This is a genomic window from Mesorhizobium sp. WSM4983 (assembly GCF_029625765.1).
Classification (GTDB): domain Bacteria; phylum Pseudomonadota; class Alphaproteobacteria; order Rhizobiales; family Rhizobiaceae; genus Mesorhizobium.
Map to the genome: position 1 here is coordinate 173015 of NZ_JARTVM010000006.1, position 55778 is coordinate 228792.

57 protein-coding genes and 1 tRNA gene (2 of these 58 running past the window's edge) are annotated in these 55778 nt (G+C 63.7%); 36 read left to right on the plus strand and 22 right to left on the minus strand.

Going from position 1 to position 55778, the window contains the following annotated elements; translation table 11 throughout:
* On the plus strand, positions 1 to 1516 hold the 3' portion of the coding sequence (gene aspS, locus P9254_RS18525; protein WP_067329976.1) for an aspartate--tRNA ligase. Its footprint begins 272 nt before the window's first position; the window shows 1516 of its 1788 coding nt (coding positions 273-1788); its start codon lies beyond the left edge, outside the window; its stop codon occupies positions 1514 to 1516.
* A 310-nt stretch (positions 1517 to 1826) separates the two neighbouring features.
* Here the strand turns inward: aspS and P9254_RS18530 are convergent, their stop codons facing one another.
* Positions 1827 to 3017, minus strand: a complete 1191-nt coding sequence (locus P9254_RS18530; protein WP_067329980.1) for a hypothetical protein — start codon at positions 3015 to 3017, stop codon at positions 1827 to 1829.
* 391 nt (positions 3018 to 3408) lie between these two features.
* Between P9254_RS18530 and parC the strand changes: the two genes are divergently transcribed.
* Both parC and P9254_RS18540 read left to right on the plus strand, forming a co-directional pair.
* Entirely contained in the window at positions 3409 to 5664 is a 2256-nt protein-coding gene (gene parC / locus P9254_RS18535; protein ID WP_278056002.1) for a DNA topoisomerase IV subunit A, read from the plus strand.
* 244 nt (positions 5665 to 5908) lie between these two features.
* Positions 5909 to 7108, plus strand: a complete 1200-nt coding sequence (locus tag P9254_RS18540) for an AI-2E family transporter (RefSeq protein WP_067000672.1) — start codon at positions 5909 to 5911, stop codon at positions 7106 to 7108.
* Here P9254_RS18540 and P9254_RS18545 read toward each other — a convergent pair.
* The 3 genes from P9254_RS18545 to P9254_RS18555 all read right to left on the minus strand — a co-directional run bounded on the left by P9254_RS18545 (position 7096) and on the right by P9254_RS18555 (position 9489).
* Positions 7096 to 7992, minus strand: a complete 897-nt coding sequence (locus tag P9254_RS18545) for a DMT family transporter (RefSeq protein WP_278056000.1) — start codon at positions 7990 to 7992, stop codon at positions 7096 to 7098. The genes P9254_RS18540 and P9254_RS18545 overlap by 13 nt on opposite strands.
* A gap of 121 nt (positions 7993 to 8113) precedes the next feature.
* The gene (locus P9254_RS18550; RefSeq protein ID WP_067000678.1) at positions 8114 to 8878 is read right to left on the minus strand and encodes an arginyltransferase; all 765 of its coding nucleotides are present in this window, start codon (positions 8876 to 8878) and stop codon (positions 8114 to 8116) included.
* Between the two features lie 140 nt (positions 8879 to 9018).
* Positions 9019 to 9489, minus strand: a complete 471-nt coding sequence (locus tag P9254_RS18555; RefSeq protein WP_278055998.1) for an RDD family protein — start codon at positions 9487 to 9489, stop codon at positions 9019 to 9021.
* A gap of 200 nt (positions 9490 to 9689) precedes the next feature.
* Here P9254_RS18555 and sthA point away from each other — a divergent pair, with 200 nt between their 5' ends.
* Entirely contained in the window at positions 9690 to 11078 is a 1389-nt protein-coding gene (sthA, locus tag P9254_RS18560; RefSeq protein ID WP_278055996.1) for a Si-specific NAD(P)(+) transhydrogenase, read from the plus strand.
* Positions 11079 to 11103: 25 nt separating this feature from the next.
* On the opposite strand, the gene P9254_RS18565 is transcribed toward sthA, so the two are convergent.
* The gene (locus P9254_RS18565; protein WP_278055995.1) at positions 11104 to 11766 is read right to left on the minus strand and encodes an alpha/beta hydrolase; all 663 of its coding nucleotides are present in this window, start codon (positions 11764 to 11766) and stop codon (positions 11104 to 11106) included.
* Between the two features lie 203 nt (positions 11767 to 11969).
* Here P9254_RS18565 and P9254_RS18570 point away from each other — a divergent pair, with 203 nt between their 5' ends.
* Positions 11970 to 13142, plus strand: coding sequence for an OpgC family protein (locus tag P9254_RS18570; RefSeq protein WP_067330202.1), 1173 nt, complete (start codon positions 11970 to 11972; stop codon positions 13140 to 13142).
* Between the two features lie 9 nt (positions 13143 to 13151).
* On the opposite strand, the gene P9254_RS18575 is transcribed toward P9254_RS18570, so the two are convergent.
* Positions 13152 to 14231: a LacI family DNA-binding transcriptional regulator gene (locus P9254_RS18575; RefSeq protein WP_067330006.1), complete on the minus strand. Its 1080-nt coding sequence runs from the start codon at positions 14229 to 14231 to the stop codon at positions 13152 to 13154.
* A 173-nt stretch (positions 14232 to 14404) separates the two neighbouring features.
* On the opposite strand from P9254_RS18575, the gene P9254_RS18580 reads away from it, so the two are divergent.
* Positions 14405 to 14548: a hypothetical protein gene (locus tag P9254_RS18580; RefSeq protein ID WP_082954112.1), complete on the plus strand. Its 144-nt coding sequence runs from the start codon at positions 14405 to 14407 to the stop codon at positions 14546 to 14548.
* 57 nt (positions 14549 to 14605) lie between these two features.
* Positions 14606 to 14743: a hypothetical protein gene (locus P9254_RS18585; RefSeq protein WP_278055993.1), complete on the plus strand. Its 138-nt coding sequence runs from the start codon at positions 14606 to 14608 to the stop codon at positions 14741 to 14743.
* A 44-nt stretch (positions 14744 to 14787) separates the two neighbouring features.
* Here the strand turns inward: P9254_RS18585 and P9254_RS18590 are convergent, their stop codons facing one another.
* Positions 14788 to 15162 (minus strand): DUF423 domain-containing protein, encoded by a 375-nt coding sequence (locus tag P9254_RS18590; RefSeq protein WP_095801263.1) that lies wholly within the window; start codon positions 15160 to 15162, stop codon positions 14788 to 14790.
* A 30-nt stretch (positions 15163 to 15192) separates the two neighbouring features.
* Positions 15193 to 16437: a multidrug efflux MFS transporter gene (locus tag P9254_RS18595; protein WP_278055991.1), complete on the minus strand. Its 1245-nt coding sequence runs from the start codon at positions 16435 to 16437 to the stop codon at positions 15193 to 15195.
* 118 nt (positions 16438 to 16555) lie between these two features.
* On the opposite strand from P9254_RS18595, the gene P9254_RS18600 reads away from it, so the two are divergent.
* Positions 16556 to 17221 carry a GntR family transcriptional regulator gene (locus tag P9254_RS18600; protein ID WP_127215871.1) on the plus strand — a complete coding sequence of 222 codons (666 nt, stop codon included), beginning with the start codon at positions 16556 to 16558 and terminating at the stop codon, positions 17219 to 17221.
* A 114-nt stretch (positions 17222 to 17335) separates the two neighbouring features.
* The gene (locus P9254_RS18605) at positions 17336 to 18307 is read left to right on the plus strand and encodes a glycosyl transferase family 90 (protein ID WP_067330017.1); all 972 of its coding nucleotides are present in this window, start codon (positions 17336 to 17338) and stop codon (positions 18305 to 18307) included.
* A 39-nt stretch (positions 18308 to 18346) separates the two neighbouring features.
* On the opposite strand, the gene P9254_RS18610 is transcribed toward P9254_RS18605, so the two are convergent.
* The gene (locus P9254_RS18610) at positions 18347 to 19390 is read right to left on the minus strand and encodes an aldo/keto reductase (RefSeq protein ID WP_067330020.1); all 1044 of its coding nucleotides are present in this window, start codon (positions 19388 to 19390) and stop codon (positions 18347 to 18349) included.
* A gap of 265 nt (positions 19391 to 19655) precedes the next feature.
* Between P9254_RS18610 and ppk2 the strand changes: the two genes are divergently transcribed.
* Positions 19656 to 20576, plus strand: a complete 921-nt coding sequence (ppk2, locus tag P9254_RS18615; RefSeq protein WP_067330023.1) for a polyphosphate kinase 2 — start codon at positions 19656 to 19658, stop codon at positions 20574 to 20576.
* Positions 20577 to 20618: 42 nt separating this feature from the next.
* On the opposite strand, the gene P9254_RS18620 is transcribed toward ppk2, so the two are convergent.
* From P9254_RS18620 to P9254_RS18630, 3 genes are all read right to left on the minus strand, one after another.
* On the minus strand, positions 20619 to 21266 hold the full coding sequence (locus P9254_RS18620) for a dihydrofolate reductase family protein (RefSeq protein ID WP_067330027.1): 648 nt from the start codon (positions 21264 to 21266) through the stop codon (positions 20619 to 20621).
* Between the two features lie 146 nt (positions 21267 to 21412).
* Positions 21413 to 22444 carry a porphobilinogen synthase gene (hemB, locus tag P9254_RS18625; protein WP_278055989.1) on the minus strand — a complete coding sequence of 344 codons (1032 nt, stop codon included), beginning with the start codon at positions 22442 to 22444 and terminating at the stop codon, positions 21413 to 21415.
* 179 nt (positions 22445 to 22623) lie between these two features.
* Positions 22624 to 23439, minus strand: a complete 816-nt coding sequence (locus tag P9254_RS18630; protein ID WP_067330032.1) for a DUF2066 domain-containing protein — start codon at positions 23437 to 23439, stop codon at positions 22624 to 22626.
* 167 nt (positions 23440 to 23606) lie between these two features.
* On the opposite strand from P9254_RS18630, the gene P9254_RS18635 reads away from it, so the two are divergent.
* The 16 genes from P9254_RS18635 to P9254_RS18710 all read left to right on the plus strand — a co-directional run bounded on the left by P9254_RS18635 (position 23607) and on the right by P9254_RS18710 (position 39555).
* Entirely contained in the window at positions 23607 to 24650 is a 1044-nt protein-coding gene (locus tag P9254_RS18635; RefSeq protein ID WP_067330035.1) for an enoyl-CoA hydratase/isomerase family protein, read from the plus strand.
* On the plus strand, positions 24647 to 25069 hold the full coding sequence (locus P9254_RS18640; RefSeq protein ID WP_278055988.1) for a DUF6163 family protein: 423 nt from the start codon (positions 24647 to 24649) through the stop codon (positions 25067 to 25069). Before P9254_RS18635 ends, P9254_RS18640 begins: the two co-directional genes overlap by 4 nt.
* A gap of 239 nt (positions 25070 to 25308) precedes the next feature.
* Positions 25309 to 25824, plus strand: coding sequence for a transcriptional regulator LdtR (ldtR, locus tag P9254_RS18645; protein WP_067001002.1), 516 nt, complete (start codon positions 25309 to 25311; stop codon positions 25822 to 25824).
* A 176-nt stretch (positions 25825 to 26000) separates the two neighbouring features.
* Positions 26001 to 26453: a hypothetical protein gene (locus P9254_RS18650; protein WP_127241354.1), complete on the plus strand. Its 453-nt coding sequence runs from the start codon at positions 26001 to 26003 to the stop codon at positions 26451 to 26453.
* A gap of 335 nt (positions 26454 to 26788) precedes the next feature.
* Positions 26789 to 28042 (plus strand): L,D-transpeptidase family protein, encoded by a 1254-nt coding sequence (locus P9254_RS18655; RefSeq protein ID WP_278055985.1) that lies wholly within the window; start codon positions 26789 to 26791, stop codon positions 28040 to 28042.
* Between the two features lie 138 nt (positions 28043 to 28180).
* Positions 28181 to 29821: a Na+/H+ antiporter gene (locus P9254_RS18660; RefSeq protein WP_278055983.1), complete on the plus strand. Its 1641-nt coding sequence runs from the start codon at positions 28181 to 28183 to the stop codon at positions 29819 to 29821.
* A gap of 126 nt (positions 29822 to 29947) precedes the next feature.
* Positions 29948 to 31261, plus strand: a complete 1314-nt coding sequence (gene glyA, locus P9254_RS18665) for a serine hydroxymethyltransferase (protein WP_067330041.1) — start codon at positions 29948 to 29950, stop codon at positions 31259 to 31261.
* A 79-nt stretch (positions 31262 to 31340) separates the two neighbouring features.
* Positions 31341 to 31919, plus strand: coding sequence for a hypothetical protein (locus tag P9254_RS18670; RefSeq protein ID WP_067330212.1), 579 nt, complete (start codon positions 31341 to 31343; stop codon positions 31917 to 31919).
* A gap of 217 nt (positions 31920 to 32136) precedes the next feature.
* Positions 32137 to 32616, plus strand: a complete 480-nt coding sequence (nrdR, locus tag P9254_RS18675; RefSeq protein ID WP_059184872.1) for a transcriptional regulator NrdR — start codon at positions 32137 to 32139, stop codon at positions 32614 to 32616.
* Positions 32617 to 32618: 2 nt separating this feature from the next.
* A complete protein-coding gene (gene ribD / locus P9254_RS18680; protein WP_067330044.1) occupies positions 32619 to 33746 on the plus strand; it encodes a bifunctional diaminohydroxyphosphoribosylaminopyrimidine deaminase/5-amino-6-(5-phosphoribosylamino)uracil reductase RibD in 1128 nt (375 codons plus the stop codon).
* Positions 33747 to 33807: 61 nt separating this feature from the next.
* The gene (locus tag P9254_RS18685; protein ID WP_067330046.1) at positions 33808 to 34425 is read left to right on the plus strand and encodes a riboflavin synthase; all 618 of its coding nucleotides are present in this window, start codon (positions 33808 to 33810) and stop codon (positions 34423 to 34425) included.
* A gap of 116 nt (positions 34426 to 34541) precedes the next feature.
* Entirely contained in the window at positions 34542 to 34778 is a 237-nt protein-coding gene (locus P9254_RS18690) for a methyltransferase (protein WP_245475334.1), read from the plus strand.
* A gap of 197 nt (positions 34779 to 34975) precedes the next feature.
* Positions 34976 to 35470 (plus strand): 6,7-dimethyl-8-ribityllumazine synthase, encoded by a 495-nt coding sequence (ribH, locus tag P9254_RS18695; protein ID WP_067000738.1) that lies wholly within the window; start codon positions 34976 to 34978, stop codon positions 35468 to 35470.
* On the plus strand, positions 35467 to 35961 hold the full coding sequence (gene nusB / locus P9254_RS18700) for a transcription antitermination factor NusB (protein WP_095824739.1): 495 nt from the start codon (positions 35467 to 35469) through the stop codon (positions 35959 to 35961). Before ribH ends, nusB begins: the two co-directional genes overlap by 4 nt.
* On the plus strand, positions 35958 to 37178 hold the full coding sequence (locus tag P9254_RS18705) for an MFS transporter (RefSeq protein ID WP_278055981.1): 1221 nt from the start codon (positions 35958 to 35960) through the stop codon (positions 37176 to 37178). The genes nusB and P9254_RS18705 overlap by 4 nt, the downstream gene beginning before the upstream one ends.
* Positions 37179 to 37413: 235 nt before the next feature.
* Entirely contained in the window at positions 37414 to 39555 is a 2142-nt protein-coding gene (locus tag P9254_RS18710; protein ID WP_278055979.1) for a sodium-translocating pyrophosphatase, read from the plus strand.
* A gap of 139 nt (positions 39556 to 39694) precedes the next feature.
* Here P9254_RS18710 and P9254_RS18715 read toward each other — a convergent pair whose 3' ends face one another.
* A complete protein-coding gene (locus P9254_RS18715; protein WP_278055977.1) occupies positions 39695 to 40210 on the minus strand; it encodes an outer membrane protein assembly factor BamE in 516 nt (171 codons plus the stop codon).
* A gap of 117 nt (positions 40211 to 40327) precedes the next feature.
* Between P9254_RS18715 and P9254_RS18720 the strand changes: the two genes are divergently transcribed.
* From P9254_RS18720 to P9254_RS18750, 7 genes are all read left to right on the plus strand, one after another.
* On the plus strand, positions 40328 to 40870 hold the full coding sequence (locus tag P9254_RS18720; RefSeq protein WP_095824737.1) for a ubiquinol-cytochrome C chaperone family protein: 543 nt from the start codon (positions 40328 to 40330) through the stop codon (positions 40868 to 40870).
* Positions 40871 to 40881: 11 nt separating this feature from the next.
* Entirely contained in the window at positions 40882 to 41430 is a 549-nt protein-coding gene (locus P9254_RS18725; RefSeq protein WP_278054684.1) for a YceD family protein, read from the plus strand.
* A 130-nt stretch (positions 41431 to 41560) separates the two neighbouring features.
* Entirely contained in the window at positions 41561 to 42631 is a 1071-nt protein-coding gene (gene plsX / locus P9254_RS18730) for a phosphate acyltransferase PlsX (protein WP_278055976.1), read from the plus strand.
* A gap of 9 nt (positions 42632 to 42640) precedes the next feature.
* Positions 42641 to 43612, plus strand: a complete 972-nt coding sequence (locus P9254_RS18735; RefSeq protein ID WP_278055975.1) for a beta-ketoacyl-ACP synthase III — start codon at positions 42641 to 42643, stop codon at positions 43610 to 43612.
* A 102-nt stretch (positions 43613 to 43714) separates the two neighbouring features.
* Positions 43715 to 44038, plus strand: a complete 324-nt coding sequence (locus P9254_RS18740; RefSeq protein ID WP_067000778.1) for an integration host factor subunit alpha — start codon at positions 43715 to 43717, stop codon at positions 44036 to 44038.
* Positions 44039 to 44163: 125 nt separating this feature from the next.
* Positions 44164 to 44703, plus strand: coding sequence for a MerR family transcriptional regulator (locus tag P9254_RS18745; protein ID WP_067000781.1), 540 nt, complete (start codon positions 44164 to 44166; stop codon positions 44701 to 44703).
* 105 nt (positions 44704 to 44808) lie between these two features.
* Positions 44809 to 45111 (plus strand): DUF883 family protein, encoded by a 303-nt coding sequence (locus tag P9254_RS18750; RefSeq protein WP_095778647.1) that lies wholly within the window; start codon positions 44809 to 44811, stop codon positions 45109 to 45111.
* 106 nt (positions 45112 to 45217) lie between these two features.
* On the opposite strand, the gene P9254_RS18755 is transcribed toward P9254_RS18750, so the two are convergent.
* The 3 genes from P9254_RS18755 to P9254_RS18765 form a co-directional block, all read right to left on the minus strand.
* Positions 45218 to 45478, minus strand: a complete 261-nt coding sequence (locus tag P9254_RS18755) for a hypothetical protein (protein WP_067000787.1) — start codon at positions 45476 to 45478, stop codon at positions 45218 to 45220.
* 405 nt (positions 45479 to 45883) lie between these two features.
* Complete coding sequence (locus P9254_RS18760) at positions 45884 to 46078, minus strand: hypothetical protein (protein WP_127246941.1); 195 nt, start codon at positions 46076 to 46078, stop codon at positions 45884 to 45886.
* 228 nt (positions 46079 to 46306) lie between these two features.
* Positions 46307 to 46906 carry a hypothetical protein gene (locus P9254_RS18765; protein WP_278054674.1) on the minus strand — a complete coding sequence of 200 codons (600 nt, stop codon included), beginning with the start codon at positions 46904 to 46906 and terminating at the stop codon, positions 46307 to 46309.
* 303 nt (positions 46907 to 47209) lie between these two features.
* Here P9254_RS18765 and P9254_RS18770 point away from each other — a divergent pair, with 303 nt between their 5' ends.
* Complete coding sequence (locus P9254_RS18770) at positions 47210 to 47476, plus strand: helix-turn-helix domain-containing protein (RefSeq protein WP_067330074.1); 267 nt, start codon at positions 47210 to 47212, stop codon at positions 47474 to 47476.
* Positions 47477 to 47652: 176 nt separating this feature from the next.
* Positions 47653 to 48111 (plus strand): YbaK/EbsC family protein, encoded by a 459-nt coding sequence (locus P9254_RS18775; protein ID WP_095778701.1) that lies wholly within the window; start codon positions 47653 to 47655, stop codon positions 48109 to 48111.
* Positions 48112 to 48155: 44 nt separating this feature from the next.
* On the opposite strand, the gene P9254_RS18780 is transcribed toward P9254_RS18775, so the two are convergent.
* The 5 genes from P9254_RS18780 to P9254_RS18800 form a co-directional block, all read right to left on the minus strand.
* Positions 48156 to 48232 (minus strand) — tRNA-Pro (locus tag P9254_RS18780).
* A gap of 54 nt (positions 48233 to 48286) precedes the next feature.
* A complete protein-coding gene (locus tag P9254_RS18785) occupies positions 48287 to 49534 on the minus strand; it encodes an O-antigen ligase family protein (protein WP_095801358.1) in 1248 nt (415 codons plus the stop codon).
* A gap of 113 nt (positions 49535 to 49647) precedes the next feature.
* Positions 49648 to 51180, minus strand: a complete 1533-nt coding sequence (locus P9254_RS18790; protein WP_278055973.1) for an undecaprenyl-phosphate glucose phosphotransferase — start codon at positions 51178 to 51180, stop codon at positions 49648 to 49650.
* 136 nt (positions 51181 to 51316) lie between these two features.
* Complete coding sequence (locus P9254_RS18795) at positions 51317 to 52447, minus strand: glycosyltransferase family 4 protein (protein WP_278055972.1); 1131 nt, start codon at positions 52445 to 52447, stop codon at positions 51317 to 51319.
* A gap of 8 nt (positions 52448 to 52455) precedes the next feature.
* Positions 52456 to 53019, minus strand: a complete 564-nt coding sequence (locus tag P9254_RS18800; protein ID WP_067000804.1) for a polysaccharide biosynthesis/export family protein — start codon at positions 53017 to 53019, stop codon at positions 52456 to 52458.
* 263 nt (positions 53020 to 53282) lie between these two features.
* Between P9254_RS18800 and P9254_RS18805 the strand changes: the two genes are divergently transcribed.
* Positions 53283 to 55487, plus strand: coding sequence for a GumC family protein (locus tag P9254_RS18805; protein ID WP_278055969.1), 2205 nt, complete (start codon positions 53283 to 53285; stop codon positions 55485 to 55487).
* A 54-nt stretch (positions 55488 to 55541) separates the two neighbouring features.
* Here the strand turns inward: P9254_RS18805 and P9254_RS18810 are convergent, their stop codons facing one another.
* A protein-coding gene (locus P9254_RS18810) for a GNAT family N-acetyltransferase (RefSeq protein ID WP_067330088.1) crosses the window boundary here: on the minus strand, positions 55542 to 55778 show its final stretch. It continues 993 nt past the right edge of the window; the window shows 237 of its 1230 coding nt (coding positions 994-1230); its start codon lies beyond the right edge, outside the window; the stop codon is at positions 55542 to 55544.

Consider the following 55778-nt stretch of genomic DNA (forward strand, 5'->3'; position numbering starts at 1 on the left):
TGGCGAGATCGAGATTTTCGCGCGCGAGATCGAAGTGCTCTCGGCGGCCAAGGAGCTGCCGCTGCCGGTGTTCGGCGAGCCTGAATACCCCGAGGACATCCGCCTGAAATACCGCTTCCTCGACCTGCGCCGCGAGACGCTGCACAGGAACATCGTTGCGCGCACCAAGATCATCGCCGAGATGCGCAAGCGCATGGGCGAGGTCGGTTTCACCGAATTCTCGACGCCGATCCTGACCGCGTCGTCGCCCGAAGGCGCGCGCGACTTCCTGGTGCCGTCGCGCATCCATCCCGGCACCTTCTATGCCCTGCCGCAGGCGCCGCAGCAGTACAAGCAGCTGATCATGGTCTCCGGCTTCGACCGCTACTTCCAGATCGCGCCCTGCTTCCGTGACGAGGATCCGCGCGCCGACCGCCTGCCCGGCGAGTTCTACCAGCTCGACCTCGAGATGAGCTTCGTCGAGCAGGATGACGTGCTCTCCACCATGGAGCCGGTGCTTCGCGGCGTCTTCGAGACCTTTGCCGCCGGCAAGCCGGTGACTCAGCAATTCCGCCGCATTCCCTTCGACGAGGCGATGCGGACCTACGGCACCGACAAGCCGGACCTGCGCAACCCGATCGAGATGCAGGCGGTCTCGGATCATTTCCGCGATTCCGGCTTCAAGGTCTTCGCCAACATCCTGGCCAACGATCCGAAGGCCGAAGTCTGGGCTATCCCCGCCAAGACCGGCGGCAGCCGCGCCTTCTGCGATCGCATGAACTCCTGGGCGCAGGGCGAGGGCCAGCCAGGCCTCGGATACATCTTCTGGCGCAAGGAGGGCGACAAGCTCGAAGGCGCCGGACCGATCGCCAAGAACATCGGTGAGGAACGCACCGAGGCGGTGCGCCAGCAGCTTGGCCTTGCCGATGGCGATGCCGCCTTCTTCGTCGCCGGCGACCCGAAGAAGTTCGTTTCCTTCGCGGGCGCCGCGCGCACCCGCGCCGGCGAGGAATTGAACCTCGTCGACCGCGATCGCTTCGAACTCTGCTGGATCGTCGACTTCCCGTTCTTCGAATGGAACGAGGACGAGAAGAAGATCGACTTCGCCCACAATCCGTTCTCCATGCCGCAGGGCGGCATCGACGCGCTCGGCGGTCAGGAGCCGCTGGGCATCAAGGCGTTCCAATACGACATGGTCTGCAACGGTTTCGAGATCGCTTCCGGCGGCATCCGCAACCACCTGCCGGAGACCATGGTCAAGGCCTTCGAGATGGTCGGCCTCGATCGCCAGACGGTCGAGGAGCGCTTCGGCGGCCTCTACCGCGCCTTCCAGTATGGCGCGCCGCCGCATGGCGGCATGGCGGCCGGCATCGACCGCATCGTCATGCTTTTGGTCGGCGCCAAGAACCTGCGCGAGGTGACCATGTTCCCGATGAACCAGCAGGCCTATGACCTGCTGATGAACGCGCCTTCGGAGGCCACCCCGCAGCAGCTTCGGGAGCTGTCGCTGCGCGTCGCCGTCGCGAAGAAGGACTGAGACGCGGGGACTCATCCTGAATCGATGGTAGCTCCGGGAGTGATTGGCGGCTGGCCTTCGCTCCAGAGCCATTTTCTCAAGGATTGGGTCAGAGCGTGTGGGCAACCGCCCGGATTTCAACCAATTGCTGCGGGAATGCCAGGCCCGAGACCCCGAGGAGGGTCACGGCAGGGCGGGGTGGTCCGACATACTCCTGTAAAGAGCGACAAACGCCTTCGTCGAGGAGGTCAGGCCCTGATCGTAGGAAAACGGCGATCCGGATCATCCGAACCGCCGTTGGATAATGCTGGCAGGTGCGCGGCGCCCCCGATCAGTCCTCGTTCGCCTTGACCTTCACGCCCAGCGTCTTCGGCAGGTCGAGCGGGTTGGACATGGCGCCGGCCATGATCAGCGCGAACGGCACCGACGCCGGCGGCTCGGCCGAGATCTCGAGGCTCTTGGGGTCGTCGAGGAACTTGTTGACCGCGGCCGACACCTCGGCCGTCAGTTCGGGATTGTTGAGCTGCGCCATGCCGAACGGCACGATCGCCTTGGCTTGATTGGCGACGTCCTTGCCGGACATGCCCTGCTGCTTGCCGACATAGTCGAGCACCTTGCCGGTCAGCGAATCGTCGTCGAAGCGCACCGAGGCGCCGTTGAAGGAAAGCTGCTGCAAGAGGCCGAGCATGGCCATGCCCTGCGCGGAATTGTCGGCACCCTCCGGCTGTGCGGCGAACTTCTTTTGCATCTCCTGCATCGACTTGATGAAGTCGAGGGTGTAGCCGCCGAGATTGAAGGTCATGCCGAGCGTGCCGGCATTCTCGACCGAGATGTCGTATTTCGAGAGCTCCATCTTGCCGTCGCTGGGCTGCCAGGTGCCGGCCATCGAGACCGTACCGGAGATATTCTGGTAGCCGAGCGCTTGGATCGCCTCCTTCGACTTCGGGTCCTCGACCAGTGTCAGGTCGGCGTTGAACTTTTCCGTGTTGGCGGTGAAGTCCATCGCCTTGCCGTCGGCCGGCGGGGTGATCTGGACGGCCAGCCCGTCCATCGAGAAGGCCGTCTTGTCGCCGACCTTGACGGTCATGTTGGAGAGCTCGGCCGACTTGTACATCATCAGCGAGCCGAGCGGGTCGGTGCTGCCTTCGGCCGGCACCTTCATGCCGTGAATGACAACGGGGCTGAGGTTGAGCGTCACGCCGTCCTGGCTGCGCTCGAATGCCGAGCTCGAGACGGTCGCGATCTCGAAGCCGCCATTGGCCTCGGTGATGCCCTCCAGCTTTACGTCGCCGATCGGCAGGGCTTCCTTCTCGGCTGCCGGCTTGATGGACACGCCCTGCAGCACCGCGTTCGAATTGTCGCCGGAGACGCCGGTCCAGGAAATGTCGACGCCCTGGGCGGCAAGGGCCGCCTTGACGCGGTCGGCCACCGCCGGATCGGCGGCGAAGGCGGTGTTGAGCGGCAGGGCCAGCAGAATGGTTGAAAAAGCCAGTTTCTTGAGCATTGAGCGTTGAATTTTCATGGCGAGTTCCCTGTCCTGAAAAGTGTTTTTGAATTCTACTCCATCACCATTCCGCGACGAACGGGTCGGGAACAAGGCGTTTCCCGGCACATTTGTCGAAAACGGCGATGAAAAGCAAACCCGGCCGGCACGCTTTGCATGATGCGGTGAATTTGTCATGAAGACCGCGGCTCTCCTGCGCCGGCGCGTTGCCTGCCCAGATAGAGGGCGCATGTAACAGATTGATGTTGGCCGGTTAGCCCGCTTGCTGCCGGGGCCGGTTGCAGAATGGGCAAACTGGAATGTTCAACTTGCCGCTTCCGTGAAATCCTTCACGTCGCCATTTGCGACGAATCCGCCGACTGCCAACCCGGCGCTTGCCGCGAATCACCCGCTCGGCTAGTCCAAATCCATGGGCAAAAGGCATTTGCCGCCTGAAGACAATGGCGGCGGCGACAACATCGAACCGGTCGATCTGAAGGAAGCGCTCGAGAAGCGCTATCTTGCCTATGCGCTGTCGACCATCATGCACCGGGCGCTGCCGGATGTGCGGGACGGACTGAAGCCGGTCCATCGCCGCATCATGCATGCCATGCGGCTCTTGCGGCTCAACCCGGATCAGGGCTTCGCCAAATGCGCCCGCATCGTCGGCGAGGTGATGGGTAAGTTCCATCCGCATGGCGACCAGTCGATCTACGACGCGCTGGTGCGGCTCGCGCAGGAATTCTCGATGCGCTACCCGCTGGTCGACGGGCAGGGCAATTTCGGCAATATCGACGGCGATAACGCCGCCGCCATGCGCTACACCGAAGCGCGCATGACGGAGGTGGCGACTGAGCTGCTTGCCGGCATCACCGAGGACGCCGTCGACTTCCGGCCGACCTATAATGAGGAGGACGAGGAACCCTCCGTTCTACCCGGCGCCTTCCCGAACCTGCTCGCCAACGGCTCGTCCGGCATTGCGGTCGGCATGGCGACCTCGATCCCGCCGCACAACGCCGCCGAGCTTTGCGACGCGGCACTTCATCTGATCGAGCATCCGGACGCGCCGGTGGCGAAGCTGATGGATTTCGTCCAAGGGCCGGATTTCCCGACCGGCGGCATCATCGTCGACAGCCGCGCCTCGATCCTCGAAGCCTATGAGAGCGGCCGCGGCGGTTTCCGCGTGCGCTCCAGATGGAGCCAGGAGGACCAGGGCAGGGGCACCTGGAGCATTGTCGTCACGGAAATCCCCTATGGCGTCCAGAAGGCCAGGCTGATCGAGAAGATCGCCGAGCTCCTGATGGCGCGCAAGCTGCCGCTGCTCGAGGACGTCCGCGACGAAAGCGCCGAGGATATCCGTATCGTGCTGGCGCCGAAGAGCCGCAGCGTCGATCCAGGCATCCTGATGGAATCGCTGTTCAAGCTGACCGAGCTCGAAAGCCGCTTCCCGCTCAACATGAACGTGCTGTCGCGCGGCAAGGTGCCGAACGTCCTGTCACTGAAGGGCGTGCTGAAGGAATGGCTCGATCACCGCCGCGACGTGCTGATCCGCCGCTCGAGATATCGGCTGGGCGAGATCGAGAAGCGGCTGGAAATCCTGGCCGGCTATCTGATCGCCTATTTGAACATCGACGAGGTGATCAGGATCATCCGCGAGGAAGACGAGCCCAAGCAGGTGATGATGGCCCGCTGGTCGCTCACCGACAATCAGGCCGAGGCCATTCTCAACATGCGGCTGCGCGCCCTGCGCAAGCTGGAAGAGATCGAAATCCGCAAGGAGTTCGACGGCCATACCGAGGAGAAGAAGCAGATCGAGGCATTGCTTGCCTCCGACGCCAAGCAATGGGCGACGATCAAGTGGGAAGTCGCTGAGGTTCGTAAGAAGTTCGGTCCGGAGACCGAGCTCGGCAAACGCCGCACCCAGTTCGCCGACGCGCCCGAGCATGACCTCACCGATATCGCGTACGCCATGATCGAGCGCGAGCCTGTCACCGTCGTGGTTTCGGAAAAGGGCTGGCTCCGCGCGATGAAGGGTCACCTGACCGACTATTCGCAGCTTGCCTTCAAGGAAGGCGACAGCCTGAAGCTCGCCTTCCACGCGCAGACGACCGACAAGATCCTGGTCTTCACCACCGGCGGCAAGTTCTACACCATCGGCGCCGACCGGCTGCCGGGCGGGCGCGGCCATGGCGAGCCGATCCGCATCATCGTCGACATGGAAAACGACCAGGACATCGTCACCGCCTTTGTCCACGACCCGAAGCGCAAGCTGCTCTTGGTTTCCTACGACGCCAACGGCTTCGTCGTCTCCGAGGAAGAGGTGATCGCCAACACCCGCAAGGGCAAGCAGGTGATGAACGTCAAGGCGCCGGACGAGGCCAAACGCTGCATTCCGGTCGCCGGCGACCATCTCGCCATTGTCGGCGAGAACCGCAAGATGCTGATCTTCCCGCTGTCCGAAATCCCGGAAATGGCGCGCGGCAAGGGTGTGCGCCTGCAGAAATACAAGGACGGCGGCGTGCTGGACCTTAAGACCTTCACGATTGCAGCGGGGCTGACCTGGCAGGATTCGGCCGACCGCACCTTCACCAAGTCGCGCGAGGAATTGGCCGAGTGGATCGGCGCTCGCGCAGCCGCCGGTCGCATGGTGCCGAAGGGTTTCCCGAGGACGGGCAAGTTCGGGTAGCGGGGCTCTCCCTTCTCCCCTATGCGAGAAGGTGTCACCGAAGGCGACGGACGAGGGTGTTCCAGGGAACACAGACGTCTCACACTCCGCTGGAACACCCCTTATCCGTCTCGGCGCTACGCGCCGATCCACCTTCTCCCACACGGGGAGGAGGCTAGGCGCAAACATTTGGACTATCGTCACGATTGCTGCACTATGATGGTGCATAAGCAACCATCGGAGCTGGCAGGGGAGAACCGCCGCGTTGAAGCGGGCTGAGATCCAGAAACCAGGGCAGCGACTGTTCGGTCTGTCGGCGCCGCTGAGGGCTGCCGTCATCCCGCCGCTGTCGGCGGCGCGCTGGCTCCTGGTGCTGATCGTCGCCGCCGGCGTCTATTTCTTCCACGGCTTCCTGTTCCCGGTGCTGGCGGCGCTCGTCATCGCCTTCGCCAGCTGGCCGCTCTACCGCCGGCTGCTCGCCGGGGTCGGCGGCAATCGCACGATCGCCGCGACCCTCGCGATCCTGTTCATCCTGACCTTCCTGGTGGTGCCGATAGCGCTCGCCGGCACTTACGCCATCAACGAGCTTCGCGAGTGGGTGGTGTGGGCGATCGAGACCAACCGCAACGGGTCCGCCACGCCGCAATGGATCGCCACCATGCCGGTCGTCGGTGAATGGCTGAACCAGCAGTGGACGGCCAATCTCGGCCATCCCGGCGGCATCGGCGAATTGATCCAGATGGTCAGCGGCTCCAACATCGGCACCATCTATCGCGGCGCGCTGGCCGCCGGCGGCAGCGCCTTCGGGCTGCTGCTCACGCTGCTTTTCATGCTGATCGCGCTGTTCTTTGCCTATCGCGACGGCGAGGGCTTCGCGGCGCAGGTTGATCGCCTCGGCGAGCGCATCCTGCCGACGCGCTGGGAGCGCATCTCGCGCGTCGTGCCTGCTACCATTTCATCGACGGTCACCGGCATGACCGTCATCGCCATCGGCGAAGGCGTGGTGCTGGGCGTCGCCTATTGGCTGGCCGGCGTGCCGTCGCCGGTCACGCTCGGGGCGCTTACCGGCATCATGGCGCTGATCCCGGGCGGCGCGCCGCTCTCCTTCACGCTGGTGTCGATCTACCTCGCCGCCAGCGGCAAGTTGTTTGCGGGCCTTGCGCTGTTCGTCTGGGGCGCGGTCGAGCTTTTCATCGTCGACAAGACGCTGCGCCCGAAGCTGGTCGGCGGGCCGATCAAGCTGCCTTTCCTGCCGACCTTTTTCGGCCTGATCGGCGGCGTCAAGACGATGGGCTTCCTCGGCCTCTTCATAGGCCCTGTACTGATGGCGCTGCTCGTCGCCATCTGGCGCGAATGGCTGCGCGAGGTCGAGCTGATGGATGAGCTTCCACCTGCCGCTGAAGAAGGGAACGGGCCGCCACGGATCGAGACGGCGCCTGAGACCAGGAAAATTCAGGCCGGGTAGGCGACGGCGAGCGCCGCCCGGCGCCTGCGGCCTTCGTGCAATTGCCAGAGCGAGTGGGCTACCAGCGCCACGATCAGGATCGCGCCGCCGATCAGGCTGTTTCGTGTCGGAGCCTCGGCAAAGACCAGCCAGACCCAGACAGGCGCGAGCACCGTCTCCAGAACGTAAAACATCGCCACCTCCGGCCCTGAAATATATTTCGGGCCGGCGGCGAGACAGAAGAACGAGATCGGCATGATCACCGCGCCGTTGAAGATGATCCACCACGGCGCGTTGACGTGCAGTCCTTCACCCGAGACCATGAATGCGGCGAGCGCTAGCGGAAAGATGACGCCGACCAGCGCGGTGAAGCCCATGTCCTTGCCGCTGGCGCGCGAGATGGTGATGGCGAGTGCGACGAAGAAAGCCGAGCAGAGCGCCATGAAATCGCCGAACAGTTTTCCGGTGCCGACCGAACCGCCGACGATGATCAGCACGCCGACGATCATCGCCAGCATTGCGATCACGGTGCTCAGCCGCGGTCGTTCTCTGAGGAACAGCCAGGAGAGCAGCGCCGCGAAGACGGTGTTGAAGGCCAGGATGAAGACGAGGTCGGCGGTCGAGGTATGATAGACGGCGGTGACGAAGGTGATCGAAGTCAGGCCGTAGCAGATCGCCGCCGCCAGGCCCGACCAGCCGGGGATGAGCTTCGGCACTTTGCCGCGCACCGCGCGCCAGACGACCCAAATCAACAGGGTGGCGACAAGCGTTGTCCCGGTCCGCAGCGCCATGATGGTCCACGGGCTGCCATCCGCGAGCCGGATCAGGGGAATGTCGAAGGTGAGCACCAGGCCGCCGATGGCGGTGATCAGCAGGCCTTTCTGATGGTCGTGGTGGGAAGACATGATTGGTCTCGCAATGATTTGCAGGCGGCGGCTGGCTCGATGGCGCACGCTTCCAGCGAGTGGCGGAAACACCAGCTTCCTGCCCCTTGAAACAGTTTAAGAACGGGCTTTGGAAAAAAGGTCAGCGACTGACCGCTTCGTGGTCGTAGCGTTCCCAGCCTTTCGGACCGAGATGCTCCTGCGGCATGAACCGCATCTTATAGCTCATCTTGCGCGAGCCGTTGACCCAGTAGCCGAGATAGACGTGGGGCAGTCCCATCGCCTTGGCGCGGGCGATGTGATCGAGGATCATGAAGGTGCCGAGCGAGCGGTCCTCGAAATCGGGATTGAAGTAGGAATAGACCATCGACAAGCCGTCGGCCATCTTGTCGGTCAGCGCTACGGCAATCAATTCACCCTGGCCCTTGCCGGTGATGAAGGTGTCGGGGCCGCGGCGCCGGTATTCGATGATCTTGGTGTCGACATGCGTGTCCTCGACCATCATCGCATAGTCGAGCACTGTCATGTCGGACATCCCGCCGCGGCGATGGCGCGCGTCGAGATAGGCGCGAAATAGCGAATATTGCTCGGTGGAAGGCTGCGCGTCGTGCATGGCGCCGATGAGGTCGGCATTGCGCTGAGTGACGCGGCGCATGTTGCGGCTGGCGGTGAACTCCTGCGCCAGGATGCGCACCGACACGCAGGCGCGGCAGGATTCGCAGGCCGGCCGGTAGGCGATGTTCTGGGAACGCCGGAAGCCGCCTTGCGTGAGCAGATCGTTCATCTCGGGCGCCTTGTCGCCGACAAGGTGCGTGAACACCTTCCGCTCGAACTGGCCCTCCAGATAGGGGCACGGGGACGGCGCGGTTAGGAAGAACTGCGGCGACTGGGTCGGATGCTGCGTCATCGATTCTTGGACACGCTCCTGCGAATCGCCCTACCTTTGGCCCGGCCGGCGAAAAATTCAACAGGATTGTGCTGTCTCGGCCGGCCCAAGCTGTTCATAATCTAGCACAACCGGCGCGGCGAGGGCGGCCGCACATAGCGTCAGCTATCGGTGCGGGTGACGACGGTGCCGAGAAGCAGGTCGTGCAGCGTGCGCTTGCGATCGGAAAACAGCGTGACCAGCAGCACCAGCGGCGTCAGGATGACGTTGCCGGCCCAGAATAGCACCGAATGCACGACGGCGGTCAGGCCGTCGATGCGCGTGCCGTCGAGCCTCTCAAGCCGGATGCCCATGATCTTCATGCCGGCTGTGGCCTGGTCGCGGCTGCCCAGCGTGTTCCAGATATAGAGGATGGCAACCGCCGGAAGCAGGACGGAGAACAGGGCCCAGCCCAGGCCGAAGGTCAAAAGCCCGAGTAGGGCGACCAATATGGCGAAGGGGATGGTGAGCAGCGCCACGAAGAAATAGTCGAGGATGAAGGCGAAGACGCGCCTGGTGCGCACGCCGCGGTAGGCGCGTGTATCCTCGAGCCTTGTGGTGATAATCTCGCCGTCCAGCACGCGCGTGTTCATGTGTCATGCCCTCGCAACAGGCCGGAAATAAGTCTCGGCCATTCGCCTCTGAAATGGTGAAAGCCGATGGCGGAATCAAGATGGACTGCTCGTGACGCCGGCGCGGCAGGCTGTGGCGAGCGGCGCTGCGGCGATTGAATTCCAGGCGCGGATCGCGTTAGCCTGCTGCGGCGCAAAAAGACGCCGAGGGGATGGGGAATATGGATTACGACATGTTGGTCATCGGCAGCGGCCCCTCCGGGCGCCGCGCCGCGGTGCAGTCGGCCAAGCTCGGCAAGTCGGTTTTGGTCGTCGATAGGGGCCGGCGTCTCGGCGGCGTCTCCGTGCACACCGGCACCATTCCATCCAAGACGCTGCGCGAAACCGTGCTCAATCTCTCCGGCTGGCGCGAGCGCGGCTTCTACGGGCGCGGCTACCGGGTCAAGCAGGATATTTCGGTCAGCGACCTCGTCGAGCGCCTGCACAAGACGCTCGATCACGAAGTCGAGGTGCTGCAGCATCAGTTCATGCGCAACGCGGTCAAAAGCGCGCGGGCCACGGCCAAGTTCATCGGCGCCAACAAGGTCAGCCTGACCACCGACAATGGCGACTACAGCGAGATCGGTTTCGCCAATGCGCTGATCGCGGTCGGCACCAGGCCGCACCGCCCGCGCGACGTGCCGTTCGACAAGACACGCGTCTTCGACAGCGACGAGATGCTGGAACTTAACCGGTTGCCGCGAACGCTGACCGTCATCGGCGCCGGCGTCATCGGCGTCGAATACGCGACCATCTTTTCGGCGCTCGACGTGCCGGTGACGCTGGTCGAGCCGCGCAACACCATCCTCGATTTCGTCGATCGCGAAATCGTCGACGACTTCATCCATCAGATGCGCGACCGCGGCATGACCATTCGCCTCGGCAGCACGGTAAAAGAAATCGCCTCCAAGCCCGATCATGCCGAAGTGACCCTTGCCGATGGCCGCACCATCCGCTCCGAAATCGTGCTTTACGCTGCAGGCCGCAGCGGCAATCTTGGCAGCCTCGGGCTCGACATGGTCGGCATCGAGGCCGACAGCCGCGGCCGCATCAAGGTCGATCCCCAGACATTTCAGACCAGCGCGCCCAATATCTATGCCACCGGCGACGTCATCGGCTTTCCGAGTCTGGCCTCGACCTCGATGGAGCAGGGCAGGGTGGCTGCCTGCCATGCCTTCGGCGTGGCGCTGCCGCCGCCGCCGGAAACGTTTCCTTACGGCATCTACGCCGTGCCGGAAATCTCCACCGTCGGCCAGTCCGAGGAGCAGGTGCGCGAGAGCGGGATCGCCTATGAGGTCGGCGTGGCGCGCTTCCGGGAAACCTCGCGCGGCCACATCATGGGCGTCAACTCAGGTTTCCTGAAACTCCTGTTCTCGGTCGACACGCGCCGCCTGCTCGGCGCCCATATCGTCGGCGAGGGTGCGACCGAGCTCATCCATATCGGCCAGGCGGTGATCAATCTCGGCTGCACGGTCGACTTTTTCGTCAACAACACCTTCAACTATCCGACGCTGGCCGAAGCCTACAAGATCGCCGGGCTGGATGCCTGGAACCGGATGGGGCAGGGCTAGCCTCGGCAGCAGCGTCTATCTCTCGTCAGGCGGCCGGCGTCGAGGTCGCGGCAAGCCACTGCCGGGCGATCGCGGCATCCGCTTCGCCGAACTCATGGCCGGAGGCGACGATGCGCGCATCGACCTCGGCACGGCGCTGGCTGAAGAGCGTCACCAAGGCTGGCGCGAACGGGCCGTAGGTCTGGTCGGCCGCGCCGGCGATGATCAGCACCCGCGTTCCGGCAAGGTTCGTCGCCGGCGCATCGTCGAGCACCGGCATCGCCCTGAGCAGCGCCGCCTGCCTGACCAGGCCCGGATGAAGCAGCATCAGCGTGGAAACCAGATTGGCGCCGTTTGAGTAACCCAGGAAGGTCGCGCGGGTGAGATCAAGCTGGTGGAGCCGTGCGGCTTCCACCGCGAATTGGGCGAAAGCGGCCGTCTCCGCGCGGATGCTCGACTGCTCGAAGCTGGTCGGCGTGATTCGTTCGAACCAGCGAAAACCGTCCTCCTGGCGGATGCGGCCGCGTGCTGCGACAACCACCGCGCGCGGCGCGATCCGCCTCGCCAGCGGCAAAAGTGTCGCTTCGTCCACGCCCGATCCATGCAGCACGAAAAGGCATTCGCCGCTCGCAGTTGCCGGCCTGATCAGACGATAGGAAAAAGGCAAATCACGCTGCAACTTGCTGTTTTTGCTGACATGTTCGGACATGATCAGATCCTTTTGATTCTACGGCGATTTCGCTGATTTGCCGGCTTCAAAACGGAATGTTTTCAAGCTCCGCGAAAGTTGATTGAACCCGGCGCATTTCGGACCGTTTCGGCGCCGATACACTCCCGAACGGGAGGAATCGAAGCGGTGCGTCGGGGGTCGCATTGCTGGACATGAAACACCAGCTCTGAGGCCTTTTGTCGATGACCATCCCCGTTTCTCAACGCGATACGCGTATCGATGTGCTGCGCGCGCTCGCCTTGCTCACCATTTTCGTCGACCACGTGCCGGGTACCGTCTTCGAAAACCTGACCTACAAGAACCTCGGCTTTTCCGATGCGGCAGAGGCCTTCGTTTTGATCTCCGGCATCTCGGTGGCGCTCGCCTATGGCACCAAGTTCAAGCCGGGGGGCAGGCTGCTGGCGACCCTCAAGATGTGGCGGCGCGCCGGCGTGCTCTACGTCACCCACATCGTCATCACCATGCTGGTGATCGCCCTGTTTTCCGCCACGGCCGTGTTCGCCCACCGCCCGGAGCTGTTGAAGATGATCAACATCGAGCCGCTGATGAAGGACACGCCGGAGGTGCTTTTCGGCATCGTCACCCTCGGCCATCAGCTCGGCTACAACAACATCCTGCCGGTCTATGCGGCGCTGCTTCTGGCGGCGCCGGCCTTCGTTCTGTTCGTCAGCTACAGGCCCGTGGCGGCACTGACGGTATCCGGGCTGCTGTGGCTGGTCGCCGGCATCTGGCAGATCGCTCCGCCGAATTATCCCGAGCCGGGTCTCTGGTTCTTGAACCCGCTGTCCTGGCAGTTTCTGTTCAACATCGGCCTTGCCGCCATGCTGCATATCAAGCGCGGCGGCACCATCCCCGTAAACCGGTGGCTGGTGGGTTTCGCCGGCGTCTATGTGGTGGGCGCGGCGATCTGGGTGCACAGCCCACTCTGGGGGCAGATCACCTGGTTCAATCTGCCGGTGGTGATCGGCGGCTTCGACAAGACCTTCCTGTCGCTGCCGCGGCTGCTGCATATCTTGGCCGTCAGCTATCTGGTAGTCGCCCTGCCGGCCGTATCGAACCTTTTCCGCGCCAAGCCCGACAATCCGCTGGCGATCCTCGGCAAGCGTTCGCTGCCCGTCTTCGTTGCCGGCACGCTGATTGCCATGGCCGCTCAGGTGCTCAAGCTGATCAATCCGGGCGGCCTCGCCTATGACACGTTGCTGATCGCTGCCGGCATCGCCATGCAGTTCGCACTGGCGCTCTATCTCGAATGGCTCGCCGGTCTCGGCCCGACCCGCATCAAACCGGCGCGTGCGGAGCCGGCGCGCACCGGGTTCGCTGCGCCGCCCATGCCGGCGCGGGTCGGCGGATATTGAGATGTGGTTCTAGGATATGGGAGCAGGGCCCGTCGAGGCCCTGACGACGAGCTCAACGCCCATCGTCTCGCGCCGCACGGCGCCGTCATAGTCGAGGATCATGCGCGCGGCCCGCCGGCCGATCTCGGTGATCGGCTGCGCGATCGTGGTCAGCGGCGGGTCGCAGAGCGCGCCGTCGGGCACGCCGTCGAAGCCGACAACGGAAACGTCTTCCGGCACTTTCAGACCGCGCGCAGTCAGCCAGTCGATGGCGATCATGGCCATCCTGTCCGACATTGCCAGGATGGCGGTCGGCCGCTCGCCGCCGGCAAAGATCGCTTCGAGCCCCGCCCAGGTGCTCCTTTGCTCGTTCTCGGTCTCGAAGACCGGGATGCTCTTCGTGTCGACACCGAAGCCGGACAGTTCCTCGAAATAGCCGGCCAGACGGTCGCGCGTTCCCGTGTAGACGGCCGAGCGGACCATTTCGGGTGTGACGAAGCCGGTGCGGTCATCACCGAGAGTAAGCGACAGCACGGCGAAACGGCGATGTCCGAGTTCGGCAAGATGCCGCGCGGCGAGCCGTCCGCCGGCGATGTTGTCGACGCCGATCGCCGAGATCGTCTCGTCGTGAAAGCCGAGCTCCAACGCCACGAAGGGCAGCCTGCGTTCGCGCGTCAGCTCGACGAGACGCGAGCCACCTTCGATGCAGAACAGGATGAAACCGTCGACCAGCGCGCTCTGGATGTTCCAGGCGAGCTTCTCCTGGTTGGCCGCCGAAACCAATGCGATCCCGGCGCCGGTGGCGTCGCAGGCCTCGGAAATGCCCGCCATCATGACGCGGGCGAAGGGATCCTCGAAGAAGTAGGAAAGGGGCTCGGTCGTGCCGACGCCGATGGCATTGACCTTGCCGGCGCGCAGCAGGCGGCCTTTCGGATCAGGCCCGGCGTAACCCATCGCCTCCGCCACCGCCCTGACCCGCTCGCGCAGCTCGGCGCGCACGACCTCCGGGCGACTGAAGACATTGGAGGCCGTCCCATGCGAGACGCCCGCCGCCTTGGCAATATCCGCCAGCCGGATGGGGCGTGCCTGGCCTTCGATAAGTGATGCCATGTCTGTTCTCCGAATCCGGTCGCATGGCGAACATGGACGCGGAATGTCTGACGGTCCACTTACTACTTTTATTGGATCGATTCAAATTTTCGCTTGACTACGGCGGTGCAGGGGTTATGATTTGAATCGATCCAAGTCTCTGACATGAAGCAAGATTCGAGAAAGAGGGTGCCGTGCATCCGGTCAACTTTTTGTTCGAGGACGTCTACCGCAACGATTGGGGCATTGCTTCGGCCGAGCAGAGTGAGCGGCGCCGCGGCAAGACAGGCCCGTGGAAGCGTCAGCCCCGCTTCATCGTGGAGCGCAAGCGCGCCTGAGCAGCCCGTCTTTTTCGCGTCGGTCTATTGGATCGATTCAATTCAAGGAAGTAAGTCATGCATCCCATCAGCCATCTCTTCGAGGACATCTATCGCAACTACTGGGGCATTTCGCGGCCAACCGACCGGCCGGAACGGCGGCACGCGGCGGAGCCGGCGTCGCGCAAGCGGCGGCTGCGTCGGGGAGGGCGGTAGTCGCGGCCCATTTTCCGACGAGCCTCAGCAATGGCAAGGCGGATCTAGGACCCTGGGCGCCACTGCGCCGAGATCGCAATCGCCAGCCAGCCGACGATAAGCAGCGTGCCGCCGATCGGCGCCGACATCGGAAACAGCCGCGAACCGAGGAAATCCCGGGCGAGAAGATCGCCCGAGAACAGCAGCAGGCCGACAAGCAGCGCCAGGCTTGCGATCCTGAGATACCGGCTGCCGCCGATAAGGCCGATGGCGAGGAAGACCGGCGCATGCATCAGCAGGAAGGATGCGGCCGTGCCGGTGAAGGCGCCGCCGCCATGCGCGGCCGCCGCCGACAGCGCCACCCCTGCCGCGCCGACGAGACCGCCTGCCAGCACGAGGATGCGGCTGCCGCCGTCTGATGGTTGCCCGGCAAGACTCATTTCGATGCTCCGTTTTCGATCGCGCGCGGCTCAGGATTCGCCGGCCTCGAGCAGCATATGCCGTGCGCGCCGCGTCTGGACAATCCAGTTATAGACCGCCCCCAGCGCCATCAGCACCGATGTGCCCAAGAACACCGCCCGCATGCCGAAATGGCCGCCGACGAAGCCTCCGGCGAGCGGTCCCGCGACCTGGCCGACATACTGCGCCGAGATCGATAGTCCGAGCACATTGCCGCCGACGCCGTCGGGGATGTTGTGACGGATGACGCTGGTGATGCAGGGCAGGAGGCCGCCCAGCGCCAGCCCCATCAGGAAGCGCAACCCGATCAGCTGCCAGCCGTCGGTGACGAAAGCTTGCGGGACAAGCAGCAGCGCAGAAATCGCGAGCGCGCCGACGACCACGTTCCAGTGGCCGACCCGATCGGCAAGCTTGCCCAGCCACGACGAGGACATGATGGTTCCAAGCGCGGCCGCCGACATCACCACGCCCGCGACCATCGTCACCTTGCTCTGGTCCACGACGAGCTGCTGCACATAGACCGTGATGATCGGCTCGATCGACATGGTTGCAAAGGCGAGCAGCAAGCCGGTCGTCAGCATCGCGACGACCGGACGCTTGTCGGGGATCTGTGCCCAGCCGCTCTTCGGCTTTGCCGACGAGACAGGTTTGGGAGCCGGCGGGTTTTCCTTGATCAGGAAAGTCGTGGCCAGAAAAGCGAGAAAAATGACAGCGCCCGACAACAGGAAGGTGGCGCGGATGCCGATCAGCGGCGGCAGCATGCCACCGAGCAGCGGTCCGACCAGCGAGCCGGCCGTGATGCCGGCCGACAGCACGCCGAGCGCCCAGCCGGAGCGCTCCTTTGGCGTCTGCATCGCCACCAATATCGTCGAGCCCGAGGAGTAGCCGCCGGCAAAGCCGATCAGGAGCCTCAGCAACACCAATTGCCAGATGCTTTCGACCATACCGGTCAGCGACATGCAGATCGCCATGCCGAACGAGGCGCGCACCAGCATCAGCTTGCGGCCGTAACGGTCGCCGAGCCGCCCCCACAGAGGGGCGACCAGCGCCGCGGCAAAGAAGGTGGCACCGTAAGCAACTCCTGACCATTGCACGATTGCCGCGTGCCCGTCGGCACCCAGCTGTTCGACATAAAGCGGCAGGAACGGCAACAGCAGCGTCATGGCAATCAGCGTGCTGAACGAGCCGGCGAAGCAGACGGCGAGATTGCCTCGCCAATGGATATTGTAGCCGCTCTGGGTGCTATTTTCTGCCATGTCATGCCTGCTTGGTTATCCGGGATTGTTCCGGATACCATTTTGGGATACCAAATCGGTATCCGTCATGAACCTCAACCCCGCCGCTGTCAATGCGGTGCCGAAGAGCGGAACGACAATGTCGCAAATGCAGAATGTCGAAAGGCAGCTTCGCGAAATGATCCTCGGGCTCGAGATCGGCCCGGGCGAGCGGCTGACCGAGCGTTGGATCGAAAGCCGCTTCGGCGCCTCCCGCACCCCGGTCAGGGCGGCGCTGCTGCGCCTCGAGACCGAAGGGCTGATCGCTCGTGACGGCCGCGGCTGGACGGTGGCGCCGATCAATCTCGCCGAGCTCGGCCAGATCGCCGTCTACCGCGAGGCGGTCGAGGTGGCGGCGGTGCGGTTGACGGCGTCGCTGGAAGATCGCAGCGGGATCGAGGTGATCGCGGCGATGCTCGATTCCTGCGACGCCGGTACGCCGCGCGAGGAATGGCACCGCGTTGGTCTGGATTTTCACATCGAGCTGGCCAGGCTTTCCGGCAATGAATTCCTGCTTAGGGGAGTCCGCGATGCAATGACCAGGCTCTCCCGCGCGCGTTGGCTGGAAGTGCGCGACGAGGCGGCGCTTGGCCGCGCCTGGGCCGAGCACCACGCCATCCTGGCTGCCGTGCGAAAGGGTGACGCCGAAAAGGCGGCACGGCTGCTCTCGGCCCACATCGCCGGCAGCCGCGACCGCCTGGTGACTTCGCTGCATGACGAGCGGCGCGGCCTGCGCGCCAGGGGCTTTGCCGTCGTCGCTGCCTGATCCTCGGCCATCGTCGAATATTAGAACTTCAACAAGTTCGTCAGCTTGGGCGGGCTTGCAAGATGTTCGGCACAATGCTGTAGGAGGCGACGGACATCTTTAAACGACGGACGCATGGCCTCGCCCTTACGCACCGCAGCGCGGGTATTTTATTTCATACGCAACATCACCCGCGATGTGGCGCCGCAGGCTCTCTTTCGCCAGCGGCTTGCGCGCCGGCTGGAGCAGGCACGGCTCTCCAGCAAAACGGTCCGTGATCGGGTCAACTACTACAACCGGCTCGACCATAGCTTCGTGCCGAGCGCGGCGGCCGTGCCGGCCAGTCAAATACCCAAGTTCGGGAGCATGTACTATTACGACCTGAAGGAGTTCGCCCGCTACTTCGATCGCCACCTGCTCATCGATCTCGAGTTTGGCGACGTCGTCGACGTTCCGGCGGTGCCGTCAATCGTCAAGGACCGGCCGATCCGTAACGACAACGGCAACGCCGTGATCATGAAGCTCGACAAGTTCCGCCATTTCAACATGCCAAAGGACAATCTGTCCTTCGCCGACAAGCGCCCGATGGCGGTCTGGCGCGGTCATTTCAACAATCCGATCCGCAAACGGTTCGTCGATGCCGTGCGCGACCTGCCGTCTTGCGATGCCGGCTCGCCCAAGCCAAGCGCCCCGGAGAACTATCGCAAGCCGTATCTCACGATCGCGCAGCAGCGGCAGTTCCGCTACATCGTCTCGCTCGAAGGCAATGACGTGGCGACGAACCTCAAGTGGATCATGAGCTCGAATTCGCTCTGCCTGATGCCGCCGCCGACCTACGAAACCTGGTTCGCCGAGGCTGAGCTCGAGGCCGATGTTCACTACGTGCCTCTGGCGTCGGATTTTTCGGACGTCGCCGACAAGATCGCCTATTTCGAAAAACACCCGGCGGAAGCCCAACGCATCATAACGGCGGCCAACGCCTATTGCCGCCGGTTCAGCAACGAAAAGGACGAGCGGGCGGTATCGCTGCTCGTCCTCTACAAATATTTCGTGCTCAGCGGCCAGATCGAACCCGACCCGGAGGTCTGGCGTTTTATCGCCGGCTGACCTCCGCGCGTTTTCGGGCGCGGAGCACGGCGCGGATTCTTAGATATCGCTGCGGTCGAGCACCAGGTCGGCGGGGCCGAACCGGTTCTTGGCGGTGAGCTGCTGGTGCCAGTAGGGATAAAGCACCGGCGGGCGGCTGACGTCGTCGAGGCGCAGGCGCTCGTCCAGGGACAGCGTCAGGCTGGCCGCGGCGAGGTTGTCCTTGAGTTGGGCTTCGTTGCGGGCGCCGATCACCAGCGAAGAAACGGCCGGGCGGCCGAGCAGCCAGGCAAGCGCCACCTGTGCCGCCGAAACGCCGCGCGCCTTGCCGATTTCGACCAGAACGTCGACGATCCGCCACAACCTTCCCTCGTCCCGGATCGGCGGTTCGGACCAGCCGCCAAGCTGGCGGGCCGTCGGGCTGTCGCGACGGTATTTGCCCGACAGCAGGCCGCCGGCCAGCGGGCTCCACACCAGCACGCCAAGACCCTGGTCGACCGAGATCGGCAGCAACTCGTACTCCGCCTCGCGCGCTTCCAGCGTGTAGTGGATCTGCTGCGTGACGAAGCGCGGCTGATGATGGCTGTCGCTGATCGAGAGCGCCTTCATCACCTGCCAGCCCGAATAATTGGAACAGCCGACATAACGGATCTTGCCCTGGCTGACCAAAGTGTCGAGCGCAGCGATCGTTTCCTCCAGCGGCGTGACCCCATCCCACTCATGCAGGAAATAGATGTCGATGACGTCGGTCTTGAGCCGCTTCAGGCTCCGCTCGCATTCCCGGATCAGGTGATGGCGCGACAGGCCTTCGTCGTTGGGGCCGTTTCCGATCCGCATGCGCGCCTTGGAGGCGATGAGCACATCGTTCTTGCGCTTGCCGCCGAGCGCCTCGCCGACGATCTCCTCCGACAGGCCGTTCGAATACACGTTGGCGGTGTCGATGAGATTGATGCCGGCATCGATGCAGGTATCGATGATGCGGCTCGCCTCCGAGAGATCGGATTTGCCGACGGCGGCGAACGGGCCCGTCCCGCCGAAGGTCATCGTGCCAAGGGTCAATGTCGAAACCTTCAGGCCGGAACGGCCAAGCGTGCGGTATTCCATGTCAGGTCCTTGCGATTTGTTTTGAAGAGGCGCGCCGTCGCGGGCGCCGGGAAGAGGCGAAAGTATTTGTAGGACAATTCGGGCGGCTTGTCGCCCCGCCATCGATACGGGCCGATCACATATCGGCTGGTCCAGCGTTGCCGGCTCCTGCTCGCAATAAAACCGTCATTGCGCGTCTGTATCTCAGTCGGCTTACGGAGTTGTGTTTCCGGCCGCGGCCGGAGCGCATCCGAGGCGAAAGTGGCTGACAGGCAGGAGCTGCGCAATGAACGAGGTCAAGACGAATTCCGGAGCCAAGGACTGGCTGGAAGCCGAACTCGAGGACACGCTCGACGAGGACTATGAGCTGGAGATTTCCGAGCCCGCGCTCTCGCTCGAGATCGCCAGGATCTACAAGAAGTCGCATCCGCCCTCCATCGAGCGGACGACCTATTTCCGCGAGCTGCTGCGTCTGCAGTCGGAGCTCATCAAGCTGCAGTCCTGGGTTGCCTACCACAAGAAGAAGCTGGTGGTGATCTTCGAGGGACGCGACTCGGCCGGCAAGGGCGGCGTCATCAAGCGCATCACCCAGCGCCTCAATCCGCGCATCTGCCGCGTCGTCGCGCTGCCGGCGCCGACCGAGCGTGAAAGATCGCAATGGTATTTCCAGCGCTACGTGCCGCATCTGCCGGCGGGCGGCGAGATCGTGCTGTTCGACCGCTCCTGGTACAACCGATCGGGCGTCGAGCAGGTGATGGGCTTTGCCAATGCGGATCAGGTCGAAGAGTTTTTCCGCGACGTGCCGGAATTCGAACGCATGCTGGTGCGCTCCGGCATCACGCTGGTGAAATACTGGTTCTCGATTACCGACGAGGAGCAGCAGATGCGCTTTTTGATGCGCATCCACGATCCGATGAAGCAGTGGAAGCTGTCGCCGATGGACCTGCAGTCGCGCGTGCGCTGGGAACAATACACCAAAGCCAAGGAAGAGACCTTCGCCCGTACCAACATCAAGGAAGCGCCGTGGTTCATTGTCGAAGGCAACGACAAGAAGCGGGCCCGACTGAACTGCATCGATCACCTGCTGCAGCAAATGCCTTACGAAGACGTGCCGCATGAGGAGATCACGCTGCCGGAGCGCGTCTTCAACCCGGCCTACGAGCGCCAGGTGCTGCCGCGCGAGCTTTATGTGCCGTCGAAGTATTGAGCACTTCCCCATCTCCCACAGAGGGAGAAGGGGGAGCCTAGCTTACGCGCGCCCGATCATCACATGCGTCGCGTCGGCGGTCGCGACCTGGCTGGTGCAGCGGTAGCCGAGCTTCGGCATGTCCAGCCCGGCGAAAAGATGCTCGCCGGAGCCGAGCAGGATCGGCGAGATCGCGAGATGCATCTCGTCGATCAGGCTTTCCTTCAGATATTGCCGGATCGTGGCGACGCCGCCGCCGACCCGCACATCCTTGTCCTTGGCGGCCGTCTTCGCCTGTTCGAGCGCCGAATGGATGCCGTCGGTGACGAAGTAAAACGTCGTGCCGCCTTCCATTAAGATCGGCGCCCGCTTGTGATGGGTGAGCACGAAGACCGGCACGTGATAGGGCGGGTTGTCGCCCCACCAGCCTTTCCAGCTCTCGTCCGGCCATTCGCCGCGGACCGGCCCGAACATGTTGCGGCCAAGGATCCAGGCGCCGACATTCTCAAAACTGCGCGCGGCGAAGCTGTCGTCGCTGCCGGTGGTGCCGCCGTCTTTGCCGATCACCATCTCACGAAAGGTGCGCGTGCCGATCATCCATTTATGCAGTCCTTCGCCGCCGACGCCGAGCGGGCTTTCGAGAGTCTGATCGGGGCCGGCGCCGTAACCGTCCAGCGACAGGGTGAAAGCGTTGACGCGCAGCTTTGACATGATCGCCTCGTGAACTAGTTGCATTTTGCAAGCAGTCATGGAGTAGCTTAACTGATTGCATTATGCAAGCGGAATTTTCCGGCGAGCGATCAACTCGTCGGGCGGCGCCCAGGTGACGCGGCGAGAATTTAAAATTGCGCCTGGGCCTAGCCCCTCAGCATCTCCGCAACGGTCGGCGCGAAATAGGTGAGGACACCGTCGCAGCCGGCTCGCTTGAGCGCGAGAAGCGATTCCAGCATCGCCTTTTCGCCGTCGATCCAGCCATTGGCGCTGGCCGCCTTGATCATCGAATATTCGCCCGACACCTGGTAGGCGAAGGTCGGCATCTGAAACTCGTCCTTCAGCCGGCGGATGATGTCGAGATAGGGCAGCCCAGGCTTCACCATCAGCATGTCGGCGCCTTCGGCCAGATCCTGCTCGGCCTCGCGCACGGCTTCATCGGAATTCGCGTGGTCGATATAATAGGTCTTCTTGTCGCCCTTGAGCAGGCCGGCGGTGCCGACTGCCTCGCGATAGGGGCCGTAGAAGGCCGAGGCGAATTTCGTCGCATAGGACATGATCGCCACGTCCTGGAAGCCGTTGGCGTCCAGCGCGTCGCGGATCGCGCCGATGCGGCCGTCCATCATGTCGGACGGCGCGATGATGTCCGCGCCGGCGGCTGCCTGGATGACGGCCGCGGCCGTGACCTGCTCGACGGTTTCGTCATTGACGATGATGCCGTCGCGCAGGATGCCGTCATGGCCATGGCTGGTGAATGGATCGAGCGCCGCGTCGGTAATGATGCCGATCTCCGGCACCGCGTCCTTGATGGCGCGGGTGGCCCGGTTGATGACATTGTCGGGATCGAGGATATGCGAGCCCATCTGGTCGCGCAGCGAAAGCTCGATGTTGGGGAAAGTCGCGATCGCCGGGATGCCGAGCTTGGCGGCGCGCTCCGCTTCCTTCACCGCGAGGTCGACCGACAGGCGGTAGACGTCCGGCATGGCGGCGATCGGCTCGCGCACATTTTTGCCGTCGACGACGAAGATCGGCCAGATCAGATCGTTCACCGAGAGCTGGTTTTCCTGCACCAGCCGGCGCGACCAGTCGGCCTTGCGCATGCGCCGCAGCCTGCGGCTGCCTGTGATCTCGTCGACGCTGCGGGCGCCGGCAGGCTTTGCGGGGGTAAACTTGTTCATCGCCAGAACTCTGTTGTCGTCCCGGCTTTTACCATGCGCCCCTGCCGCTGACCAATGCGACACGATTGTGCCAGTTGCTTCCGCGAAGAACGAGGAGAGGGGATCGCCGGCGCTGGAGCACTTCCCTTCTCCCTTGACGGGGAGAAGGTGCCGGCAGGCGGATGAAGGGCAGCCGACGTTTACGGCTGTCCATTCCCCGACAGAATCTGTGCCGCGCCCTTCACAGCCACGCGAAAAGCCTCGTCGAAGCTGACGCCGCGCACCTGCCATTGATAGGTCTTGCCGTGTTCGGCCAGCCGCCAGTCGGCGATCCAGCCCAATTCCTTGTCGTTCCACACGATGCTGCCGGCGAGCGCCCGGTCGGCACCCGCCTGCCGGGCGAGCTGGTCGAGCTTTGCCATATCGGCAGTGCGCAGCGCCTTGTCGTCGAGGCCGGCGAGCTGGTCAGCCTTTGGAAAGCTGACATACACCGAGAGCGGCGCCGTCGCGTTGGCAAAGGATTCGCGCATTGACTGGCCGCGATCCTCGTCGGCCGTCAGCACGAAATGTTGCGCCCCTTGCTCGGCCGTTATGAAGACGGCAATCAGCGGCCGCTCGCCGTGCCATGGCTTGCTGCCGAGCTGCGCCAGGAGCTTGTCGACGACGGTGGGCTTGTAGAGGCAGGTGAGATCGTGCGGCCGGTCATGCGTGCCTTGCTCGTCATGGATCGGAACGCCTTCCAGCCGGTCGCGGTAGCGGAAGGATTGGACAAAGTCGGCCGCCTTATTGCGCAGCGCCAGCATCTCCGGCTTCTGCGTCAGCCGCTGATCGCCTGAAACCTTGACCAGCACCTTGTCCAGACAATCCTTGAAGCCGATCTCGCGATTAGCCTCGCCGGTGCCGGTGACGATCGTCTGCGCCAGGTAGAGTTCAGAGGCTGCCTCGGCGGCGGCCGGCGCAACTCCCAGAAAGAGGAGACCTGCCAATCCAGCAACGAGACGAGAAACCCCAGCCATGTCGATTAGCTCGAAATCTGTCGCGCCGCCTACGCGCGACACTTTGCCGGTTACCTAACACCGGAAGCGGCTGGCCGCCAGCGCGGCGTTGCCGCCATTGACGCATCCTTATGCCGCCTTTAGCACTTCAATCCCCCTGGAAGGGCGGAGAGGAGGATTCTCTGGCGATGGATTTTGGCGGAGGCGACGAGATTCGCTTCGAGCGTCTAGGCAAGGCGGGCGTCGTCACACTGACGCGGCCGCAGGCGCTCAATGCCGTCACCCATCGCATGGTCAAGGCGCTTGGCAAGGCGCTTGACGCCTGGGAGGGCGATGCCGGCGTCGCCGTCGTCGTCGTCAAGGCTGAGGGCAGGGCGTTTTCCGCCGGTGGCGATATTCTGCACATTTACGAGGCGGGCCGCGCCGGCAAGCCGCCGGTCGACTTCTTCGCCGACGAGTATCGTCTCAATGCCCGCATCGCCCGCTTCAGGAAACCCTATGTCGCGCTGATCGACGGCATCGTCATGGGCGGCGGGGTCGGCATTTCCTTCCACGGCTCGCACCGCGTGCTGACCGAGAACGCGCAATTCGCCATGCCGGAAGTCGGCATCGGCTTCTTCCCCGATGTTGGCGCCAGCCATTTGCTGCCCGATCTCGGCGGCAGCTTCGGCATGTATCTGGGGCTGACGGGAAACCGCATCCGCTATGGTGATGCCCTGTGGTCGGGCCTCGCCACCCACACGATCAAGGCCGAGGACCAGGCGGGGCTTCTTGACGAGCTGGCGACAAGCGGCGACGCGAACGCGGAGTTGCGCGATTTCTTCACACCCGCAAGACGCGAGACCGAGCGGCAGGATCTGGAATCGATCGCCCGCCATTTTTCGCAACCCTCGCTCGCCGCTATCGTCGCCAGCCTGGAACGAGCATCCGCCACCGACGCTTTCGCCGCCAAGACGCTGGCGACGATCAGGACGCGTTCGCCGACCAGCCTCAACGTCGCCTGGCGCGAGATCAGCGCCGGGTCGACGCTGTCGATGGACGAGTGCATGAAGATGGAGTTCCGCATCCTCAACCGCATGCTGGCCGGCCACGACTTTTATGAAGGCATCCGCGCCGCCATCATCGACAAGGGTTCGAAGCCGGAATGGCGGCCCGCCAGCCTCGATGCGGTGAGCGCGGCCGATGTCGACGCGTATTTCGCGCCGCTCGGGGCCGGGGAGCTGGAGCTGTGAGCGAGGTCACCTCCAGGCGCGTGGTGCTGCAGCCCTCGACCACCGAGATCATCTTCGCCTGGTTCCAGCGGGTCATTGCCGGCTACTGCCTGCTGTTCGGTGTCCTCTACTGGGTCCGGCTGATCGGCATCTATCCGGGCGAGCTCTGGCGCTTCGATCTGATGCCGGTGCACTGGCAGGTGGCCGCGGCCACGCTTGCCGTTTTCTTTCCTTTCGCCGCCGCGGGCCTTTGGATGCTTGCCTCCTGGGGGCCGGTGATCTGGTTCATCTGCGCGGCGACCGAGACCGTCATGTATGCCGGCTTTCCCAATCTCTTCGGCCATCGGATCCTGATCGTCGTCTCACATGCCTGCGTGACGCTGCTCTACATCGTCTTCCGCGTGGTCATCTGGCTGCAGAAGCGCCAGCTCAGGCAATAGCTTGCCGGGCGGCGTCAGGAACCTAGATACGGGGTCGGCGACTGCCCCAAAACCCTTGGCTAAATCTTTAGGTTAATTGTTCTTGCTCGCATGACCGTTCGTTAAGCCTCTTTCGAAACCTCTTCCCGGTAAGCTCTTGTTAGCCCTGGCGTTTAAGTCGAATTTTATGAGTATTCGATAGTGTCGCGATCAAGGTGAAGAACAAAAAATCACCGGGCGACAAACGAGAGGCAAAGACAATGATCAATTCGCGTCCGGCGGCGAAGACCGCCAACGTTTCCGACGATCGCCGCGAGGCGATCCGTTCGCTGTACATGGAATCGCTGCAGCTGGTGGAGCGTCTGCATCGCCGTCTGCTTGACGTGATCAAGGACGAGTTCGACCGCAACGGCCGCTCCGACATCAATGCCATCCAGGCGCTTTTGCTCTTCAATATCGGCAATTCGGAGCTGACCGCCGGCGAGCTGCGCTCGCGCGGTTATTATCTCGGCTCGAACGTCTCCTACAATCTGAAGAAGCTGGTCGACCTCGGCTTCATCAACCACCAGCGCTCGCGCATCGACCGCCGCTCGGTCCGCGTCTCGCTGACGCCGAAGGGCAACGAGGTGGCCGAGGTCGTCGCCGGCCTTTACGAGCGCCATGTCGGCTCGATCGAGGCCGTGGGCGGCATCAACACCGACGAGTTCAAGCAGATGAACCGCGCGCTCCAGCGTCTGGATCGCTTCTGGAACGACACGATCGCTTACCGGATGTAAGCGGATTCGAAATCTGAGACGATCGAAGTCGCGCCGAAGAAGCGCGGCCGGAGGAAGCAATCAGGGCCGGTGCCGACAGGTGCCGGTTCTTTTCTTTTGCGAAAGCGCGCTGCAGCAGGGCGCTTGACCGCCGAGCAGCGCGCGTGGAAGCTCTGCAGGCAAAAGAGGAGGGCCTCATGCGTCATATCCTGCTTGCGATTTGCGCTGTGATCCTTGTTTCACCGGCCGCTGCCCGGACTCTCGGTTATGGCTCCAAGGCCGGAATGGAGGTTACGGTCGTCAAGAAATCCGGCATCAACACCTCGCATGCCAGCATCCTGACCAAACATACGAGGCAGAACGCCATCGGTTACTGCCGCGACTATGTCGGTAAGGTGACCGAGGATTGCATCGCTAAGGAAATGAAAACGCCCTTGCATCTGGAGGTCACAGCGGACTGCAAGAGCGGAAAATTCACCACCTTTTACGGCGCCAACATGCTGTTTCAGGGGCGCAGCCCCGCCGGAAGCGAGACGGATTATCAGATCACCGACACCGACGAGAACGTGGTGCTCGATGGCTCGGGGGCCGCGGGCTACGACTACACGCTGGAGCAGTTCAAAGCCCTCTGCCCGAACCGGGTGAAATAGGGGCAAACCGAGGATGACGGCGGGCATCTGGTGAACCCGCCGCTATCGGCGATGCCAAAATGCCTCGGTCCCATTTTTTGATCATCTTGCCGGATGCAAATCGCGGGCCAAGGTCACGTTGCCGCCATAATCGCAGTGAAAGCGAGAATGCGGGTGATGCTGCGGGCCGAGGCCCTGCGCTTCCTGGAGCAGGTGTCGTGGTCCTACGTTTTCACGCCCTGCTGACGCAAGTCATGGTTGGCTAATTGTTAAGATTGCCGACCCTAGAGTGCGGGCAACCCGCCAGTAGAGCGAACTGAGCGAGATTAGATATAGCTAAAATGTCTGGAACATCCATGAGAACCAGCCGCCGTTTCTTCCTGACCGGAGCCTCTGCGCTCGCCGCCGCCGTCGTCGCCGGCCATGCCAGCGCGCAGGATGTGATCGGCGACATTCTGAAATCCTCGACCCGCGGTAATTGGGACGACCAGTTCGACGCCCGTGCAAGCGAGACCGGCAAGGTTGCCTCGACGCTGCCGATCTTCAGCCTGCAGACCGTAGCCTTCACCGAGCAGGCGGTGACGCAGTACCAGGGCATTGTCGGCCAGGGCGGCTGGGAGCAGGTTCCGGCAACCAAGAAATTGCAGCTCGGCGTCGACGATCCGGATGTCGTGCCGCTGCGCAAGCGGCTGATGGTCTCGGGCGACCTGTCGCAGAGCGCCGGCATTTCGACGGCGTTCGATTCCTATGTCGACTCGGCGGTCAAGCGCTTCCAGCTCCGTCACGGCTTGCCGGCCGACGGCTCCATGGGCAAATACACTTATTCGGCGATGAACGTGCCGGCGCCGATCCGGCTTGGCCAGCTGCAGACCAATCTGCAGCGGCTGCGCGAAAAGGCGGGCACGCTTGGCGACCGCTATGTGCTGGTCGATATTCCGGCCGCGCAGGTGGAAGCCGTCGAGAACGACCGCGTCGTGCTGCGCCACACCGCGATCGTCGGCAAGATCGACCGCCAGACGCCGATCGTGAATTCCAAGATCAACGAGATCATCGTCAATCCTTACTGGAACGCGCCGGTTTCGATCGTGCGCAAGGACATCATTCCGCTGATGCGGAAGGACCCGAACTACCTCAAGGACAGCCACATCCGGCTGTTCGCGCCTGACGGCAGCGAGGTCGATCCGATGACCGTCGACTGGTCGACGGACGATGCCGCCAAGTACCGCTTCCGCCAGGATCCCGGCGCCGGCAACGCCATGGCTTCGGTCAAGATCAATTTCCCGAGCCCGGACGGCGTCTACATGCACGACACGCCGCAGCAGAGCCTGTTCGGCAAGCTGATGCGCTTCGACTCTTCCGGCTGCGTGCGCGTCCAGAATGTGCGCGACCTCGTCACCTGGATCCTGCGTGATACGCCCGGCTGGGATCGCCAGCATTTCGAGGCGGCGATCAAGACTGGCGAGAATACGCCGGTGCAGGTGGTCAACCCGGTGCCGGTCCACTTCCTGTATCTGTCGGCATGGTCGACCGGACGCGGCGTCGTGCAGTTCCGCGACGACATTTACGGCCTCGACGGCAACAGCGAGCTGCAGATTACTTCTGCTCTGTAACCGATTGATATAAATCAAGAAAAGGCCGCTCTTGGAGCGGCTTTTTTGTTTGCATGTCCCCAAACAGTGCGCAGCGGTTTTGGCAGAGCGACATGCGTCGAATATGAGACTTACAGCGCGAACAGCTGGAATAGCATCATGGACGTGGCCGTCTTCATTCTCGTCGTGCTTGCTTTCGTGGCGCTTTCCGGCGCTCTCGTGCGGCTGGTGCGGGTGCCGCTCCCCGTGCTGCAGATTGCGATCGGCGCCGCGCTTGCCTGGCCGGCCAAGGGACTGCATGTCGAGATCGATCCGGAACTCTTTCTGCTGGTGTTCATTCCGCCGCTTCTGTTCGGCGATGCCTTCGCGGCGCCGAAACGGGAGCTGATCGAGCTGCGCCGGCCGATCCTCGATCTCGCCGTCGGGCTTGTCTTCTTCACCATCTTCGGCTTCGGGTATGCTCTGCACTGGCTGGTGCCAAGCATCCCGCTGGCGGTTGCGTTCGCTTTGGCCGCCGTGCTGTCACCGACCGATGCCGTTGCCGTGTCCTCGATCGTCGACCGCAATGTCGTTCCGGCTCGGCTGATGCACATATTGGAAGGCGAATCCCTGCTCAATGATGCCTCCGGCCTAGTCATGTTCCGCTTTGCCGTTGCGGCGGCGCTGACTGGCAGCTTTTCGTTCGCCGCCGCCTCGTTGAGCTTTCTTTACGCCGTGGCGGCCGGCATCCTCGCGGGCATTGCGGCGTTGTTCGTCGCCGCCAAGGCGCTGCAGGTGCTTGGCCGCATCGGCGGCACGCCGGCGGGGGCGCAGGTGCTGGTGATGGTTCTGCTGCCCTTCGTCGCCTATCTCATTGCCGAGCATGTCGGCGCTTCCGGCATTCTGGCCGCGGTCACCGCCGGCCTCGTTACGGGCACCTCCGGCATTTTCCGCCATCTCTCGGTCTCGGCGCGGATTCAGGCGATGTCGCTATGGTCGATGCTGACCTTCGTCTTCAACGGCGCTCTCTTCATCCTGCTCGGCCTGCAGCTTCCTGACATCATTCGCAGGGTCCCGCCGGAGCTCACCAGCCGGCACTGGCTGTTCGAGCCGGTGCTGACCGTGCTCATTTTGACGCTCTGCGTGATCGGCCTGCGCTTCCTCTGGATCTGGATCGGCGACATGGCATCGATGATCGCCGCGCGGCTCGGCAAGCGCAAGGCAGAGCCCTTTGGTTTCCGCGTCAGGCTTGCCGGATCGGTGGCCGGTGTGCGCGGCGCGATCACGCTTGCCGGCATCCTGTCGCTGCCGCTCGCGCTGCAGGATGGCTCGCCCTTTCCAGCGCGAGACGTGGTGATCTTCCTCGCCGCCGGCGTCATCATCTGCTCGCTGGTCATCGCCAGCCTTGCTTTGCCGGGGATCGCCCGCGGGCTGGTCGAGCCAGGCGAGGATCCGGGTGCGGCCGAGGAGCGGCGGGCGCGTGCGGGCGCCGCCAAGGCCGCCATCGCCAAGATCGAGAGCCTCGCCAGCGAGGGCGGCGAAGGCGAGGCGGCCGAGGCCCGGCTCGCGGTCGCCGACAGCATCGTTGCCGGCTACCGGCGCCGCATCGCGGCTTCCGACGAGGCCGAAGAGGCGCGCGCCGAGGCGCGCGAATCCGGGCGGCTGGAGCTTGAGCTCAGGCACGCCGGCATAGAGGCGGAGCGCGCCGCCGTGCGCGCCATGTTCCGCACCCGCCAGATCAACGACCACACGATGCGGGCGCTGCTTTCCGAGATCACTTTGACAGAAGCGCTGCTCAAAAGCCGGCGCGACCGGAAATAGTGTTCAGCCGATTTGCTTGGCGCAATCCGGCCAGCAAATTTCGCGCCGCAAACGTGGCGGGCTCCAAACAACTGTGTTAATGGCGCGGCGACCTCGCAGACCTCCGGCCCCAAGGGAAAGCAAGCCATGTCAAATGCCGCGGCAGCCGCCAACAAATTCGAATCCTTCTTCGAGACCACGCTTGCCGACGCCGATCCGGAAATTTTCGGCGCCATCCGCAACGAGCTTGGCCGCCAGCGCCATGAGATCGAACTGATCGCCTCGGAAAACATCGTGTCCCGCGCCGTGCTCGAGGCGCAGGGGTCGATCATGACCAACAAATATGCCGAGGGTTATCCGGGCAAGCGCTATTACGGCGGCTGCCAGTTCGTCGACGTGGCCGAGGAACTGGCCATCGAGCGCGCCAAGAAGCTTTTCGGCTGCAACTTCGCCAATGTCCAGCCGAACTCGGGCAGCCAGATGAACCAGGCCGTCTTCCTGGCGCTTCTGCAGCCCGGCGACACGTTCATGGGCCTCGATTTGAACTCCGGCGGCCATCTCACGCATGGCTCGCCGGTCAACATGAGCGGCAAATGGTTCAAGGTCGTTTCCTACGGGGTGCGCAAGGACGACCACCTGCTCGACATGGACGCGATCGAGAAGACCGCGCATGAGACGAAGCCGAAGCTGATCCTGGCCGGCGGCACGGCCTATTCGCGCATCTGGGACTGGAAGCGTTTCCGCGAGATTGCCGATTCGATCGGCGCCTATCTGATGGTCGACATGGCGCATATCGCCGGGCTAGTCGCCGGCGGTATGCACCCGTCGCCGCTGCCTTATGCGCATGTCGTGACCACGACGACGCACAAGTCGCTGCGCGGGCCCCGCGGCGGCATGATCCTGTGCAACGACGAGGAGATCGCCAAGAAGATGAACTCGGCGGTTTTCCCAGGCCTCCAGGGCGGCCCGCTGATGCATGTCGTCGCGGCCAAGGCGGTGGCGCTCGGCGAGGCGCTGAAGCCGAGCTTCAAAGCCTATGCCGAGAGCATCGTCGCCAACGCCAAGGCGCTGGCTTCGAGCCTGCAGGAAACCGGCCTCGACATCGTGTCGGGCGGCACCGACAACCATCTGATGCTGGTCGACCTGCGCCCGAAAAACGCCACCGGCAAGCGCGCCGAGGCGGCTCTCGGCCGCGCCAACATCACCTGCAACAAGAACGGCATCCCCTTCGACCCCGAAAAGCCGTTCGTCACCTCCGGCGTTCGCCTCGGCACACCGGCCGGCACCACGCGCGGCTTCGGCCAGGCCGAGTTCCGCGAGATCGGCAAGCTGATCGCCGAGGTGCTGGACGGGCTGAAGGCGGCGAATTCCGACGAGGGCAATGCGGCAGTCGAGGCTGCGGTCAAGGCCAAAGTCACGGCGTTGACGGATCGTTTCCCGCTCTATCCTTATCTCGGTTGACCGGAAGCCGCGCGTCATCTTTTATCCGCCGGCAGTGCGCCGTCCTGATTGGGCGGCGTCGCGAACTGGAGACTTGATGATGCGCATTTTCCATCTTGCCGCCTTGGCCCTGGTCGGCTCGCTGGCCGGTTTCGCCGTGTCCGGCGCGGCCGGGCAGGAGCAGGCGCAGCCAGAACCGGCCACAAACACCTTCGGCAGATGGACCACGATCATCGACACGCTCGACACCGGGCAGGATGCGCACAAGACCTGCGCGGCCTCCGCAGCTTTCGTCGACGGCATCGGCAATGCTGGCACGCTAACGCTGTCGATCTCGACCGGCGACGCGCTGCCGCCGGATGCCTATCCCGCCATCATGATCGCCGTCGACAACAAGGACCTGCCGACCGGCAAGGACATCGCGGCGACCTTCGGCGACCCCGGCATCAAGGTTTCCGCGAAAGTCTATTCGAATGCCGTCGGCGGTCGTCCCAGCTGGACGGTCGACAACCAGGCGAAGACAAGTCTCGCTCTGCTGCGCGCCATGCGCAAAGTCACCTCGCTCGATGTTGTTTTTGGCAAGCAGACCGTCGCCAGCATTCCGATGGACGGCTTCACCAAGGCCTACCGCAACCTCGGCACGTCCTGCGGATTCCCGACCAAGGACGTCGCGCCCTGAACCGACCGGGCACGACAGGGGCAGGGCGCTGGCAATCTTTCTCGCGCCTCGCTATCTCTGAGAAATGAAAGGCTCCAAGCCTTCCGTTCACCAGAGCGAGATGACGCTTCCTTGAATCGCCATCTCGCTCTAAGATTTTGTTTTTGAAGCATGATCTTCTCCGAAGAGTCTGCAACTTTTCGGGATCATGCTCTGAATCGCAAACCCAAGGCTCTCCATGCGCTGCCCCTATTGCCAGTCCGAAGATACGCAGGTGAAGGATTCGCGTCCCGCCGAGGATGGCGCGGCGATCCGCAGGCGCCGCGTCTGTCCGGACTGCGGCGGCCGCTTCACCACCTTCGAGCGCGTGCAACTGCGCGATCTCGTCGTCATCAAGAAATCCGGCCGCAAGGTGCCGTTCGACCGCGACAAGCTGCTGCGCTCGGTCGAGATCGCGGTGCGCAAGCGCAATGTCGACCCCGAGCGGATCGATCGCGCCGTGACCGGCATCGTGCGCCAGCTCGAAAGCTCCGGCGAGACGGAAGTGGCCTCCGGCGAGGTCGGTCGGCTCGTCATGGAGGCGCTGAAATCGCTCGACGACGTCGCCTATGTCCGCTTCGCTTCGGTCTATCGCAATTTCCGTGAAGCCAAGGATTTCCACGAGTTGCTAGGCGAACTGAAGGGCGACGAAGAAAAGACCGAAGAGGACGCCGGCTGATCATGGCGAAAGCTCAATTGGGCGGGGCCGAGCAAGCAGCCCTTGATCGCCGTTTCATGGCGGCGGCCATCCGGCTGTCGCGCCGCAATGCCGGCCGCACCGCGACCAATCCTTCCGTCGGCACCATCATCGTGCGCGACGACGGCGCCGGCCCGATGATCGTCGGCACCGGCGTCACTGCTGTCGGCGGCCGGCCGCACGCCGAGACCGAGGCGCTGGCCGAGGCCGGCGAACTGGCCCGCGGCGCCACCGCCTATGTGACGCTTGAGCCCTGCGCCCATCACGGCCGCACGCCGCCTTGCGCCACCGCGCTGGTCAATGCCGGCATTGCGCGCGTCGTCGGCGCCGCGAGCGATCCCGATCCGCGCGTTTCCGGCAAGGGTTACGCCATGCTGCGCGCCGCCGGCATCGAGGTCGTGGAGAAGGTGCTCGCCACAGAGGCCGCCGAGCAGATGGCCGGCTATCTGATTCGATCTTTGAAGAAACGTCCCGAAGTGACGCTGAAGCTTGCGCTTTCGAGCGACGGCAAGATCGGCCGGAAAGGCGCCGGCCAGGTCGCCATCACGGGTGAGATCGCCAGGCGCGAAGTCTATCTTATGCGCGCGGAGGCCGACGCTATCCTCGTCGGCATCGGCACTGCGCTGGAGGACGACCCGGCGCTGACCGTGCGCCTGCCGGGGTTGGAGAACCGCTCCCCGGCTCGCATCATCCTCGATCGCCAGATCCGGCTGCCGGAGTCGTCGAAGCTCGTTTCCGGGGTGGATCGTGTCCCGCTCTATGTCGCGGCATGCGCCGAGGCCGACCCGCAGCGGCGGGCTGCGCTCGAACGCGCGGGCGTGCACTTCATCGGCACTGAAACTTACGAGAGCGAAGTAGCCCTGCCGGAACTGCTCGAGGATATTGCAGCCCTCGGCATGGCGAGCGTGGTGGTCGAAGGCGGCGCCAAGGTAGCCGAGGCCTTCCTGGCGGAAGACCTCGTTGACCGCATCGTCCTGTTCCAGGGACCGGAGGCGATCGGCGAGGATGGTATCGCCTCGCCGATCGACGCTGCGCATATCCCGCCGGGTTTCCGCAAATTGCGTGAGATGCGCTTCGGCGAGGACAGCTATGCCGAGTGGGTAAGACCATGATCCCAAAAAGTGGGAAATGGTTTTCGGATAAGAGCATGGTTAAACTGGAAGACACGATCTGATGTTTACGGGAATCGTTACGGATGTCGGCAGTATCGCTTCGGTGAAGCCGCTCAGCGAAGGCGTCGGCCTGCGCATCGACACGGCCTATGACCCGGAAACGATCGCGATCGGCGCTTCGATTTCCTGCGGCGGCGTCTGCCTGACCGTGACGGCGCTGCCCGAGAACGGCTCGAACGCGCGCTGGTTTGAGGTCGAGGCCTGGGAAGAGGCGCTCAGGCTGACGACTGCATCCGGTTGGAAATCGGGCACCAGGATCAATCTCGAACGGGCGTTGAAGATCGGCGACGAGCTCGGTGGCCATATCGTCTCCGGCCATGTCGACGGCACGGCGGAAATCGTGGAGCGCAAGGAAGAGGGCGATGCCGTGCGCTTCACGCTGGAGGCGCCGCGTCACCTGGCGAAGTTCATCGCGCCGAAAGGCTCCGTCGCGCTCGACGGCACCTCGCTTACCGTCAACAAGGTCGAAGCTACGCGCTTCGATGTGCTTCTGATCCAGCACTCGCTGAGCGTCACTACCTGGGGCGAGCGCCAGGCTGGCGATCGCGTCAACATCGAGATCGATACCATGGCCCGGTATGCCGCGCGCCTCGCCGAGGCGGCGAAACAGGGGCTTTGAGCGAAACCGACCGGTTCCGGGGAGGCGGCGCGGATCGCTGAGGCGCCACGTCGCGCCGGCGCCTCAGCTTCCCTTCTGCTCACGCGATCTGCGGCGCCCCGGCTGGCAACGTCTAAGTGATCAAGAACGTCATCCACGGCTGGGACGACGAACCTGCCGGGCTGATCTTGCGACATTGCCGCGGGGCCATGCCAAGGCAGGGCAGGATGCTCGTGATCGACACGCTCGTGCCTCCGGGCGACGAGCCTGCCCAGATCAAACCTATCGATGTCCATGCTCGCGGTTACAGGCTGCCTCGAGCGGACGCAGGCACAATATGCCCGCCTGTTCGAAGGCGCCGGACTGAAGCTTGAGCGGGGTGATCGGCACCCTCGAGCACCGATCTCGATCCTCGAGGCTTCGCCTGCTAGCTGAAGAAAGCCCCGGGAAGATCGCGATGCTTGGGATCTGGGCCTGTCGGGAGATGCTGGACCTGTGTCGGGCGGCAATCTTGTGCTTGCGATCGATCCGGCTTCGGCCTAAGTCACCGGCAACCCCCCCGGAGACGTTTATGGCAGGCATATCCCAACACGGCAAAGCGTTCATTCGTCCGCAGGCGAAGGCGCATCTGCTTATCGTCGAGGCGCGTTTCCACGACGACCTCGCCGACGCGCTGCTCGAAGGCGCGACCAGCGCGCTGGACGAGGCCGGCGCCACTTATGACGTCGTGACTGTTCCTGGCTCGCTCGAAATTCCGGCCGTCATCACCTTCGCGCTGGACGGTGCCGGCGAGGGCGGCGTACACTATGACGGCTTCGTCGCGCTCGGCACCATCATCCGTGGCGACACCTATCATTTCGACATCGTCGCCAATGAATCGAGCCGTGCGCTGATGGATCTTTCCGTGCAGGAAGCGGTCGCGATCGGCAACGGCATCCTGACCACCGAAAACGATGCGCAGGCCTGGACGCGGGCCAAGCGCACCGAAGGCGACAAGGGCGGCTTTGCCGCCCGCGCGGCGCTGACCATGATCGCGCTCAAAGAGAAATTCGGAGCCCAATCGTGAGCGATCCTGCCCAGACCGGTGCGGCGCGCCATGCCAACAAGCGCGGTGCCGCCCGTCTTGCCGCCGTCCAGGCGCTCTACCAGATGGACGTGGCCGGCAGCGGTGTTTTCGAGATCACCGCCGAATACGAGGCCTTCCGCCTCGGCAAGGAAGTCGACGGCGCACTTTATCGCGAGGCCGACCCGCAGTGGTTCCGCGCCATCCTGACCGGCGTCGTCGAGAACCAGAAGACCATCGATCCGATCATCCGCCAGGCGCTGACTGACGACTGGCCGCTGTCGCGGCTGGACTCGACGCTGCGCGCCATCCTGCGCGCCGGCGTCTATGAGCTGATGAAGCGCGAGGACGTGCCCGTGGCCGTGATCGTGTCGGAATATGTCGACATCGCCAAGGCCTTCTACGAGGAAGACGAGCCGAAGCTGGTCAACGCCCTGCTCGACCGTGTCTCGCGCCGGGTACGGGGCGAGGGTCGCGGCAAGGACGCATCGTGACCGCCACGGCAGTCGTCGCTGACGCCGGCAGGGAAGCGCGCCGCACGGCAGTGCTCCTCGCGGCCGCGCAGGCGATCGTCGGTTCCGCCGCGCCGATCGCCATTTCCATCGGCGCGCTTGCCGGCCAATATCTGCTCGGCCCCGACAAGTCTCTGGCGACGGCGCCGGTCACCGGCTTCAACCTCGGAGTTGCGCTCGGCGCCCTGCCGGCGGCCGCCATCATCCGCCGGCTCGGCCATCGCGGCGGCTTCATGATCGGCACCATCGTCACTGCCCTCGGCGGGCTGATCGCGACGCTCGCGCTCTTTCAGGCGAGCTTCTGGCTGTTCGCCTTTGGCCTGGGCGTGATCGGTGTCGGCGGCGCCTTCGTGCAGCAGTTCCGCTTCGCCGCCGCCGACAACGCGCCGCCGCAATTCAAGGCGCGCGCCATCTCCTTCGTGCTGGCTGGCGGCATCGTCACCGCCATCCTCGGGCCTCAGATCGTCATCTACACCGGCGACCTTCTGGCGCCGGTGATGTTTGCCGGATCCTTCGCCTCCATCCTGGTGCTGGCCGCCATAGGCACGATTATCCTTTCCTTCCTGCATACGTCCAGGCGGACGAGCAGCGCCGCCGAAGCCGCCGCAAGCGACGCACGTCCGCTGGTCGAGATCGCCACCCAACCGCGTTTCGTCGCGGCGCTGTTCTGTGCCGTAGGCAGCTATGCGCTGATGAGCTTCGTCATGACCGGCGCGCCGCTCGCCATGGTCGGCTGCGGTCTTTCGACCGACGATGCCACGCTTGGCATCTCCTGGCACGTTATGGCGATGTTCGGGCCGAGCTTCTTCACCGGTTCGCTGATCCACCGCTTCGGCGCCGAGCGCATCGTCGCTATTGGGTTGGTGCTGCTCATCGCCTGCGCAGTGGTGGCGCTCTCAGGCCTTGCGCTATGGCAGTTCTGGACCGCGCTGATCCTGCTCGGCCTCGGCTGGAATTTCGGTTTCATCGGCGCGACCGCCATGGTCGCCGCGAGCTACCATCCATCCGAAAAAGGCAAGGTGCAGGGCTTCCATGACTTCGTCCTGTTCGGCTCCGTCGCCTTCGCCTCGCTGATGTCGGGCGCGGTCTACAATGCCTGGGGCTGGACCATGCTGAACTGGATCGTGTTCCCGGTCGTTGTGCTCTGCTTCCTGGCGCTCGGCACCCTGAAGCTGCCGGGCTTGCGCCGCGCCAACTGACATTGCGCCGTTTGCCGGCGCGCAATCGATCTAAATGCACGGCGGCCCCTGCCGGTGAGTCGCGGCGTTCGTCTTTCCGGCGAAAGCCGGGCAAAAACCGAACAATATCTTGACGTTCCCAGCCCTGTTTCGCATACACCTTAGCCAAGGGGTGGATTCCGCGTGCGGCGTTCATCTCCGTCCCAACGGCCCAGGGAGGGGTTCTTCTGGGCCATCAATCGAGGAAAATTCGGCAATGACCATCATTACCGCCGTCATCGCCTGCGGCTTGCTGTCAGTCCTGTACGCCATCTGGGCGACACGATCGGTCCTGGCGTCCGATCAGGGCAACCAGCGCATGCAGGAAATCTCCGCCGCCATTCGCGAAGGTGCTCAAGCCTATCTGGCGCGCCAGTACACCACCATCGCCGTCGTCGGCATCGTCGTGCTTCTTCTCGCCTGGTGGCTGCTCTCCATCACGTCCGCGATCGGCTTCCTGATCGGCGCGGTGCTTTCGGGCGCTGCCGGCTTCATCGGCATGCATGTCTCGGTGCGCGCCAATGTCCGCACCGCGCAGGCTGCTTCCAACAGCCTCGCCGCCGGCCTCGACATCGCCTTCAAGTCGGGCGCCATCACCGGCCTGCTGGTGGCGGGCCTGGCGCTGCTCGGCGTCTCCATCTATTACCTCATTCTGACCGGCCCGATCGGCCTGCAGCCAAACGACCGCGTCGTCATCGACGCGCTGGTCTCGCTCGGCTTCGGCGCCTCGCTGATCTCGATCTTCGCCCGTCTCGGCGGCGGCATCTTCACCAAGGGCGCCGACGTCGGCGGCGACCTCGTCGGCAAGGTGGAAGCCGGCATTCCGGAAGACGATCCGCGCAACCCGGCCACCATCGCCGACAATGTCGGCGACAATGTCGGCGACTGCGCCGGCATGGCCGCCGACCTGTTCGAGACCTATGCGGTGACGGTCGTCGCCACCATGGTTCTGGCCGCAATCTTCTTCGGCGGCACGGCGGTGCTGGGCGCCGCCATGCTCTATCCGCTCGCCATTTGCGGCGCCTGCATCCTGACCTCAATCGTCGGCACCTTCTTCGTCAAGCTCGGCTCCAACGGCTCGATCATGGGCGCCCTCTACAAGGGGCTGATCGTCACCGGCCTGCTGTCGATCGTCGGCCTGGCCGTCGCTACTTCGGCGACGCTCGGTTGGGGAGAGGTCGGCACCGTCGCCGGCATCGTCATCACCGGCAAGAACCTGTTCATCTGCGGCCTGATCGGTCTTCTGGTGACCGGCCTCATCGTGGTGATCACCGAATACTACACTGGCACCAACAAACGCCCGGTGAATTCGATCGCCCAGGCCTCGGTGACCGGCCACGGCACCAACGTCATCCAGGGCCTCGCGGTCTCCTTGGAATCGACGGCGCTGCCGGCCATCGTCATCGTCGGCGGCATCATCGCCACCTACCAGCTTGGCGGCCTCTTCGGAACGGCGATCGCCGTCACCACCATGCTCGGGCTCGCCGGCATGATCGTGGCGCTCGACGCCTTCGGCCCGGTCACCGACAATGCCGGCGGCATCGCCGAAATGTCGGGCCTGCCCAAGGAAGTGCGCCACTCCACCGACGCGCTCGACGCGGTCGGCAACACCACCAAGGCCGTGACCAAGGGTTATGCCATCGGCTCCGCCGGCCTCGGCGCGCTGGTGTTGTTCGCGGCCTATTCGAACGACCTCAGGTTCTTTGCTGCCAATGGCGACAAGTACCCGTACTTCCAGGGCATGGGCGAGATCTCCTTCGACCTCTCCAACCCGTATGTCGTTGCCGGCCTGATCTTCGGCGGCCTCATTCCGTATCTGTTCGGCGGCATCGCCATGACCGCCGTCGGCCGCGCGGCGGGCTCGATCGTCGAGGAAGTGCGCAAGCAGTTCCGCGAGGACAAGGGCATCATGGCCGGGACCTCGAAACCGAACTACGCGCGCGCCGTCGACCTGCTGACCCGGGCAGCGATCCGGGAAATGATCATACCGTCGCTGCTGCCGGTGCTGGCGCCGCTCGTCGTCTATTTCGGCGTGCTCCTGATCTCGGGCTCGAAGGCCTCGGCCTTCGCGGCCCTTGGCGCCTCGCTGCTCGGCGTCATCGTCAACGGCCTCTTCGTCGCCGTCTCGATGACCTCCGGCGGCGGCGCCTGGGACAACGCCAAGAAGTCGTTCGAGGACGGCTTTACCGACAAGAATGGCGTCAAGCACCTGAAGGGCTCCGAGGCGCATAAGGCCTCGGTCACCGGCGACACCGTCGGCGATCCCTACAAGGACACCGCCGGCCCGGCGGTCAATCCGGCGATCAAGATCACCAATATCGTGGCGCTGCTGCTCCTGGCCGTGCTCGCGCACGGCTGAGCCACATTCTTTCTGCACCAAGTGACCCGCGGGAGCGATCCCGCGGGTTTTGTTTACGGCCAAGCCGTTTCGGCGAAACAAAAAACCCGCCGAAGCGGATTCGGCGGGTCTTGGTCCGTGGACGTCGCTGACAGCGAACTCAGGGCGTGCCGCCGCCCGGGATCCCGGGCGCCAGCTTGCTGGCGCCGTTGATGATCTGGCTGAGGAAGTTCTGGTCCTTGCCGCCCGTCGGCGTCGTCCTCGAGATGAAGTCGAAGACCTTGCCGTCCTTCAGGCCGTAATTGGCGATCTGGGTGACGCGGCCGTCGGCGCCGAAATAGACCGCCAGCACGTGCTGGTCGACGATGCGCGGGTTGTCGAAGGCGACGTAGCGCTTGCGCGTCTGCGACATATAATAGAACGCCTCGTTGTCGAAGGTCGCCGTCGTCGACGGCGTGCCCAGCGCAAGAAGAACCTGCTCGCGACTCGATCCGACCGGCACCGAGTCGATCGCCGCCTGGTCGATGACGTAGCCTTTCGTCAGCGTCTCGCTCGGACGCAGATCACCGAACATCTTGGACGAATTGCAGGCGGAAAGCGCGGATACCGCCACCAGCAGAGTGGCCACGCCCGCCCGCACAGGCATGAAAAACGACTTGAATTTCAGCGCACCCAACAACAATTCTCCATCAGATCCCCGCAGCTTGCGCTGGGCCGCAAAACCGGTAAACCAGCTTGCATGCCGATGCAACAAGGCCAAATCAAACAAAAGGTCCCCGGGAGACCACCCTCAATGTTCCAGCGCCTTTTTGGTCGCGAACGTCACGCCAACCGCGCCATCACCGAGGCGCTCTACGCGCAAATCGTGGCGGCGGCGCGGCAAACGGTGTTTTATTCCGACTGGAATGTGCCGGATACGCCGCTCGGCCGCTTCGAGATGCTGTCGCTCCATATGTACCTGATCCAGCACCGGCTGCGCGGCGAGGGCGGAGCCGCGGCCGAGATCGCTCAGGTGCTGATCGACGAGTTCTTCCTCGATGTCGACCATTCGCTGAGGGAACTCGGCATCAGCGATGTCGGCGTGCCGAAGCGCATGAAGAAGCTGGCAAAGATGTTCTATGGCCGCACTGCGGCCTACGACGAAGCCTTGCGGGACGACGACGGCGCGGCGCTTGCCGTGGCGCTCGCCCGCAATGTCAGGCCCGATGCCGGCGAATGGCCCGAGGCGTCGCTGCTGGCGAATTATGTTAGCGCGGCGACCGGGCAGCTTGCCGCTCAGCCGACCGAATCGATCATGGCTGGCGCCGTCGCGTTCCCGGCCGCCGGAGCCAGCTGAAGGAGGCGAGAATGAAGCACGCCGAACCGCAGAGCCCCGTATCCTTTGTGGCCAATGTCGCCCGCCTGCCGCAAAAGGGTTTGCCGGTTGCAATCGAGGCCGACGAAAGGCAGCGCACTGCGCTTGCCGCCGAACATGACCTGCTTTCCGTCGAGAGCTATCGCGCCGAGCTCTTGGTGGCGTCCTGGAAACGCAACGGCGTCAAGGTCAGCGGCCGCGTCGAGGCCGACATCACCCAGGCCTGCATCGTCACACTCGATCCGGTCGCGGCTCACATCGACGAGCCCGTCGAGGCGCTGTTCTTGCCGGAGCAGTCGAAACTCGGACGCGAAGGCTTCGACGCCGGCGGCGAGATCGTCCTCGACGCCGACGGGCCCGACAGCCCGGAAACTTTTTCCGGCGACACCATCGATGTCGGGGCGCTCGCCGAGCAGTTTTTCGGCCTGGCGATCGACCCTTATCCGCGCAAGCCCGGCGCCTCGCTCGAGGGCGCGGGTGGCGATCAGCCCGAGGAAAGCGAATTCCAGAAAAAGCTGCGTTCGCTGCTCGGAAAATCCTGAAGGCGGCCTGGATTTTGGAAAAGTTGGTTGTGCGGCAGCCCAAAACCGCTATTTTCGCCGAACCTTCGCGAGCCCCCTTACCTCGGCAGGCGCCCGCCGCTAGCCAGGCAAACCGTGAGAAAAACACCGCGTGATCAGGATTTCCATCGATGCCATGGGCGGGGATCACGGACCAGGCGTCGTCATCCCCGCGCTGATGACGGTCGCCATCCGCCGCCCTGACATCCGTTTCGTCATCTATGGCCGCGAGGACGCTGTGCGTCCCGAACTGGCCAAGTTTCCCAAGCTCGCCGAGGTGAGCGAGTTCGTCCATTGCGAGATCGCTGTCAGGATGGACGACAAGCCGAGCCAGGCGCTGCGCCATGGCCGCTGGAAATCGTCGATGTGGAAAGCGGTCGAGGCGGTGAAGAACGGCGCCGCGCAGGCCTGCATCTCGGCCGGCAACACCGGCGCGTTGATGGCGATGTCGAAATTCTGCCTGCGCACCATGGCCACCATCGACCGCCCGGCGATCGCGGCGCTTTGGCCGACGACGCGCGGCGAGAGCGTGGTGCTCGATGTCGGCGCCACCATCGGTGCGGATGCGCATCAGCTCGTCGATTTCGCCATCTTGGGCACCAGAATGGCGCGCTCGGTGTTCGGTATCGAGCGGCCGAGCGTCGGCCTGCTCAATGTCGGCGTCGAGGAGATCAAGGGCCAGGAGGAGGTCAAGGAGGCCGGGCGCATGCTGCGCGAGGCCAACATGGCCTCGATGAACTATCGCGGCTTCGTCGAGGGCGACGACATCGGCAAGGGAACGGTCGACGTGGTCGTCACCGAGGGCTTTGCCGGCAACATCGCGCTCAAGACCGCCGAGGGCACCGCAAGGCAGATCGCCGGCTATTTGCGGGCCGCCATGAGCCGCACGCTGATGGCCAGGATCGGCTACGTCTTTGCCAAAGGTGCCTTCGACCGGCTGCGCGAAAAGATGGATGTCGGCCGCTCCAATGGCGGCGTCTTTCTGGGCCTGAACGGCATTGTGGTGAAGAGCCATGGCGGTGCCGATTCGGATGGCTTTGCCGCGGCGATCGAGCTCGGCTACGACATGGTGCGCAATAATCTGCTTGACCGGATCGAGGCCGATCTCGATCTGTTCCATGCGCGCAATCCGACTGCCCAGGCAAACAGGAAATCCGGCGTCGCCGTCGAGGCCGAGGAATAGGAACGAACCTTGATCAGATCAGTTGTGCGCGGCAACGGTGCCGCGCTGCCCCGCCGCATCATGAAGAATGCCGATTTCGAAGGCATGGTCGAGACCTCCGACGAGTGGATCGTCCAGCGCACCGGCATTCGCCAGCGCCACGTCGCAGCCCATGACGAGACGACGGCCTCGCTGGGCGAGGCGGCGGCGCGCGCCGCGCTCGACAGCGCCGGCCTGACGCCAGCCGATATCGGCCTGATCGTGCTGGCGACCTCGACGCCTAATAACACGTTCCCGGCGACGGCTGTCGAAATCCAGAACCGCCTCGGCATGCATCACGGCTTTGCCTTCGACATGCAGGCCGTGTGTTCCGGCTTCGTCTATGCGGTCGCCACCGCCGATCTCTATATCCGCGGCGGGCTGGCAAAACGCGTCCTGGTGATCGGCTCCGAAACCTTCTCGCGCATCCTAGACTGGAGCGACCGCTCGACCTGCGTGCTGTTTGGCGATGGCGCCGGCGCCGTGGTGCTCGAAGCGGCGAAAGGGGCTGGCAACATCGCCGATCGCGGCGTGCTGGCCGCCAGCCTGCGTTCGGATGGCGTCCACAAGGAAAAACTCTTCGTCGACGGCGGCCCGTCCACCACGGGAACGGTCGGCCATCTCAGGATGGAAGGCCGCGAGGTCTTCAAGCACGCGGTCGGCATGATCACCGACGTGATCGAGGCCACTTTCGCCGAGGCCGGCATCACGGCGGAAGACCTCGACTGGTTCGTGCCGCATCAGGCCAATAAACGGATCATTGACGCTTCCGCCAAGAAGCTCGGGATAGCCGAAGAGAAAGTCGTGGTCACCGTCGATTTGCACGGTAATACCTCGGCTGCCTCCGTGCCGCTCGCTTTGTCGGTGGCCGTCGCCGACGGCCGCATCAAGAAGGGCGACCTTGTTCTGCTTGAGGCGATGGGCGGGGGTTTTACCTGGGGCGCGGTGTTGCTGCGCTGGTAAGTGCCGAGCGCGTGGGTTCGGTCCTTGACCTTGCCGGATCAATTACTTACGCTCTGCCGCTGCCTGTATCGATTTATGTTTTTGAGCTGATGGGACGGTCGCATGGGGGGAAAGACACTGACGCGTGCCGACCTAGCCGAAGCCGTTTACCGCAAGGTTGGTTTGTCGCGAACTGAATCGGCCGAGCTGGTCGAGGCCGTCCTGGATGAGATTTGCGAAGCCATCGTTCGCGGCGAGACGGTGAAGCTGTCTTCCTTCGCGACTTTCCATGTCCGCTCCAAGAATGAGCGCATCGGCCGCAATCCCAAAACCGGCGAAGAAGTGCCGATCCTGCCGCGCCGCGTGATGACCTTCAAATCCTCGAACGTGCTGAAGAACCGCATCTTGCGTTCGCACCAGAACAGCAAGGCCAAGGGCGTCAAGTAACCCTCGAATGCCGGTTGAAAACCGCGGCCCCTTTGACGCCGGGCTTGAATATCGCTTCATAAACCGCTGAAATAAGGTGCGATTCGGATCAACTCCGGATTGCGGTCCAGCGTGAGGATTCGCCCATGGACAAGAGCCCCGATGCTTTCCGTACCATCAGCGAGGTTGCGGAAGATCTCGACCTGCCGCAGCACGTGCTGCGTTTCTGGGAAACCCGTTTCAACCAGATCAAGCCGATGAAGCGTGGTGGCGGCCGCCGTTACTACCGGCCGCAGGATGTCGAACTGATCAAGGGCATCCGGCACATGCTTTATGATCAGGGCTATACGATCAAAGGCGTGCAGAAGCTGTTGCGCGAGAACGGCAACCATTTCCTGGTCGCGATCGGCAATGGCGACATGGCAGCCGTCGAGGCGATCGCGCAGCGCCGCCAGGCCGAGCAAGTGCCGCTGACCGCGGCTGCCCAGCCGCGCGGCGACGAGGATGCGCTGGTCGGTCAGCCCAAGGTGAAGCCCAGCCGCCGTTTCTTCGGCCTTGGCAAGGGAGACGACGAAGGTCCCGTGCAGCCGGACTCCTCGAAATTGTCGCGCGACAACCGGGCCTTGCTGCAGGAGGCGCTCTTCGACCTTCTGGAGTGCAAGCGCCTGCTCGACCAGGTGCGTTGAGCTTCGGTTGCCGCTCCCGCGGCTTGGACGGCCGGCGTCCCTGACAGCAGGAACTGCTGTCGCATCCATGCGTTAGCCCTTCTGTGCAAGAGAAGGACATCAGGCATGGCGTGGTTTTCGACCCTTTCCGATCTCGATCTGGACAGGCAGGTCGCGGCGCTCTCGCGTCAACTTGACGATGTCAGGAAAGCCTTGGCCAAACGCGGCGACACCTATTACGAGGACGGCCGCGAGGCGGCGTCCGATTATTATTCGCAGCTCGCCGACCGCTTTCACGAGGCGCTGCCGGCAATCAGGCGCCGGGGCAGGGCGCTCGAGCACACCGCGCGCGAGCATCCGGCCACCGTGGCCGCCGTCGGACTGGTCGTGGTCGGCCTGCTTGCCGGCCTTCTGATCAGCCGGCGCTGACTCCGGGCTGCGAAACAGAAATGGCGACCGTTCGCGCCGGCCGCCATTCCGTCAGCACGAGAGCCCCAACCGGATGAAATCGGGATGGAGTGGGCTCCGGCTTCGATCAGTTCGCGAGCTTGATCCGGCTCTTAGGATCGACCTTCATGACCTGGCTGCATTTGCCGTAGACGGTGCCGTTCTTATCGGTGGCGTCGGTGTAGGTGCCCTTACAATCGAGCTGCAGCACCAGACAGGAGCCCGAGCCTTTGCAGACCGCGCCGCCGTCGCCGGTCGGATGCGTGCCGGCAAAGGCCGGCGCGGAAACCGAGCCGAAAGCCGAGACGACGAAGGCGGCGGCGAGCGAGATACGCTTGAAGTTGGTCATTTGAGCATTTCCTTCCATTGGTTGCTGGGAGCGCTTTCTGGCGTCCCGGTCGGGTTGAGGAACGCCTTCGTGGCGTCCATGACCGCTTGGTGCGGCCTCCAATGGAAAGGTTCATGGCTCGCGCGATTTTTGTCGCCTGGCGAGCATTGCTGTGAAGGTGTCAGGGTTCAGCGTTTACCGTAGGTGCCGGATCTGCCAGCAGCGCTAAGCGCTCGTTGGGCAGTGGCGGCTTGATGCGGCAAGAGGTCGGGACCGCTTGACAAGCGATCGAACCCGGCTGCGCGCTCATCAGGGGACAGCGGGTGCTCGAAGGAGAGGCTTGTCCCACGAAGCGAATAATTCCGATGGGAAGACTTGCGCGACCAATACAATGAAGGCCTGTCTTCCCATCGGCAGGTGGGAGGATCAGGCCTTCTTCTCAACCACCTTCTTATGGTGGTGATGATGGTGGTGGTGATGATGATGATGGTGCCGGCGATGATGCTTGTGATGGTGGTGCTTTACCACCGGGGCCGCATCGGCGCTGGTCGTGCCGAGGATCGGCATGGTGAATGCCAGGGCCAGAGCCAGCCCGAGCGCGGAGAGGAGGGACTTCTTCATGATTTCGTTTCCTTTTACGCGGGCGTTCCGGAGTTCACCGGACCAAATCGGTGACCCAAGCCCCGCGATCGGCACTATCCTCCTGGATTTTTTCGACACTTTTTCCGGACTGTAGATTTTTGTTTCTGGATTGTTTCTGGCGAACCACGATCGCGCCGCGCGCCCTTACGGGCGCGCATGGACGGCTCGACATCATGCTTTTCGAGCCTGATGCGTCAGCTGCGCGCCTCACATCGGCGGCGCCACGCCATGATTGCCGACCACCACCCGGCGCGAAACGAGCTTGCCGCCGCTGCCGCGCTCGGCGCTGACGAACACGGTCATGCCTGGCTTGAGATCCGCAGGCGCAGCGGGCGCGAATTTCACGATCGGCGTCGATTGCGGGATGGCGATCTCTTTCTTCTGGCCATTGCTGTAGGTCAGCGTCACGGTCCTGCCGTTGACCTCGGTCACGTCGGCGACAGTGCCGTTGGTCATTCGGCTGTTGGGCTGCAAATCCCAATCGCGGTCGCCTTCTCCGGTTCCCTTTAACGCCGCCGGGAAGATCACGACTTCCAGCGCGCCGCTGCCGCCGTCGGCCTTGGACACCGATGCGATGCCGAGGAAATCGCCCTGTTTGATATCGGTGGCCGACGCCTTGGCGACACCGGAGATCATCCAGTCGGGGGAAAGGGTGATCGTATCGGTCTTGCCGTCGCGGGCTTTCACCTTCAGCGTCGTACCGGCGAGGTCGACCACCGTGCCGCGCAAGCGCACGGTGTCCGCCTGAGCGGCGCCCGCAAAGCCTGAGATCATGCCGAGTACGATAGCGAATAGCTTCAGTTTCATGGAATCCGATCCTCTTCAAAGGGGCTGGCGTCGCCCGCCTTCCGGCAAGCGACGAGAGCTAACGAATCGGAGTGGGCAAAATGCCGGCGGGTGCGGCCTTCGGCGCTTCAAAAGATCTTGATTGGGCTTCGCGCCACCTTACATGTCGGTGGCCTGCGGCCGCGGCTCCCAGCCGATGACCACGGTCACGATGGCGTGACGGCCAAAACGGCCTCTTGGCAAATCATCCGTTAACGGCCATTCTCCCGCCCGTCTCAGGCAACGCCACATTTCATCTGTGTTGTTTCATCCCAAGGAGTTGCCATGCCCAACACCGCAAGAAACGCTGTTTCCAACAACATCATTGCCGCGTCCGGCCTCAATCCGCTGAAAGCCGTCCGCGAAACGAGGGGATATACGATTGAGGAGCTTTCCTTGACCTGCGGCCTGGCCGTGGGCGAGATCGTCGACATCGAGGACGGCAAGGATGCCGACCCCGCCAAGCTCAGGCGTATCGCTTCCGCGCTGCAAGTGCCGGAAGAGGAATTGATCATGATGCCGACCGAAGAGAATCGGCCCACACAGCAATAGAGACGGCGAAGCGTCCGCGAAAAAAGCCCGCCATGGCCCGCCCTGGCGGGCTTTTTGCGCCTTCCACAGATGGTCCCCTGGCCCTTGCCAACTGCCAGCGCGCCATGCGGCAATCCCGGCCGCTGCCACGATTCGGCGGCATCGAGTGGCCAACATGCCTGATTGAGGTTTCGCTCATGAGCTTGGAATCGGTCCGCGCCTTCTTTGCCGAACATGCTCCCGACATCGAGGTGCTGGTCACCGAAGCGAGCTCGGCGACCGTGGCACTGGCGGCCGACGCCCATGGCGTGCTGCCGGCGCAGATCGCCAAGACCATCTGCCTGCGCGTCGGCGAGGAGACCATGCTGGTCGTGACCAGCGGCACTGCCAGGCTCGACAACCGCAAATGCAAGGACACGCTCGGCGGCAAGCCGCGCATGCTCGACGGCGAACAGGTGCTTGCCGCGACCAGCCACCCGCCGGGCGGCGTCTGCCCCTTCGGTCTGCCGGCGCCGCTGCCGGTCTTTTGCGATGTGACGCTGCGGGCCTTCGACGAGGTCGTTCCCGCCGCCGGCGCGACGAATGCCGCCGTGCGGATTTCGCCGCAGCGGATGGCCGAACTTGTCGACGCCAAATGGGTCGACGTGTGCCAGTAGGGATTGGAGAGGACTTCTGGGGGACAAGTCTCAGGCTTGAAAAATGGTCGGAGTGGCCGGATTCGAACCGACGACCCCTTGACCCCCAGTCAAGTGCGCTACCGGGCTGCGCTACACTCCGGACCGGGTGGCGATGTATCGTGATAACCCGGTGCGGGTCAACCGAATTCGGCGGCTAATTCGCCGATGACAGTGCCGCAGCAGGGAGGGCGCGCGCCAACCGCGATTCCTTCTGGTGCCGGTATTCCAGCGCGATCGCGCCCCAGATCAGCCCGAGCAGCAGATAGAGATGGCGCCAGTGGTCGATGTCGATGAAGGTGCCGAGCCCGATATTGCCGAGATAGGCGACATAGGCGCAAAGCAGATAGGGCTGCCAGGGACGAGCGCGCAGGAGGATGCGGAACCCGGCGCAGATCGTCCACAGGGTTAGGGTCAGGAACGAGACGAAGCCCAGCCAGCCATAGTCCATCAGCGCCTTCAGCCAGATGTCGTGCGTGTCCTCGCCGTAGATCGTGCCGAAGACCAGCGGGCCGATGCCGAACGGGTGTTCCAGTGCCAGCTGGAAGCCGATCGTATAGCGTGCGAAGCGGCCGAGGCGCGCGGTATCGTAGCTTTGCTCGAGATGCGCGCGCTGGGTGAACATGTCCGACACGCCGGGCAGCTGCAGGATGACGAGGATGGCGATGATCAGCAGCGCGAGCGCGGCGATCGTCATCACCACGACCCGCAGGCGGAACATGCCGCTGGCGCTCTGCAGGAAGAGGCAAGCGGTGAGCAGCACCGCCGAAACCGCGAACATGCCCCAGGCGCCGCGCGAGAAGGAGAAGAAGATGCCGGCGGTGATGATCAATAGCGGCACCGCCAGAAGCGGCATGCGCGATACCGGGCCGGTCAAGAGCAGATAAAGCAGGTAGGTGCCGGGCAGCACCAGGAACGGACCGAACACGTTCGGGTCCTGAAAGGCGCCGGCGGCGCGGTCGTATTTGGTGAACATCTCCGCGCCCGGAAAGGCATGGAAGTAGCCGGCTATTCCCAGCAGCGAGGTCGCCACAGCCGAGACCACATAGGCGATGAAGATCAGCCGGTAGAGGTCAGGCTGGACCGATGTCACCGAGGCGAAGAAGACCGCGCTGAAGGCGAGAAACAGCGAGACCGCCAGATAGAGCGGCGTGTTGGCGAGGTCCGCCATCTGCGTCATCGCGATCATGCCGCCGATGTTCATCGCCACCAACAGCAGCAGCAGCGGCAATATCGCTCGCGATATTCTGAGGCCGAACAGCGCCCAGACGGCGATCAGCCCGGCCATGTAGAGCTCGTAGGGTGCCGGCTCGCTGATGACGAAGCCGGAAAGCAGAATGCCGACGACGATAGCGGCCGACGAGATCAGCGCGATCAGCTTGGCGTTGACCGCCTGCGGCGGCAGCTGGTTGACCGCCTGCGGCGGCAACTGGTTGACCGCCTGCGGCGGCAACTGGTTGACCGCCTGCGGCGGCAACTGGTTGACCGCGACCGCCGGCAACTGATGCGCGAGCGCGCTCAATAGGCGTTTTCCGTGTTGAGCAGGCGGACCGGCGTCAGGAACAGGATGCGCAGGTCGAACAGCATCGACCAGTTCTCGATGTAGTAGAGATCGTATTCGGTGCGCATGCGGATCTTTTCATTGGTGTCCATCTCGCCGCGCCAGCCGTTGATCTGCGCCCAGCCGGTGACACCCGGCTTGACCTTGTGGCGGGCGAAATAGCCGTCGACCACCTCGTTATAGAGCAGGTTGTGCGATTGGGCGGCGATCGCATGCGGGCGCGGCCCGACCAGCGACAGCGAGCCGAACAGCGAGTTGAAGAACTGCGGCAGCTCGTCGATCGAGGTCTTGCGGATGAAGCGGCCGACGCGGGTGACGCGCGGGTCGTTCTTGGTCACCGTCTGCTTGGCGGTCGGGTCGGACCTGTCGGTATACATCGACCTGAACTTGTAGACCTCGATGACCTCGTTGTTGAAGCCGTGGCGCTTCTGCTTGAACAGCACCGGCCCCTTGCTGTCGAGCTTGATGGCGATCGCGGTGGCGAGCATCACTGGCGAGAAGACGATGATGCCGACAAGCGAGAAGATGATGTCGAAGCTGCGCTTGGCGACCGAGTCCCAGTCGTTGATCGGCTTGTCGAAGATGTCGAGCATCGGCACGGAGCCGATGTAGGAATAGGCGCGCGGGCGGAACTGCAGCGCATTTGAATGCGCCGAGAGCCGGATGTCGACCGGCAGAACCCAGAGCTTCTTCAAAAGCTGCAGCACGCGCGATTCCGCCGTCAGCGGCAGCGACACGATCAGCATGTCGATGCGGGCGATGCGGGCAAACTCGATTAGCTCGGAAATGGTGCCGAGCTTCGGATAGCCGGCGACGATCGGCGGAGAGCGCTTGTCGCCGCGATCGTCGAAGATGCCGCAGATGCGAATGTCATTGTACGGCTGCTTCTCGACCGAGCGGATCAGCATTTCGGCCGACTTGCCGCCGCCGACAATGAGCGCGCGGCGCTCCATGCGCCCGTCGCGCGCCCAGCGCCTGATCAGCCTGGACATCACCAGTCTGAGCCCGAAGATCAGCACGAAGCCGACCACGAACCAACTGCCGAACAGGAGGCGCGAATAGTCCTCCGAGGCCTTCACGGCGAAGGCCGTGAGAGCCATCAGCGCGAAGGTGCCGGCCCAGACGACGAGCACGCGGCCGAAATTGGCGAGGGGGCGCATCAGCGCCGCGATCTGGTAGCTGTCGCTGACGTCAAGCAGCACCACCGCCAGGAACGAAGCTGCCGCGATCGTCAGCGGATATTGCCAGGCGAGATAGTTGAAGAACCCGACATAGTAGAAATAGAGGCACATGCCTGACAGGAAGAGCACGGCGAATTCGACCATGCGCAGCACGCCGCTGACCATGATCGGCGACATCGTATCGCGCCGGTACTGCGAGGCGACCTGTCGCGCCACGTCATTGATGCCGGGCACTTGAGCTTCGGCCGGGCCGTCGAATTTGCGCACCGCCTCCATCGAAAAGCGGTGCGCGGGGTCGATCTCGTTCATGGGGATTGTCCGCGAGCTTCGCGCGAGTGAATAGCAAAAGAGAGCTAAGAAAGCCTTGAAACAACGGGTGGCTTTGAATGCGTATTGTTGCTTGCGACGACTGGCGGTTTTCACGCCTATTGCAAATTAGTAAATTCTAAAGCTTTAGCGCCGCGAAGTAAGCCTTCTCGATCTCGGTCGCCATCACGTCGGCCCCGAATCGCGCCTTCAACTCGGGGTTTTGCGGCATCAGCTTGCGGTAGGCGCCGCGATCGTCGAGAGCCGTTCTGAGCCTGTCGGCAAGTTGGCGGGCATCGGGTCGGATCAGGGCAGGGGAGTCTTCGCCGAAGATCTCGGGAATGCCGCCCACGGCGGTGGCAATCATCGGCATGCCGGCTGCCAGCGCCTCGAGCACGATATAGGGCATTGCTTCCGCGCGGGACGGGACGACGATCAGCTCGGCCAGGGCGAAGGCTTCTCTGGCCGGCATCGGCGGCAGGAAGCGGACGTGGCCCTTCAGTCCGAGTCGCTCCACCTGAGCGTGGTAGCGTGGCAGGTCGTCGCCGGCACCGACCATCACCGCGCTTAGCCGGCGTCCGAGCTCCCTGCCGGCGCGCGCCAGCGCATCGATGAAGATGTCCGGGCCTTTGAGATCGCGCATCATGCCGATGTATATGAGATCGGCCGCATCAGCCGCCGGCGCCACCGGTTCGAACTCGACGGCCCGCAGGCCGTTATAGACCAGCCTGTTGGGGATGGGCGGCTCGCCGACCTTCCGTCGATAAGTTGTCCGCTCGTAGTCGGAAACGAACAGAAGGCAGTCGCTGAAGCGGGCCATGAAACGCTCCAGCGCGAAGAACAGCTTTCCGGTCGCCGTCGTTTCGTCATAGTGCAGCGAGCCGCCATGCGGCGAATAAAGGCGGGCCACGCGAGACCTTGAAACCCGCAACAGTGAGCCGAACAGACGGGCATAGGCGCCACCCTTGGCGCCATGCCCGTGCAGCACGTCCGGCCGCAATTCCTTGATGATTTGATAGGTGCGCCAGGCCGCGGCGATGTCGCCCGGTCCGATATGGCGCTGCATCGGCGTGCGATGGATGCCGAGCGCCAGGCGCTCCTTCATCGCTCCGAACAGCCGCTCCTCATAGTCCCCGCCCGTGGTCGAATCGCAGACGATGCCCACGGAATGGCCGGCGGCGACCTGCGCCTCGGTCAGGTCGCGCACATGCCGGAAGATTCCCCCGACAGGTGAGCGGAAGCAGTGGACGATCCGAAGGTGAGCCGCCACGTTGATTTTCAGAACAGGCGTTCGCGGACGTAGACGGTGTCGCCGGGCAGGAGCGGATCGGATGTCTGCACCCTGCCGGTCATCACCTTGCCGTTGATATCGCGGGTGATGTCGACGCTTTCCTGGTTGGCGCGCGGCGTGAAGCCGCCGGCGATCGCGATCGCCTTCTGCACCGTCAATCCCGGCACATAGGAATATTGCCCTGCGGCGCCGACTTCCCCCATCACGAAGATCGGCCGGTAGCGGTCGATCTCGACCGAGACGTCGGGATCGCGCAGATATCCCTGGCGCAATTTATCGGCGATTTCCTTTTCGAGCTGCTGGGCGGTGTGGCCGCGCGCCGGCACGGCGCCGACGAGCGGGAAGGAGATGTAGCCGGATTGGTCGACGCTGTACGTGTTGGTCAGCCCGTCCTGCTCGAACACCGTGACGCGGATGCGGTCGCCGGCGCCGAGTCTGTATGGCTGGTCGAGCACTTCATGAAAGGCGGCGGGCGCCGGCCGGTAGCTGGAACAGCCGGTAAGCAGCGACAAGGCGAGCATGGCGCGAAAGAGATGAGCAGTGCTTTTCATGATCGGACACGAACCTTCGTCGCTCTCGCCACCGGTGAGGCGGCCAACCCCAGGAAGTGCGCCCGTTATCATCCTGTTAGGGTTAATGGTCGGTAAAGGATGGGCCTTAGACTCATCGGCTGCTGGCAAAAAAGCCAATTGTTCTATTGCTTTCGCAGGACGTTCTTTGAGTGCGTTCTAATAAGTACGCATCCTGATCTTAACGGCTGAGTTACCATAGTTGTTTACGGTCCATCCTCGACTCAAAGTTCGGAGCAGGATGCATGTCCGTTCAGTCCGCGGCCGCAGATGTCGATGTCGACCTGAGACAGCTCTTCGCCAGCCTGGCGAGGAATTGGCTGCGCATTGTTCTCATCACGCTTGTCGTGACCGGGCTGGCGTTTGCCTTCGCCTGGCTGGCCACGCCGCAATATAAGGCAGTGGCCAAGCTGGAGATCGGGCCGCGCGAATCGATCTTCACGCGGCCGGCCGGCACAACCAACGACGACAAGCCGGCAACCGACGAGGAGGCGGTGGCCACCGAGGTCCAGATCATATCCTCGCCCGATATCCTCAAGAAGGTTGCCTCGGACCTCAACCTGGAAAAACTGCCGGAATTCGACGAAGCGCTGAAGATGTCGGCGCTCAGTCGCGCGCTTGTGCTTGTCGGCCTGAAGAGCGATCCCTTCGACATCCCGCCGGAAGAGCGCGTGCTCAAGGCAATGCACGATAAGCTCAACGTCTACGGCGTTGAAAAATCCCGCGTAATTGCCGTTGAGTTCTCCTCGAACGATCCAAAGCTCGCCGCCCAGGTCGCGGACGCCATTGCGCAGGCCTACCTTGCCTCAAAAGGCAGTGCGAAGATGGAATCGAACACCGCCGCCACAGGCTTCCTCGGCCCGGAAATCACCGATCTGCAGAACCGGGTGAAGGATGCCGAAGCCAAGGTTGCCGCCTATCGCGCGCAATCCGACCTGTTGATGGGCGGCAACAATTCGGTGCTCGCGACCCAGCAGCTCTCGGAACTGTCGAGCGAGCTTTCACGGGTGCGCGCCAACCGCGCCGCCGCCGAGGCGACCGCCGACAGCGTGCGCAAGGCGCTGCAGAATGGCGGCACGCTCGACAGCGTGCCGGAAGTTCTGTCTTCCGAGCTGATCCAGCGCCTGCTCGAGCGGCAGGTAGAGCTCAGGACCAATATTGCCGATCTGTCGACGACGCTGCTCGACAACCATCCTCGCATCCGGGCGCTGAAGTCGCAGCTTGCCGATCTCAACGGCCAGATCCGCAACGAGGCGCAGAAGATCCTCAAGGGATTGGCGACTCAGGCACAGACCGCCAAGGCTCGCGAGGACCAGCTGGTCCAGGAGGTCAACACGCTGAAAGCCGCTTCGGCCCGCGCCGGCGAGCAGCAGGTGGAGCTCGATGCGCTGCAGCGCGACGCCAATGCCCAGCGCCAGCAGCTCGAATCCTATATGGCAAGCTACCGCGAGGCGGCCTCGCGCGCGGACCGCAACTATCTGCCGGTCGACGCCCGTCTGCTTTCGAAAGCACAGGTGCCGACCGAACCGTATTTCCCGAAGATCGGCCCGATCACTGGTGCCGCCGCCGCCGCGTCGCTGCTGCTGATGGCGATCAGCACGCTTCTGAGGGAATTGTTCTCCGGCCGTGCCATGCGTCCGGCCGCCGGAGCCCGATTCGAGCCGATCGAACAGGTGGCGATGCCGGTGGCGCGCACCGAACCGGCGCTCGCCGATGCCGAGGATGAAGCTAGCGACGATTCGGTCGCTGACGAGCGGATCGGGCAGGGCACCGTCATGGAGGCAACGCCTGCCGAGCCGGTAGATCCACCAGACCCGGCACAGCCCGAAGCGCGCCGGTCGTGGCAGCCGAGACTTGGCGAGATCGATGTCGAGAAGGCGGCGGAAAAGCTGATTGCCTCGGGTGCCGCGCGCGCCATCTTTGTCTCCCCGGAAGGTGACGAGGCCGCCGCCACCGCCGTGCTGGTGGCGCGCGAAGTGTCGGATGCGGGCCTGCGGGTGCTCCTGCTCGATCTCACCGCCTCGGGCGCCGCCTCGCGCCCGATGCTGGACAGCGGATTGCTTCCCGGCATCACCAATCTGCTGGCCTCCGAGGCGCAGTTCAGCGACGTCATCCATCCCGATCTCTATTCGGACGCGCATGTGATTCCGGTCGGTACCGCCGATCCTATCCGCGCCATGCGCGCCGCCGACCGGCTGCCGATCATCATGCAGTCGCTGACCACGGCTTACGACCTCGTCGTCGTCGAATGCGGCCCTGCCGACGCACAAGGCATCGGCCGCCTGGTTGGCGATGGCACGGAAGTCTTCCTGTCGATGCTCGAAGCCGATGACGAGGTCACGCAGGCGGCGGTCAAGCTGATCGAGAATGGTTATCCGGACGTCACGCTGGTCACGCCGGTTGGCTATGAACCGGGAGATCCGTTGCCCGGACGCCGGTCGGCGGCCTGAGCAGATATCGCCCGCGAAGTGCTCGGATTTGAGTCTCGGGCTGACGGTCGACGGTCAGGCGTCGTCCTCGGCAACAATAGGGGCGGCCTGTCCGGCAGCCTTCCGGCGCAAGCTTTTGGTCAGTGTCCACACCGTCGGATTGTTCTTGATGAAGGCCTTCGCCCGCGCGCCTTGCCGCAGCCCTGTGGCTAGCACGCGACCTTTCAGCGTCAGCGGCATCAGCACCTCGAAATGCCGGACCTCAATGTCGCACCAGAGCCGTTTGTAGGGCTCGTCGCCGACCGAGAAATC

What these genes read in the sequence shown, in the direction of transcription:
- P9254_RS18530 (WP_067329980.1), bottom strand. Translation starts at nt 3,017, where the DNA reads ATGAAAATTCAACGCTCAATGCTCAAGAAACTGGCTTTTTCAACCATT.
- parC (WP_278056002.1), top strand. Translation starts at nt 3,409, where the DNA reads ATGGGCAAAAGGCATTTGCCGCCTGAAGACAATGGCGGCGGCGACAAC.
- P9254_RS18545 (WP_278056000.1), bottom strand. Translation starts at nt 7,992, where the DNA reads ATGTCTTCCCACCACGACCATCAGAAAGGCCTGCTGATCACCGCCATC.
- P9254_RS18550 (WP_067000678.1), bottom strand. Translation starts at nt 8,878, where the DNA reads ATGACGCAGCATCCGACCCAGTCGCCGCAGTTCTTCCTAACCGCGCCG.
- P9254_RS18555 (WP_278055998.1), bottom strand. Translation starts at nt 9,489, where the DNA reads ATGAACACGCGCGTGCTGGACGGCGAGATTATCACCACAAGGCTCGAG.
- sthA (WP_278055996.1), top strand. Translation starts at nt 9,690, where the DNA reads ATGGATTACGACATGTTGGTCATCGGCAGCGGCCCCTCCGGGCGCCGC.
- P9254_RS18565 (WP_278055995.1), bottom strand. Translation starts at nt 11,766, where the DNA reads ATGTCCGAACATGTCAGCAAAAACAGCAAGTTGCAGCGTGATTTGCCT.
- P9254_RS18570 (WP_067330202.1), top strand. Translation starts at nt 11,970, where the DNA reads ATGACCATCCCCGTTTCTCAACGCGATACGCGTATCGATGTGCTGCGC.
- P9254_RS18575 (WP_067330006.1), bottom strand. Translation starts at nt 14,231, where the DNA reads ATGGCATCACTTATCGAAGGCCAGGCACGCCCCATCCGGCTGGCGGAT.
- P9254_RS18585 (WP_278055993.1), top strand. Translation starts at nt 14,606, where the DNA reads ATGCATCCCATCAGCCATCTCTTCGAGGACATCTATCGCAACTACTGG.
- P9254_RS18590 (WP_095801263.1), bottom strand. Translation starts at nt 15,162, where the DNA reads ATGAGTCTTGCCGGGCAACCATCAGACGGCGGCAGCCGCATCCTCGTG.
- P9254_RS18595 (WP_278055991.1), bottom strand. Translation starts at nt 16,437, where the DNA reads ATGGCAGAAAATAGCACCCAGAGCGGCTACAATATCCATTGGCGAGGC.
- P9254_RS18600 (WP_127215871.1), top strand. Translation starts at nt 16,556, where the DNA reads ATGTCGCAAATGCAGAATGTCGAAAGGCAGCTTCGCGAAATGATCCTC.
- P9254_RS18605 (WP_067330017.1), top strand. Translation starts at nt 17,336, where the DNA reads ATGGCCTCGCCCTTACGCACCGCAGCGCGGGTATTTTATTTCATACGC.
- P9254_RS18610 (WP_067330020.1), bottom strand. Translation starts at nt 19,390, where the DNA reads ATGGAATACCGCACGCTTGGCCGTTCCGGCCTGAAGGTTTCGACATTG.
- ppk2 (WP_067330023.1), top strand. Translation starts at nt 19,656, where the DNA reads ATGAACGAGGTCAAGACGAATTCCGGAGCCAAGGACTGGCTGGAAGCC.
- P9254_RS18620 (WP_067330027.1), bottom strand. Translation starts at nt 21,266, where the DNA reads ATGTCAAAGCTGCGCGTCAACGCTTTCACCCTGTCGCTGGACGGTTAC.
- hemB (WP_278055989.1), bottom strand. Translation starts at nt 22,444, where the DNA reads ATGAACAAGTTTACCCCCGCAAAGCCTGCCGGCGCCCGCAGCGTCGAC.
- P9254_RS18630 (WP_067330032.1), bottom strand. Translation starts at nt 23,439, where the DNA reads ATGGCTGGGGTTTCTCGTCTCGTTGCTGGATTGGCAGGTCTCCTCTTT.
- P9254_RS18635 (WP_067330035.1), top strand. Translation starts at nt 23,607, where the DNA reads ATGGATTTTGGCGGAGGCGACGAGATTCGCTTCGAGCGTCTAGGCAAG.
- ldtR (WP_067001002.1), top strand. Translation starts at nt 25,309, where the DNA reads ATGATCAATTCGCGTCCGGCGGCGAAGACCGCCAACGTTTCCGACGAT.
- P9254_RS18650 (WP_127241354.1), top strand. Translation starts at nt 26,001, where the DNA reads ATGCGTCATATCCTGCTTGCGATTTGCGCTGTGATCCTTGTTTCACCG.
- P9254_RS18655 (WP_278055985.1), top strand. Translation starts at nt 26,789, where the DNA reads ATGAGAACCAGCCGCCGTTTCTTCCTGACCGGAGCCTCTGCGCTCGCC.
- P9254_RS18660 (WP_278055983.1), top strand. Translation starts at nt 28,181, where the DNA reads ATGGACGTGGCCGTCTTCATTCTCGTCGTGCTTGCTTTCGTGGCGCTT.
- glyA (WP_067330041.1), top strand. Translation starts at nt 29,948, where the DNA reads ATGTCAAATGCCGCGGCAGCCGCCAACAAATTCGAATCCTTCTTCGAG.
- P9254_RS18670 (WP_067330212.1), top strand. Translation starts at nt 31,341, where the DNA reads ATGCGCATTTTCCATCTTGCCGCCTTGGCCCTGGTCGGCTCGCTGGCC.
- nrdR (WP_059184872.1), top strand. Translation starts at nt 32,137, where the DNA reads ATGCGCTGCCCCTATTGCCAGTCCGAAGATACGCAGGTGAAGGATTCG.
- ribD (WP_067330044.1), top strand. Translation starts at nt 32,619, where the DNA reads ATGGCGAAAGCTCAATTGGGCGGGGCCGAGCAAGCAGCCCTTGATCGC.
- P9254_RS18685 (WP_067330046.1), top strand. Translation starts at nt 33,808, where the DNA reads ATGTTTACGGGAATCGTTACGGATGTCGGCAGTATCGCTTCGGTGAAG.
- ribH (WP_067000738.1), top strand. Translation starts at nt 34,976, where the DNA reads ATGGCAGGCATATCCCAACACGGCAAAGCGTTCATTCGTCCGCAGGCG.
- P9254_RS18710 (WP_278055979.1), top strand. Translation starts at nt 37,414, where the DNA reads ATGACCATCATTACCGCCGTCATCGCCTGCGGCTTGCTGTCAGTCCTG.
- P9254_RS18720 (WP_095824737.1), top strand. Translation starts at nt 40,328, where the DNA reads ATGTTCCAGCGCCTTTTTGGTCGCGAACGTCACGCCAACCGCGCCATC.
- P9254_RS18725 (WP_278054684.1), top strand. Translation starts at nt 40,882, where the DNA reads ATGAAGCACGCCGAACCGCAGAGCCCCGTATCCTTTGTGGCCAATGTC.
- P9254_RS18740 (WP_067000778.1), top strand. Translation starts at nt 43,715, where the DNA reads ATGGGGGGAAAGACACTGACGCGTGCCGACCTAGCCGAAGCCGTTTAC.
- P9254_RS18745 (WP_067000781.1), top strand. Translation starts at nt 44,164, where the DNA reads ATGGACAAGAGCCCCGATGCTTTCCGTACCATCAGCGAGGTTGCGGAA.
- P9254_RS18750 (WP_095778647.1), top strand. Translation starts at nt 44,809, where the DNA reads ATGGCGTGGTTTTCGACCCTTTCCGATCTCGATCTGGACAGGCAGGTC.
- P9254_RS18755 (WP_067000787.1), bottom strand. Translation starts at nt 45,478, where the DNA reads ATGACCAACTTCAAGCGTATCTCGCTCGCCGCCGCCTTCGTCGTCTCG.
- P9254_RS18760 (WP_127246941.1), bottom strand. Translation starts at nt 46,078, where the DNA reads ATGAAGAAGTCCCTCCTCTCCGCGCTCGGGCTGGCTCTGGCCCTGGCA.
- P9254_RS18765 (WP_278054674.1), bottom strand. Translation starts at nt 46,906, where the DNA reads ATGAAACTGAAGCTATTCGCTATCGTACTCGGCATGATCTCAGGCTTT.
- P9254_RS18770 (WP_067330074.1), top strand. Translation starts at nt 47,210, where the DNA reads ATGCCCAACACCGCAAGAAACGCTGTTTCCAACAACATCATTGCCGCG.
- P9254_RS18775 (WP_095778701.1), top strand. Translation starts at nt 47,653, where the DNA reads ATGAGCTTGGAATCGGTCCGCGCCTTCTTTGCCGAACATGCTCCCGAC.
- P9254_RS18790 (WP_278055973.1), bottom strand. Translation starts at nt 51,180, where the DNA reads ATGAACGAGATCGACCCCGCGCACCGCTTTTCGATGGAGGCGGTGCGC.
- P9254_RS18800 (WP_067000804.1), bottom strand. Translation starts at nt 53,019, where the DNA reads ATGAAAAGCACTGCTCATCTCTTTCGCGCCATGCTCGCCTTGTCGCTG.
- P9254_RS18805 (WP_278055969.1), top strand. Translation starts at nt 53,283, where the DNA reads ATGTCCGTTCAGTCCGCGGCCGCAGATGTCGATGTCGACCTGAGACAG.